Genomic DNA, 57,671 nt, shown 5'->3' with positions numbered 1-57,671 from the left:
ATTTAAAGTGTTTAAGGAAAATCCAAGATACTCCGGAAGTATTTAAAAAATTATTATCGCAGTTATTTGTATTTCTTATACATCACTATTCCGTAAACGATATGCAGGATCCCGAAACCTATCGCCCAGAAAACCAAGCCCCATCCAAGAAAAAAGAAAGATAATAATCCCAGAATAATTTCAAAATATCCAAGGTATTTTACATCGGTCAATGTATATTTCTCCGCGTTTACAAGAGCTAAACCGTAAAAAATTAAAGTTGCCGGCGCGACAAGAACGTATAGATGATGGTAAAGCAATCCTAAACAAAAGAGACCGCCCGTAAATAAAGGAACAGCAAAGTTAAAAAGCAAACGTTTGGTCGTTTGATCCCAGATCTTCTGATTTTTTTCTTTCGTCTTTCTGGACGTGAAAAAATATCCCGAGATAATCGCCAGCACAAGAATAATAGCGCCGATCAAAACCAATTCCTTTACCAGACTTTCGGAAAAAATATTTCTGTTTCCCTCAAAATAGTCGATTCCTTCTCGCTGAAAAACGAAATAAACATAAATCGCTCCAACCAAAGCCACTAAACCGGCAAAAACACCGGAAAGTCCACTTAGGGAAATAAACCTGGAACTTCTTTCCATCATCGAACGGATGTGGGACAGATCTTCATGATAATTTTTTGACTCCATATAAAAGTACTTTGAATTGCAAAGTTAAATAATTATTTGAAATTCCAACATTTTATTTTGTGTTTGGAAGATAATGTTTGAAATAAACTATATTTATGCAGATCATAGTTTCTTTAAAGTTCGGAAAAGTAAACTTCGCACATTCGTCCAAAATCTATAAATAAGCGTTCCCATGAATACCAAATACATCTTACTGTTTATAATTTGTTTGCCCTTATCAATTAGCAAGGCTCAAGATCTTACTTCTTACGTGAATCCTTTTGTAGGGACAAAAAATATGGGACACACTTTTCCGGGAGCTACAACACCTTTTGGAATGGTGCAACTTTCTCCGGAAACCAATCAGGAAGCTTACCTGGTGGACGGCAAATACAATCCTGCTACTTATAAGTACTGTTCCGGCTATCAATTTGAAGACCACACTATTTTTGGATTTTCCCACACGCATTTCAGCGGAACCGGACATTCTGATCTGGGAGATTTTTTGGTCATGCCCACGGTTGGTAAATTAAATCTGGAGCCCGGAAAAGCAAACGAACCCAAAAGTGGGTATCATTCTCAATTTTCTAAAAATACAGAAAAGGCAAGTCCGGGATTTTACGAAGTTTTTCTGGATGACTATAAAGTTAAAGCCGAGCTTACCGCAACAGAACGAGTTGGCTTTCATAAATACACCTTTCCAAAATCAAGTGATTCGCATATTATTTTGGATCTAATGTCGAATATTTATAATTACGACTCAAAAAATGTCTGGACTTTTGTGAGGGTTGAAAACAACCAAACCGTTGTTGGCTATCGGGAAACGACAGGATGGGCAAGAACGAGAAAAGTTTATTTTGCCATGAAATTTTCAAAACCATTTAAAAGTTATGGGAGAAAACGCTACGAAAAAGTAGAATACAACGGCTTTTACCGTAAGTTTAATGAAAATGAAAACTTTCCCGAATTTGCGGGGAGACAAATTCGCGCCTATTTTGATTTTGATACAAAGGAAAATGAATCTATTCTTATAAAGTTTGCACTATCTGGAGTTTCCACTGCCGGAGCTTTAAAAAATTTAGAAGCCGAAATTCCTGGCTGGGATTTTAATAAAATAAAAAAAGAAGCTTCGGATAAATGGCAGAAAGAACTCTCCAAAATAGAAGTTGAAACTTTAACAGAGAAAGACAAAACCACTTTCTACACTGCAATGTATCACACGATGATGTCGCCGGTTTTGTATCAGGATGTTGATGGGAAGTATTTAGATATCGATCAAAATATTCACGAGGCAAAAGATTTTACGAATTACACGATCTTCTCTCTTTGGGATACGTACCGCGCCTTACATCCGCTTTATAATATTATTCAGCCGAAGAGGAATAACGATTTCATCAAGTCGATGCTTTCGCATTCTAAGTATAGCGTTCACAAAGCTTTACCGATCTGGAGCCATTATGCGAATGAAAACTGGTGTATGATCGGTTATCACGCGGTATCGGTTCTGGCAGATGCTGTTGCAAAAAAAACGACCGATGCCGATTTGAAATCAATGTTAGATGCGAGTATCTCTTCCTCCAACTTAAAATATTACGATGGCATCGAAGATTATTTAAAATACGGGTATGTTCCGGAAGATAAAAGTGATGCCTCCGTTTCGAAAACTTTAGAATATGCTTACGATGATTGGTGTATCGCGCAGATCGCTAAAAAGAATGGCGATGCGAAAACTGAAGCTGAATATTTAAAACGAAGTGAAAGCTATAAAAAAGTCTACAATCCAAAATCCGGTTTTATGCATCCGAAATTAGCAGACGGAACTTTTAAAAAAGAATTTGATCCCATGGATACTCACGGCCAGGGTTTTATTGAAGGTAACGCTTTCAATTATGGATTATACGTTCCCCAGAATGTTCCGGAAATGATCAAAATGATGGGCGGCAAAAGCAAATTTTCTAATCATTTAGATGACATTTTTACTACCGAAATTGCAGAAAAGTACATTGAGAAAAACGAAGATATCACGCGCGACGGAATCATTGGGAATTATGTGCATGGCAACGAGCCCGGTCATCATATTCCGTATCTTTACAATTACACGAATGATGCCTGGAAAACACAGGAACGTGTAAGAAATATTATGGACAAAATGTATTCTTCCGGGGTTGATGGACTTTGCGGAAACGATGATGCGGGACAAATGAGCGCCTGGTATATTTTTTCAGCGTTAGGGTTTTATCCCGTTTTGCCGGGTTCCGATGAATACCAATTTGGTTCTCCCCTCGTAAAATCAGCGAAAATCAATTTAGAAAATGGAAAAACCATCACCATCAAAGCTGAAAACCAGTCGGAGAAAAACATCTATGTTTCTAAAATTATAGTGAATGGGATAGAAGTGAAGAATCATATCCTGAAACATTCAGATATTGCAAATGGGGGCGAAATTATCTTTCAGATGAGCGCTAAACATCAATAAAAAAATGTTTGTAAGTCATTCGATCCTTAGAATTTTGGGCTGTACTTTAAAATAATTATCTTTGATCAGAAATTAAAAAAATGCTGAATAACCTGCGACATAAAATGGAAAAACAATGGTTTGGTGTACTCACGAGAATGGGTGCTAAACTGGGAATTCCGGTGTCTAAACTTCGGGTGTTTTTTATCTACTCTACTTTTGCGACGGCGGGCGTTTTCTTTCTCATTTATCTGGGATTGGCCTTTACTCTTTGGATCAAAGACATGTTTATTACGCGGCGCCCAAGTGTTTTTGATCTGTGATAGCAACTGAAAATTTTTTCTAATTATTATTTTTAACGGCGTGGAATTTGTTTTCTGCCTCAAAGCAAATTCAATTTATTTCTATGGAATATTTACAGATAACCTCTTTTGAAGATTTTCGTGCGGTAGAGATTTTTAAATCCTATTGTGAGACTTTTCCCGAAGATGAACGACGCAGCGAAAAGCAGTTTCGCAGCTTATTCACGAATCCGAAAGTGAAAGTTTTTTCTGTATTAAAGGAGTTGAAAAATATTGGATATCTCGTTTCCTGGGAACTCACGAATTTTGTTTTTATAGAACATTTCGAGATTTTCTCGGAGTTTCGAAGTTTAAAATATGGCTCCGAAATTATAGGAGATCTTTTCAAAAATTATTCTCATATTGTTTTAGAAGTGGAACAGGAAAATCATGGGGAAGATGCCAAAAGACGAATTGCCTTCTATGAAAGAAACGGCTTTATCGTGATCGACGAAAATTATGTTCAGCCTTGCTACGAAGCCGGAAAGAACGAATTAAACCTTCTGCTTTTTGCTAACTGGAAACATGAAAACATTCAATTGATCAAAGAAGAGATTTACGATGTAGTTTATTGTGCGAGATGATTTCAGGTTTTCTCTAATGTTATAAATTTATCTCCGCAGTCAGAAAATTTGGTATAATAATTCATTGCATTTCCAGAATTTTGAATTCTAATTTTTTGACCATCCAATATTCCCTGAATTCCAACCGGTAAAACATCGTGAAGTTCTGATGCTTCATTATTTTCATCTAAAGCTCCTTCATCTTCTGCCCATTCTATTCCCTCAAATGTCACATAAACTGATTGTTCCTCTAAACTTCGGTAAAATGTTAATGACCCGCTGAGCTTTCTTTCGGCAGTTTTAATTTCGTAATAATAGTCAGCGTTTTTTTTAGAGATTTTCAAACTGAAATCACAAGCTGTTTCCTCTGAATTTTTATAAATACCTTCTAAATCCTTTGGGACTTCTGGAATGGCTTTATGAGTTTGAATTAATTTTACGGTCAGTATTTTCCCGGTTTTGAGATCTCGCCAGATTCCGTTGATTTGGTTGTCGCTTATCCTTGCTCTAATGAGCGCCGTTTTATTTCCTCTTGCATTAAGTTCAAAAATTTGCAAATCGTCATCTGTAATTGTTCCGACCAATTCGATATTCAAACCGATTTTTTGGTAGAAATAGGAACCATTTATTTCACCATTCTTATTGGACAGTTGAAAAACAACATCCAAATCTTTCCCGATTGCGCCAATATAGGCTTTACTAAAATTTTCGTTGGAAGAATGCACTTCTCTTGGAAAGGCTTGATTACTTTCTCCTTCTAATTTACTGACGGTAGGAGCTGGCTTAAAGGAAAGGAAAAGTAAAATTACTACAAGACTGAATAAATTTTTCATTATTTTAATTCTACGGACCATTTAAGATGGTTTTATTTAAGAAATCCTTTACTTTTCAGCATCAAATTTATTTTCCTAAAAGAGTAGCGTGCGTTTCCAGTTTCTCGATTACTTTTGATGTTCCCTGATCCGAAGAAATACCGTAACCATTCACCAAAGTTCCTTTCAGATTATTTTTAACAGAAGAAATAACATAGAGGATCGCCTGGTCATCGGGATCAGAAATTCCCTCAAAACGATATACTTTATCGATATGAAAATCATCCGGAGATAATTTTACATTCACCTGGTGGCAAACAATACATTCTTCCTGAATATTAAAATCGTGGATATATCCAACTTTGATCAGGGCATTTATCGTTTCAGACAATGTTCCGAAACTTTCTTGTAAAAGATCTTCACTCATTTTTTTAAGGCATTTAGTTGTTGAGAAATTTAAGAATCGGCGATTGAGAGTTAATCGTGAACAAGATCAATTTTTGTTCAGAACAGCAATTAATTCACCTCATATTCTAACTTAATTGTAATACTTGCTTCTTTATCTTTGGAGGATGTATTGAAGGTACCGCCGTAGGAATATTCTTCTGTTGAATTAGGTGCGGTGATTTGAGTTATTCCCATGGTCGCTTTTTTTAAATTCCCAAGTTTTGCCCCTGCATTTTCAGCAATTTTTTCAGCGCGTTGTTTAGCGTCCTTAGTTGCATCGGCAATCATTTGATGTTTCACATCGGCAAGTTTGGTGTAGAAATAATTGGGTGGCGACGAAGTAAACTCGATTCCTAAGTTGATAATCTCTGTGATATTACGGGAAAGATTCTCAACTTTCGCCACATCTTTACTGTCGATAGACACGGTTTGAGAAAGTTGATAACCACCAAAAGTCTGGGTGCTTCTGCCATTCGCATCGGTGCCATAATTAATTTGTTTCTGAATATCGACGGCAGAAAAAACCATTTGATCTTTCGGAATTCCTTTAGACGTCAAATAATTTTCAATCACCTTTTTGTCGTTGGCGAGATCGTCATACGCAGCTTTTAGTTCGAAACTGTTGCGCGAAAAATTACCGCTCCAGGCGATAAGATCCGAAGTAAATTTATTGGTGCCTAAACCAGTGACTGAAATGGTGTTTTCAGCTTTATTTCTATTTTTTATGGCGCTTCCTAAAAGTGCAAGTCCAATAACAAAACCGAGCGCGGCAATCGCAATAGCGATGATATTTCTATTCATGTGTGGTATTATTTATTTTTCAGAAGGGAAAAATATTACTTTAAAGGTAGTGATAAATTACCGTGATCTTAGTGATGCTTCCACTTAGTTTTTAATCAGATAAATATCAGCGACTTAATTACAATCGTAAGACTTAAATGGAAAATTACCGGTTAAGAAATTGAGGCAAAGTTTCTTCCAGAGAAAAAAGCACTTTGGAGAGATTTCTGGCTTTTACAGACTGCGTAATATCGGGTTTCGCACCCATCGAAAACTGAAGAAAAGCAGCTATTTTTTCCTGTGGAATTCCCATTCTAATAAAATAATCATCTGAGACTCTGTCTCTGACCCAATGTATGTTTTCCTGAAGATCATCATACCGGTATTCTGCTTTCATCCGCCTTGCGTCACCGCTAATTAAATCATAAATAGCTTGCGGTTGTATGCTCAAACTTAACAACGACCGTATGACCTCTTTTTTAAATTCTGCCGGTTTTTCCCGCGGTTTTTCAGGTGGTCCCGGAACGCCCACTGCACTTTCTACCTGCGCAACACGATCAACCTTGGTCAAATTGTAGGAGTCGGTGTTTAAGTCGCCTGTTAATCTGAGCTTCGAAACTTGTACTTCTTCAATCTCTGCGGCAGTTCTGACGAGAGAAATTGCCACAGAATAACTGAAATCTGCATTTTGTACCATTTTTGAACTTCGGTCGAAACCTTGCCGGATAAATCTCAGTTCCTGATTTGGAGAAGTTTCTATGGCGAATTGTCCGTTAATATCGGTGTACGCTTTTTTCTCGGTTTGCATATTGAAAATTAGTACTGCCGAAAGCGGATTCTGATCTTCGTCGGTTACGACACCGAAAACAGTTTGTGAAAAAATTGAAGTTGAAATGAGTAAGAAGCAAAGAAAAAAATGTAATCTCATTATATTTTTTTCTTGATTAATGGTAAGTTTTTAGGTAAATTCTTTCGAAAATCTTCTATTCTTTTATAACTTTCGTTGACAAATCTGAACATATCATAATCACTACAGATACCTCGATAAAGAATACTTTTTCTCTCAAAATTTCTAAAAATATAATATATAAAAGGTTGTATTTCTGTACTCGTAAGATTTAATTCATCGATGAAAAATGCTTTATCAATATTGGTTAGAAGTGCATCCATAAAATCTACGTCATCCCATTTATTTTTGGTTGTTCCAAGGGTAAACCCGACACCAAAAGGTTGTAAGAACTCTCCAGATTTAACATTCATAACTTCTGCAGAAGATTTTGATCGAATATAACCTGCGGTTTCTGATTTTATTTTTGCAACAGTACTATTATCGCCATATCTCTTACTGTCATTTTTTAAATTCTCACTGAGTCGTTGACGGATTTCTACTTCTTCAATTTCTGCGACCATTCTGACGAGAGAAATTTGCACAGAATTGCTGAAATCTGCGTTTTGTACCATTTTGGAACTTCGGTCGAAACCTTGCCGGATAAATCTCAGTTCCTGATTTAGAGAAGTTTCTATGGCGAATTGTCCGTTAATATCGGTGTACGCTTTTTTCTCGGTTTGCATATTGAAAATTAGTACTGCCGCAAGCGGATTCTGATCTTCGTCGGTTACGACACCGGAAACTACCTGGGAAAAGGCAGTTGCAGAAAGCAATAAAAATACGAATACAAGAACTCGAAACATTAAGAACCTATTTTATGGGTTTTGATATATTCGTGGTACGCCATCATCATATCTGATTTGATTGAAGAAACATCAAAAGATTTACGGTATTTCTTGGCTAAAGAATAGGTATCATCTGCATAAATGAGAAACCGGTCGATCTCCTCTTCGTCCCAACCGTGAGCGGTGTAGAAACTTAGATCCAAAGTATTTTTTATGCGTTTGAAAAAAGCCAGTGTTTCGGCATAATTTGCAGTTGTTGGCGCAGTATTATTCGCTTTACTTAATAATCCGGATAAGGCTGAGGCGATTCCCATAACATTCAGTTGGCCAGCATTGTAATTTGGGGAAAATGCAGACGGTGTCGTAAGCGTGGGATAAACTTCGGTAAGTGGTGACCGCATATAAGAAGTCATTTTTGAATTTAAAGCCATAACTCTTTTTGGCGGATCCAGATTTTTAATGTCTCTTTTTAAATTCCCGGTGGGTTGAAAAGCAAGCTGTACTTCTGGAATTAAATAAGGAGATTTTAAAAGCGAAATATTAAGTGGCTTGGAATAAGTACCAGAATTGATCTTGACAGAATTTCTGTCGTACCCACTTTTCACAAAGCGCAACTCATCGAAAGATCTGGCAGCGATCATGTAATTCCCATGTTTATCGGTGAGGGTTTTTTCGTCGGTTCTTAGGTTGAGAATGGTGACTTCTTGTAAATCATTCCCAAATTCGGAAGAGACTTTACCGAAAATATATTCCTGCGAAAATGCAGAAACTGAAAGGAGAAAAAAGGAGAGAAAGAGTAGTTTTGTTTTCATACAGAAATATTTACGTAAAAGTAATTTTATAAAACATTTGTTTAAGGTTTTAGACAATACTGTCTTGAATTTTAACCGTCTTTAAGGGGTTTTATGATTTTTTTTGAATTTGGAATTTTGTTTTTTGTTAAGATTTTTAATGTTTGCGGGTTCGCTGGTTAATTGTTGGATAGATTTTTTTGTCTCAATTAAGGGACAAAAATCTTTGATATGCAATTTTTTGGGAAGGTACAAAGAGCTTTCACTCAGCAAAGCACAGATTTATATGCGGGAATTATTTTTCAGGAGCAACTATTTCGAGGTTAATTCGGAAAGGAAACAGCTGAACTTTTTAAAATATATTTTTGCAAGAGCGAAATTTTGCGTAAGGGATTGCAGTGGAAATCCCCGCCGCGGCGGGATTGCAACGGAAAGCCCGACCTGAATGAGGTGAATTTGCGCGAGCGAAGCGAGCGCAAATTAACCGAATGAAGGTTACGCCCAAATGAATTTTATTTCTGAAAAATATTTGTTTATCTTTGTGGCCTTACAAAACATGGGGTTGACTGGTTTCGACAGCAAGATCGATGGGTAAGTAAGCATGCAGAGAACCGTAGCGCGATCTCTTTAATCCCTTGCTGCAAACTTTTAACTGGCAACCAAGAGTTCGCTCTTGCAGCTTAATCCGAATAAAGTAGGATTCAAGCGCTCTCCCGAAGATAGTAAGGAGGCAAGATGTCTCGCAAATGCTCCGTTCTGCGGCGTTTGATTTAGAGGCATAGCAATGCAGAAATAAGTCTCGGAAGACTTCGGTTCGGGATCGAAAACTAAAGAAGTTAAGTTGTAAATTGGGTGTCTGTGCTCTGTTTACCGTCGAAAATTAATTGCAGAATAAGCATGTAGAAGTCTTATGTGTTGCTTGTTTGGACGAGGGTTCGAATCCCTCCAACTCCACTTAAAACCCTGTAAATTTATTATTTACAGGGTTTTTTATTTTATTGTTGATTTAATCTGCTCGTACGACAATATCTTGAATTTTTAAAAATTTCTGAAAACAGTAAGAGTTATTGCTAATTCGAAAAAGAATTTGATAACAGCTGAATTCTTTATTTTCATGGTATAATTACCAATAGTAATTTCCTTGCGAGTTCAACTTATAAATTCTCAGAAAAAAGGGTGATTTCACTCTTTCTTTGTGTACCTCCTTTTTATACTTTTGTCTCGTCATTAAAACACATTTATTGAAAAGAAACGAGAAACCGATTTAACAGATCGGTTTTTTGTTGTCTAAAGTTGAAGGTGATGCCTTTTAAATTTAGCTTTGTTGGAAAGAATGCAATTTAGAAAACAATCTTAAATAAGAATTGCTCTCACAAATTTTGTAAAAAAATATCAATTATCTTCGACATGCAATATTTTGCAACTTTCCAGTAATTCATATTCCCGTTCCGATTGAGCAAATTTTCCGAGCACTTTTCCACATTTGCTCTAATTAAAGTCAGATACATCGTTTTCTTATTTAATTTGAGTCGAATTATCGTTGTTGAAATTAATCATTATGAGTCTACGATTTTACTACTCTCAATAATAGAGATAAGAATAATGAAGCGGCAGTTTTCTACGATTGAGAAACAATAACATCTAAAATTGCAGAGCCTTTTAATGGTAGCGCAGAAGGAATTCCAGCGATAAAAATGGAATGGGAATTGATAACAAATCTTTTAAGTTTTTCGAAATCGGTGTAAATTATTATAGAAAGTATTTCAAAAAGTAAATATTAAATTCTATAATTTTTTATTTACTACAGAAATCGATTCCACGAAACGCAGATGCAATTATTAAAATGACCGATCATTTAAATGTTGATAATTATTGAATCAAACTCTATTTTTCACCTCAAAAAAACCATCAAAATAGATGAATCTTCCTGCTGATCATTCACACACGTTTTTATTTTCGGTCTTTCAAGTTTTACCGCAAGTAAAAATCAGCATAGTTATTCCCGTTAAAGATGAGGAAGAACATATCACAGATACGCTTACGGCATTTTCGATGCAGGTTGATTCTTTCGGATCTACTTTTAATTTTGATCAATTTGAAATTTTGATTTTAGCCAATAATTGTTCAGATCGTTCTGTAGCATATATTAAAGATTTTCAAAAGCGATTTCCAAAGGTTCATATTTATTTGGAAGAAGTACAATTACCACCACATCAGGCAAATATTGGATACGTTCGAAGGTTATTGAAGGAAGCTGCATATAAAAGACTTTCTCAAAATGGTGGCGGTATTATTATGACGACAGATGGTGACACGCAAGTTGCAAAAGATTGGGTCGCTCAAACTCAATTAGAAATAAGAGCCGGTGCTGATGCTGTAGGTGGAAGAATTCTGCTTTTACCCGAAGAAGTTAAGGGCTTAGATCACTTTACGTCTACAATTCATTTCAAAAACGAAAAATATCTACTGCTGGTGGCGGATCTGGAAGCGAAAATCATTCAAAATCCTTTCGATCCTTCGCCAACACATCATCAACATTTTAATGGAAGTTTTGCAATTACGACAGAATGCTATGCAAAATCAGGAGGTGTTCCCGATGTCTGCTATCTGGAGGATTGCGCTTTTTTTGAACGTCTTCAACACATAGACGCCAAAGTTCGGCACAGCAATAAAGTTGTTGTACATACTTCTGCGAGATATGTTGGCCGAACAGAAATCGGACTATCCTATCAACTCAACGCCTGGAAAAATTTAGGTGAGGTGGGAGATGATATTCTTGTTGAATCCTGCGCCTCTATTTATAAAAGACTCACTATCAAGAGAAAATTGAAAGATTTATGGAATAAGCGCAAAGATTCAGATTTAAATATCTACGAAAAGATTAAACGAATTGTACCGGAATTTAATATTAATGATGGTGTTTATGAATCTTTTAAGACATCACCATATTTCGGAGAATGGTATTCACACATCATCGAAATGCAGGGAAGAAACTGGATGGAAAAATTTCCTGATGCTCCCATTGATAAAGCGATAATGGATCTACAAACTGCAATTGCGGATTACTCTTCTTCTCCTTTTTCCCACACATCAATTCTATAATTCTCGGCTCTGCTGCTGAAAATATTTACTATTTTTCCTTTCATATATTGCGCAAAACTATAGTGAACCTCGTCGCCGGTTTGAGGGTAATCGTGAACTACAGGCAACCAATGAACCAAAACCACATTCGCTTTAGGTCGTAAATTAGTTAATAGTTTCGCCATCGCCAGTTCCCAGTCTGCAGAAGATAAATAATACGCAACCTCGGATATTATGATAAGATCAAAAGTATCATCCGGAAGTTCTTCCGGAAAGGTATTACGTTTAAACGAGACGTTAGTCGAATTTTTGCAACGGTCGGCAGCTTGATCCAAAGCCTTTTGTGAAACATCGGTTGCGAGCAAATGCGTGCATCGTGGCGCTAAAAGTTGCGTAAGAACTCCAATTGAACAGCCGATTTCTAAAACATTTTCGTATAAACTTCGGGGTAACGCCGCCAAAGTCGCAGCATATTTCCCTGCCTCATATTCGCTGGTTTCAAAATTCCAGGGATCATCATTAGCCTCGTAAACTCTTTTGAAATATTCAGAATTTAAAGATTGTTTATCTTCCATTATTTTGAGATAAAAAAGATTTCGTAGGGAACTTTAAATTGAGTCAGCATATCTTCGGAAAGTTTAAAACCTTCCGGGTCATCGTTGACTAAATCGGTAGTTTGAGACTTGTGCGCGTCAATTGCATGTTGCTTTTGATGTAGAACACTTTCAATATCTAGTCGAAAAGGCATAACCTCATTGTCAATCGGCAAATCTTCGTCTTCTCCTAATTCCTGAAGCCAGATCGGATATTCATAAACTTTAGCATTTTGCGTATTTGCAGCATTTATGAGTTGGAAAGCCGCACGGTGATCGGGATGTGGATCTCTTCGCCAAGGCACAAAAATGCTTTGTGGCTTGATTACCTTCAGCATTTTAGCGATGTTTTTTAAGGCTTCCTCAAAATTTTCGCTGGTCTCATCAGGCACGCTGCGATCTTTGTACCGACAAAAAATAATATGATGTGCAGGAACTCCCAAGAGTGCGGCAGCTTCTATCAGTTCATTTTCACGCAGCTCTCGCAACTTTTCTGCTGGATATTTCTTGCTGTTTGGATGTGATAAAGTTCCATCACTCAACAATAAGATATAAACGGTTTGCCCATATTTACGCAAAAGTGAAATAACACCGCCGCAGCCTAAACTTTCATCATCGGCATGCGGAGCAACAATTAGCGTTGTACCAAATCCCGTAACGCATTGCTCGGGAGCCAGAGGAATATTTTCTATATCAGTTAAATTCAATTTTTTAATTTTTTATTTAGAGTTGGTGATTCCCATAATTCACTGGCGGGAATATCAGTTTGTAAAACATATCTTCCAACATCAGCTAAAGCGGCATCTGGCGCAGGCTGGCGAAGATAAGTATTAAGATCGCGAATGATCCTTTCAAAATGATAAGGCTTATTGAGACCGCGAGCTCCGATGCATTTTTGACAAAGAGCCATAACTTCAGTACAAATTTGCTCAATTGCAGTGCGCATCATATTCGAAAAGGCCAAAAAACGCTCGCTATTTTCGGTTGTAGAATTCAGCATATAAAGATCCAGTTGTTTTGCTGCTCCATGCAGCCATTGATTGCCTGATTCTACAGCGATTGACATTTGTCCGAGACGTATTTTTTGATATGGATCTTCTGTTCTTCCTAAATTTCGCAAGTAATTCCGGGTTTCATCTAACAACATTTCTGCTGCACCTAACTGCACGGCTGCAAATCGTATCGATCCGCCACTAAAGCCGGGTTGTTGATAATAGGCGCCAGGACTTCCAACCAAATTATCCTCAGAAATAGGGGTTTGGTCAAAGTTTATTTTATAGCTTCTGCTGGACCGCATTCCCATTGGGTGCCACCAACTTTTATCATTTGTCGTTTTTACTTCATCAAGTGGAACAATGCACATTTGCCAGGAACCATTTGGCAGCGAAGCGGTAACTACAGGCCGAGAAACATAATCTGTTCCGGTAGCAAAAGTTTTTGATCCGTTTAAGTGGTATAAACCCTCTTTCGTGCGGGATAAAAAAGTTCCGTCATCAGCTTGGGTGTTCCAAACGCCGAAAAGTTTTCCTTCAAACGCATCTGTAGCAAACCGTTGCTTTTGCTCTTTGGTTCCGAACTGTTCAATTAAAATTTGGGCATTAATGTGTCCTTCTAAAACTCTGCCCATTACTAAATTTCCGCTGCCAACGCTTTTTAATATGGTAAGAAGTGCTACGTTAGTACCCGATTCCAATCCTAAATTCAGGCCTCCATATTTCGTGGAAACACTGCAGGTTAGCAATCCGGCTTTACTAATTTTTTCCAGCGTCTTTACTGGAAAGGAATCAAAAGCATCGTTTTCTGCAGCGTCATCTAAAGAATTTTCACCAATATTTTTTGCAGCGATGATTACATCTGCAATGTTGTGCTTCCGAAGTTTTGGAACGTTTGATTTCAATTGTAAAAAGTTAATTGTTCTTTAAATAAAATTACAAATTTTGAAATGATATTGTCGATAAATCTAAATTGAATTTTACGCCAACCAGTCAAATGAGTAGACTGATTCGAAATTCATAAAGAAACTTAGATATTTATCTTAGAATTTGAATTTCGACGCGATCATTTTTAGTTCCATAAAAGGGGGAAAATATTAATTTTTCAAAACTTTTGTGTGCGATCTTCTGTAAAAATATTCAGCAATAAAACAGAAAATAATCATTCCACCTGCCGTAAATATCCCGATTTTATTATCTTCAAATTGTTCGATAATCAGTGAAATTACTGCGATAATACACAAAATAAAACCGATCAGTGGAACTGTTTTATTTCCTTTGATGTTTTCAGCCAGTTTAAAAGCCACATAATTAACCACTCCAAAAATGAGGATAAAAGCGATACTTCCGGCGGTAGAAATGGTTTCAATTTTTAAAATGTTTGTCAGGATCAATGTGCAGTTTGCTGTAATAAGTAAGCCAATGGGTTTATTCCAAAACTGATGCAGGAAGTTTTTCGGAAGTTCCCCGTCTTCTGCGATCTCATAATTTACTCTGCTGCCACCTAAAAGTGAGGCATTAATAGCTGAAAAAGTAGAGATAAGCGCGGTGATCGTGATAATCACAAATCCGGTTTCTCCGAGCATTGGTTTTGCTGCCTCCGCTAAAACATAATCTTTCGCCGTTGAAATTTCTTTAAATGGGAGCGTGCCAACAGTAATTATAGCGATTAATACATAGAGAACCATCACAAAACCCACTGCAATATAATAAGCTCTTGGTATATTCTTCTCTGGATTTCTAATATCGGGAGCTGCATTTGCGATTAATTCGAAACCTTCGTAGGCTACAAAAATCACCATTCCACCTGCAAATAATTTAATAGGATTTTCCCAGTTTTCAAAATTAAGCTGCGAAAAATTTTCATTTCGTACTAAAGCATAAGCACCCAATCCGACAAATGCCAGAAGAATAATCAATTTAATAACAACGGCATAAGATTCTACTTTTCCCACGATTGCGATGCTGTAATAATTGATGCCTGTCGCCAATAAAATGATCGCCGATGCATAAATATGAAAATTCAATCTTCCTTCCGGAAAAATTTTAAAAAGATTAGGCGCGTAAGATCCGAAAGCTGAGGCATAGAGCGACAGCATAATAATATAACTCAGCCATAATAAATTATTAACTGAGCCGGAAAATACATTTTTGCCAAAACCTTTGTTCACAAATTTCACGGTTCCACCTCTGTCCGGAAAGGCGGTAGAGAGTTTCACATAACTGTAAGAAGTTAGTAGCGCCAAAATCCCAGCAAACAGAAATGCAACCGGCGTTCCACCTTTGGCCAGAGAAACGGCTAAACCTAAAACTGCGAAAATTCCGCCACCGACCATGCCACCAATGCCAATGGAAACTGCTTCCAATAAACTTATTTTCTTAGAATCATTCGACATTTTTTAGTTTATACTTTACAATTTAAGAGAATAAATTTAAATTACAGAAATGGAATCAAGAAGAATATGCATTATTACGATTATAGAAAATATGTTTTGGAAGCGATCTAAAGATGAATGAGGTAAATACTTAATTGAAGTCATTATGTATTAATTTAATGTTTAGCGACTATCAATTTCATCATCCTTTTACATTTTCGTGTAGGTCTTCCGGTAAAATCGAGTGTTCATTTATATAATTTTCGAATTTATAGACGCTTAGAACTCCGGACTGTTCATAATAAGCATGTTCAACTTCGGAGAGATATCGGATTCCTTGCTGTCTTAAAAGCATATAGACTTCATTTTCATCAATATCATCAGCAGTGAAATTTTCTTTTAAAAGCTTTCCATTTTCTACCAGTTTCATAACCGATGGATCTGTGACTTTTCTTACCGTTTCGTATTTTATCCCAATGTAAACGTATAATTTTTGAAATGCAGCGATCAGTGTAATCACAGTTATTGCAACAGAAAGAGGAATTGTGGGATACAGCATTGCATCGCCAACCGCACTGCCCATGGCAACAATCAATAAAACATCTGCACTACCCAAACCACCCACGACGCGTTTACCGATCCACCTAATAATAAGGATCGTGTACGCCATAATAATAACCACTCTTAAAATGATTTCTAAATAGAGATGAAAAGTAAAATCTCCGAATAAAATTTTCCAGAGGTCAAATGTATATTCACTGGCTTCGATCATGGTATTATTTTTAGGTTGTTATTTCGTTTAACTATTTGAACTTTGAAATTTCTGGGAAAAAATGCACTACTGCATCATTAACCGGAGCTTTACTTTAAGACTTTTCCTTTCAGGAACTAGCAAATAAAAAAAGATATCATTTGCCGTACCAAACTTTTTAAAAACACAAAATTGAGGGAAAAAAGTGCAGCGATCATTTTTAGAAATAGTAATGCTCGATTTTTTTATTTTATCGAAGGCGTTAAAGTGTGTTAAGTCTAAGATATATCTTCTTATTGGAATGTTTTATGCAGTCCTTTCTGTCTCTAACATTAAAACTAACAAAATGGAAAACGACAAAGTTGTAAACTTACTCAACGATCTTTTAACGAAAAATTACGATGCTGTAAAAGGCTATAAAGAAGCTGCTGAAAAGATTGAGCTCTCTACTTTAAAAACATATTTTCAGGAGCAGGCGGATAATCGATCTGGTTTTGAACAAGAATTAAAAGCTCTGATCTCCAAATATGGTGGTCAACCAACTGAAGGGACAAGCGTTACAGCTGATTTACATCGCGTCTGGATTGCAATTCGGGATTCATTTTCTAATGGTGAACAGGCCATTTATGCAGAATGTATTAGAGGTGAAGAAACTTTTTCAGAAGAATACGGAGAAATTTTAATGGACGAAAATGTTCCGCAGGATGTGAAAGAAGTCATCACCAAACAGAAACGATCAGTAGATGAAGCTTTGGGAAATCTTAAAAAAATGAAAGACTAATAATTTCAATGTGAAGGCTAAAAAGGTATTTCTTCTTCCTGTCATTTTTTGAAAACAAGAGATTAATCGCAAGAGAAGTAATTTTATCCAACGATTATTAGAAGTTTCACTGAAAAGAAAGATTTAAGATTATTTTAATTTCATCTAAAAGGAATTTAATATCAGAAATAGTCAAAAAAGTGAAAAAAAAATCCTCAATTTTTCAAATTGAGGATTTTAGTTTTTGAATATCTATTACAGTTGCGGTCCGGCTGCCACTAATCTTTTAGCTTCGTCGTTATCACAATACTGCTCAAAGTTTTTGATATATCTCGCTGCAAGATCTTTTGCTTTTTCTTCCCACTCAGAAGCGTTTGCATAAGTTGCCCGCGGATCTAAAATACCTTCTGATACATTAGGTAATTTAGTCGGAATTTCAAGATTCATAATAGGAATAGTCGTCTTCTCCGCTGTGTCGATCGATCCGTCGATAATTGCATCGATGATCGCTCGTGTATCTTTTAGAGAAATTCTTTTTCCGGTTCCGTTCCAGCCTGTATTAACTAGATAAGCTTTGGCGCCATGTTCTTTCATTTTCCCGATCAGGGTTTTAGAATACATGGTTGGGTGCAAAGTTAAGAACGCCTCACCAAACGCAGGAGAAAATGAAGGTTGAGGTTCTGTAATTCCTCTTTCTGTTCCGGCTAATTTTGAAGTATAACCGCAAAGGAAGTGATATTGTGCCTGATCCTCATCAAGAATAGAAACCGGTGGCAAAACACCAAATGCATCTGCGGAAAGATAAACTATTTTAGAAGCATGGCCTGCTTTTGAAGGCAAAACGATCTTGCTGATATGATAGATCGGGTAAGAAACTCTTGTATTTTCGGTAATTGAATTATCGCTGTAATCTGCCTCACCATATTCGTTAACCACCACATTTTCCAGTAGAGAATCTCTGCGAATTGCTTTGAAAATATCTGGTTCTTTATCTTCGCTAAGGTCAATTACTTTCGCATAACAACCGCCTTCAAAATTGAAAACTCCGTTGTGATCCCAACCGTGTTCATCATCACCAATTAAATATCTTTTTGGATCTGCAGAAAGCGTCGTTTTTCCTGTTCCGGATAGTCCGAAGAATAAAGCAACATCTCCTTCTTCACCAACATTTGCAGAACAGTGCATGGATGCCATTCCTTTTAACGGAAGGTAATAGTTCATCATGGCAAACATTCCTTTCTTCATTTCGCCACCGTACCAAGTTCCTCCAATGATCTGGATTTTCTCTGTAAGGTTAAACATTACAAAGTTTTCAGAATTTAATCCCTGCTCTTTCCATTTTGGATTGGTCGTTTTAGAACCGTTCATTACCATAAAATCCGGCTCACCAAAATTTTCGAGTTCGAAATTAGACGGGCGAATGAACATATTGGTTACGAAATGCGCCTGCCAAGCAACTTCCATAATAAATCGCACTTTAAGTCTTGTATCTGGATTGGTACCACAAAAGGCATCAACAACATATATTTTCTTTGATGAAGACAATTGTTTCAAAACTACATTCTTGCAACTTTCAAAAATCTCCGCAGTAGTTGGCAAATTTACTTTACCATCCCAGTTAATGTTATCTTTGCTTACATCGTCTTTTACAATATAGCGGTCTTTCGGGGATCGGCCGGTAAAAATTCCAGTTTTAACTGCTACAGCGCCAGATTCCGTAACTGCACCTTTTTCAAAACCTGCATTTTTCGGAGACATTTCTGCCTTGTAAAGCTCTTCATAAGTTGGATTGTAAACCACTTCCTGGTAACCCGTAATTCCTAAATCATGTAATTGCTGAATAATTTTGATATTCTTCATAACGACCTTTTATTTTCTGATTTTTTAGTAAAAACAAATTTAAACATTAATAAGTATTAATGAATGTTTAAAAATACTGATATTCATCAGAATTAGCAAGAAAATATTAAAGAAGTAAGTAACTATTTATCAACGAATTAAATCATTCCACCCGAAAATCGTCGAAAAACCTCGTCCCCGAAAATAGTCCTCAAAACCCGGAAATTTACAACTCATCACAAAATCACCACCCCACGCGCCGAGACTTTTTAGGAAAACCGGACTGTTTTCGAAATATTTTTCTTTAACGGTTTCAATTTGAAGGAAGTCACTTAATTTCTTTTCGTGGATCGTCATTAAATCTGAAAAATCTTCTAAATTTTCCGTTTCAAAAATCTTTTTTGTAAGCTCCGAAAATTCTGAAATAAGCTCAGGTGATTTCGCTCTGCTTCGGTAAAGATTGATTCCCTCGCGACTGTCTTGCTTTTGATTAAGATGAATGAATATGAGCTCTTCTTTGAATGTTGGATTGAAGCGAACCGCCTCCACTTTTCGGTCTTTTGCCGTATTCTGATACAAAATTGGAGATCTTTCTTTCGCCACTGCAATATCATATCCGCTGCCGCCTAAGCAAATTTCGTTGAGATGAAAAGCATCAATTTCTGCCCAGTCTGCAAGATTGTTCATTAAAGTAGAACTGCTTCCCAGACCAAAATTTGAAGGAAACTCTAAATTAGTCGTAATGGAATAAGAGGATTTATTGTTGAACTGAATGGTGGAAAGTTCCTTCACCTTCAATAAAACCTTTAGAATAAATGCTGCCGGATCCGGAAGATTGGTAGATAGAATCGTTTCTTTTTGATAATCAATTTGAAGGTCCAACCACGGTTTACCCTGATGAAGTGCTTGCCAATTAAGGAGAGACTGACCATCGTTTATTTCCTCAAAAAAAAACTCCTGCCCCCATTTTGTTGGGATCGCAAGAGCTAAGGCGCCGTCGAGAACGACATATTCTGAAGTGAGCAATAATTTTCCAGGTGAAAATATTGTACCCATCATTTTTTTAATTTGCAGATGCTACAGTAACTTCTGAATTGATTTTTTTAATCAAGCCCTGCAATGTTTTTCCAGGCCCAACTTCTACAAAATGAGTTGCACCGTCTTTGATCATATTTTGCACAGACTGCGTCCATTTTACGGGACCGGTCAATTGTTTAATTAAATTTTTCTTAATTTCTTCAGGATCTGAAACAGCAGTAGTTGTGATATTTTGATAAACGGGGATCATCGGCTTACGGAATTTTGTATTTTCGATCGCTGCGGCTAATTTTTCCTGAGCAGGCTGCATTAATGGGGAATGAAAAGCTCCATTAACGGGAAGCATCAAGGCTCGTTTTGCACCGGCTTCTTTCAACTTTTCGCAAGCCATTTCTACAGCGGCAGTTTCGCCGGAAATAACAAGCTGACCCGGACAGTTATAATTTGCCGGAACAACAATTCCTTCAATTTGGGCACAAATATCTTCTACTTTTTCATCAGCAAGACCTAAGATCGCTGCCATAGAACTTGGGTTTGCATCACAAGCTTCCTGCATTGCTTTCGCACGCGCTGCAACTAATTTTAATCCATCATCAAAAGAGAGAACTCCATTTGCGACTAAGGCAGAAAATTCGCCGAGAGAATGTCCCGCAACCATTTCTGCACCCGGTCCATTTACCGTTTTTAACACGGCAACAGAATGAATGAATATGGAGGGTTGAGTTACTTCGGTTTTTTTAAGATCTTCATCGGTTCCTTTGAACATGAGCGAAAGAATATCGAAACCTAAAACTTCGTTAGCGAATTGCATCAGGTCTTTTACATCTTTTCGGGAGTCGTATAATTCTTGTCCCATGCCAACAAACTGCGAACCCTGACCAGGAAATACAAGTGCTTTCATAATTGTTTTTTAGAAATAATAATAATTTCGAAGAATCAAGATCCTTCTTAGTTTATGGTCCTTTAAATAATGAGATTTAATTTTGAACTTAGATTCAGATTTTAGTTCGGCACCAAACGCACGACTCTATAACCTGTATTTACATAAGCTCCAGATTTTGTTTTTTCAAACTCGAATTTAGTTGCCAACTGCGTTTGCACTTTATTCATTTGTTTAAAGATCTCGCCTTTTTTATTTTCACGGCTCAACATATCGTTCACAACGTCGAAACCGATCACTGAATATTTTGAAGGCGTTTTACAATACTTAGTTTTGTAATCTGCTAAAACTTCTTTCTCGAAATCTCCCTCTGTATTGATCTTTCTGTCCATTATATATACCAGATTTGCCTGACTAAGATCATCAACTTTTTTCTCGAAAATTGGAGAATAATACATGCTGAAGGCTTTAATATTCTGAACTTCTTTGGATAATGCAATCATCTTATTTCCAAATGCATCACCTACAGAATCGCTGTCGTTCGCTAAAACTGCAATAACTGGAGCACTTTGGCCCGTCATCATATTTTGATCCAGCTTAATATCATCCGGAGAATTCACGATCATCACTACCGGATTTTTCAACTCTTTTTCAAGATTCGTTTTTAAATAATTTGCTTTTGATTTATCGGAATCTGCAACAATATATATTTTTTGATCAGAATAAACGTCTTTCACTTCTTTTACAATTCTTTGTGCGTAAACCGTCTCGTTAGTTTCGATAAGAATTAAATTATCAAACTTCAACAAATCATCAGAATTTGCAAAGGGTGCGACCACTGGAATCTTATTTACTTTTACATAATCTAAAACCTGTAAAACACTGGATTTGAAAAATGGACCAATAATAAGGTCGGTGTTATTCGCATTGATCTGGGTTAAAGAATTTTTGAAACTCCCTTCGTTACCTGCGTCAATTACTTTTATATCGAGTTTCTGTCCTTTCTTCACATTTCTCTCGATGGCCAATTTTGCACCGGAAAGAAAATCGAGGGAAAGGTTTCGATATTTTGAATCGTTCGTATCAAAACCAAATGGCAACATGATAACCACGTTAAGCGCATCGCCATTTTTCTTAATATAAGCTGCGTCCAGCTCTTTAATTTTTAAGACCATTCCGGTTTTTAATCCTGCGGAAAGGTTTGGATTTAAAGTTAAAAGCTGGTCCAGATCGATGCCGAATTTATTTAAAATTCCAAATACAGTATCGCCGCTTTGCACGGTATAGGTTACATATTCATCACTTGTAGAAGTTGATGAGTAGGTGTTTACAGATTCTGTTGGAGTAACGGTCGTCGCTTTAGAATCGTTAACGGCAGTCACCGTCGCGCTTCCACCTTTTATTTTAATCATTTCTCCGGGCTGCAACCCTTTGGCTTCTAAACCTGGATTCATTGCAAAAAGATCAGCTTGCGAAAGATTAAATTTTCTACTTAATTTATAGTAGTTATCTTTTGGCTGGATTTCGTAGGAATTCTCGTCCTTAGTTTTTGTAAACACTTCTTTTTCTACAGGAGTTTCGATCTTAACGATCTCTACTTTTTCAATAACTGGAACACCAAATTTATTGACATTGGCTAATGGTAAAATCACTTCATCCCCAATTTTCATGTGGGAATCGAGTTCCGGATTTAATCTTCGGAGTTCAGCTTCAGAGATCTGATATTGCTTTGTGATTCCGTAAATTGTTTGTTTTGGCTGCAAAATTATTTTGCCAAGCTGCCCGGAAGTACTGCTTGTTTTTACAGCAGTAGCTTCGGATTTTTCGGTAGAATCTTTAACAAATGTTTTCACATTTTTCTCGATATTCAAAACCTCTCCGATCGCCAGTTTTCCATCTTTCGTGTTTGGATTAAGTTTGTACAATTCGTCGATGCTCATCCCATATTTTTTAGAGATATTGTACGGATTATCACCCTTTACAACAGTATGGGTTTTTTGCGCGTAAATCCCCGCGAAAGCAATTAAACTAGATATAATGAAAAGTTTTTTGATCATCTTTTATGGTAAATATTTACAAAAATAGTGCTTTAATATTAAATCGTAAAAATAATTAATTCCGAATTTTGCACGTCGATTCCTTCATAACAAGTTTGAAGCCACTCTTTGCCCGAATCACTATAGAAAACCGAAAAATTATAGCTTCTTTCCTGCCAGTTTTTGCCGGGATGTATTTTTAAAAATAAATTCTCCAGGCGTTCCAGCTTTTCGTTCTGTTTAATTTTTTCTGCCCGCAACAATCTTTTTTTCATTCGGTTAAAAGATTTTAACTGTCGCGTTTTTTCAGCTTTAACTAAATTACCAAAGGTTAAATCTGTATTCTCAGCGCTGGAGGCTAATTCGTCGAAATGGTCTTCCAGAAAAGTCTCATCTTTATTCAGCAGCGTAAGAATCTCATTATTTTTCAGCAAAATGTCTTTCGTGACTTCGGCAAAGTTTTTAAAAAAATCATCAATGCTTAAACCTAACTTCTCCGTTTTTTCTAAAGTCTTTTCGGTGATGAAAAGCATAGAATTCCGCGGAATAAGAATTGGGAAAGGCAAATTGATCTTCTTAAAATAATTTTTGAGTTCCAGCCAGTACATGATCTCCGCGTTCCCACCAATATAGGCGAGATTAGGCAAAATTGACTCCTGATAAACCGGTCTCATTAAGGCGTTTGGACTAAATCTTTCGGGATTATTCTCGAGTTCCAGTAAGATCTCTTCTTTAGAAAATGACAGCTTTTTGTCAACAATATTAAACCGGCCCTCGTTGAATTCTATTCGATCACGCGTTTCACTCAGGTAAAACAGGTTTATTTCCCGTGGATTGACCTGAACTTTTCCGTAACTTTCTGTCAGATCGGCAACCGTTTCTTTTGTAGTTTGAAATAATTCCTGGCTCAGAAGTTCATTTTTAAAGACTTCTTTCATTTCCGCCTTCAGTGAACGATTATCACCATCCGTGATGAGCAAACCGTAATCTGCAAATAATTCCTGCACTAAAATTCTTGTGGCTTCAGAAAGCGTATTTCCTTTTTTATAGGCTTTTTTCAGAAGCAATATCAGTTCGGTTCCGTAAACCGAATCTTTAAATTCTTCTTCAAATTCGGAGATGAAAAAATTATCTTCTACAACAATTTTTCCAACTGCTCCACCCGATTTTGCATGGGTTTCGTAATATTTATTTTCTGTTTTAAAATGGTTGATCTCCTCAAAATCATGATCTTCAGAAGCCATCCAGAATAAAGGAACCGTTTTTGTGTCCGGAAACTTTTCATTTAAAAAATTCGCCAGCTTAATGGTCTGCAATATTTTGTAAACAAAGAAGGCAGGACCGCTAAAAAGGTTTAGCTGATGACCTGTCGTAACCGTAAAAGTATTTTCGTTCCGTAGAATATCCAGATTTGAACGTTGCTTTTCAGACAATTGAAATCCCGCATGTTGTTCCTGTAAAACTTTAGAAAGAATTTCTCTTTTTGAGGGAGAAAATGATTCTGCTTTCTCTTTGAACTGATCTCCAATATTTTTTAAATTGAAAACGTCGTTTTCGAAACCTGCAATTTTCTGCGTTAAAAAATCTTTGATGAGCGCCGGAATGCTGTCAATATTTAAAAACGGTATGGTAGATGTTTTTTTCAAAATAATTTAAGAGAATAAATACCAAACGATCCCTAAATTCAAACGAAAATCGTAGATAGGATAATTTGGCGCGGTGAAAGATTTGTTTTTCATGAACGTGTTATTCAAATGTTGTGCTTCTATAAAGAAAAACATTCGTTTTACTTTCATATTAAAATAAACATCGGCGATCGGCTGACCTCCAATTTCGTAGGAATTTGCACGTGGCAAAATAAATTCATTCAAGATCGGAAAATATTCGCGGGAAGCAAATTTGGTAAAATAATATATTTTGACACCGGCTTGAATTTCGGCGGCTTTTTTAAAGGCTTTTGACTGCCAAAAAAAGTTTGCTCTACCCACAAAATTCGGCATGGGTAAAAGATTGGAATTGTTAATGGCACTTTGAATAACTACTTTCGGATTTAAATGAAATTTACCGTAAGAAAAAGTAGCTTCGCCACCAATTTGAGAAATATTTAAAGCGGCATTGCTTTGCTGTGGCAGTGCATTTGCGTCGAGATAGGTATAATTATCGATCCTGAAATAGTTGGCTGTTAAAATACTTTTGAACCATTTTAAATTGACGTCGCCACCGATCTGCGTGATGGTTTCGTTGTTAGGATTTTGCAGATAAAAATTGAATTTCTTGTAGACCGATGGATTCATCAGCAAATTAAAACTGGGCGAAGCACTTTGGAAATTCACTTTCGCATTTACGAAATAGTCTTTGATGGGTTCAAATTTTAGTAAATTTTGAGAGCGCAGATAACTTCCGAATTCACTGCCGCTCGAAATTTCAAGGTTTGAATTGACTTCCACTTTATTCCATAATTTAATTTGGAGATTCCCAACCGCACCGATTCTACCTTCCGAAAGCTCCTGCGGAATTCCCAAATAATCCGGCAGCGGAGTTCCAATACCAAGTTTAATATTTTGATAACGAACACCGGCATCAAGCTTAAAATTTTCTTTATCGAAAAGAATACTTACAGTGTTGCTAAGGTTTTTTGAATATTTTTTGCTGGATAATGGATAAGCGATCAAGTCTGTTTGATCATTGAAAAAGTAAGGTTCCGGCGAAGTTTGGCTGTAATAATATTTATTGCTCTGATGAAAAATGGTATGCCGGATCTTAAAAGGAAATTTTTCGGAGGCAAAAGGCCGAAATTGCTGGCTGAAATAATATCTGCGATAGGAAAATCGCGAATCCGAATTGGTAAGATTAACGTGGAGATTTAATCGGTTGTTGAAATTATCGCTTCCATTCAAAAAAAGATTAACATCTGTGATACCGCCGTTTTCCTGATTATTTACATTTTGGTGAAGGTAATGCGCGAAGGCTTCATACTTTCCGTTTTTGGAAGTATAGTGCCCGGAAAAACTGATATTATTGTTGGAAGCCAGATTATACTGATAAAATCCTAAGGAACGAAGTCCCATATATTCTACGGCAAAATTGAAATTTTTACCAACATTCTGCGTATAGGTTGATTGTAATTCTGCACCACTGCTGACGGAATTATGATATATAAAAGCGGCGGTTGGTGTTTTTACATCGTAGTATTTAATATCGTCGATCCCTAAAATAAAATAGGATTTCTTCGTCGGAAGTAGCGCAAGATTTTGCTGGGTATTCACATCGTAAATCAGATCCTGAAAACCCGATCCAACGTTTGCAAACTGAATTTTACCGAAATTATCTTTGTTATTGTACTGAGAAAAAATAAATGTTTTATCGTGGGTGAAAGCAGTATCGAAAATTTTCTTCTCGGAAAACTGGGTTTGGTAGGTATAATCGTAGATCGTGGGCTTAAAGATTTTTAGAGAATCTTTGATGCCGGAATCAATTACAAGCGTATCCTGAGATTTTACTCTGTTGGAGTCAGTTTTATTCACGACCTGCGCCTTGACGAAATAACCGCAAAAGAATAGACAAAGAAGAAGGTATTTCACCGGTTTATATTTAGTTTTTTTTTGGCCCGATGGAACGCCTGTATTTCTAAGTTTAGAATAAAATTGATCTTTGCGTTTCATTTATTTGCTTTGAGGTACAAATGTAAGGATTATGAGGAAATAAAAAACCCATATAAAAAACGGTTTGTGAGCGTGATCTTTCGTCCTGAAATAATGGATATATTCAAAAAAAAGACTGCAATTTTTAATTGCAGTCTTTCTTATTTAGTTTGAATATTAATATCCAGGATATTGCGTTAGATTTGGATTTCTGTTCATTGCAGTTTGTGACACCGGCAAAACAAACCGTTTGTCATTTGCTGCGACTGTACAAGTTAAACAGTTTGAAGGTCTAACTACCGCCATATTATATCTTTTCAGATCTAAAAACCGCTGTCCTTCACCGTAAAATTCTTTTGAACGCTCGGTTAAAATATCATTTGTAATATCTACACCAGTGTAAGTAGATCCATTTCTAGACAGTGCAAACGCATTTAATTTAGTTAAAGCAAGACCATCCTGACCTGTAAGATGAAGTGCTTCAATTTGATTTAATTGCGCATCTGCAAAACGGAAAACCTTTATATTACGGAAATAGTTACCTCTTTCTGTAAGTCTTGGGTATTTATTGGTCCAGTATCCTTTTGGATTATCAACGTTCGGAACGCCAACTGCGGTTAATAAACTTGCTGCACTTAATGGAGCCAGTCCTTTTCTCACATCATTAGCGCCAAAACTACTGTAGAAAGTCTGGTTAAAAAGCATACATTTCCGGGAATCGATCCGGTTGTAATATCCAGGCAAAGAAATATTAGATCCAATACCGGTTATCTGATTGGTATTACTGTTCACATCTAATTCCCATATCGTTTCCGGCTGATTTTCTGCCATAGAATCACTACCTCCTGAAAAGTAATTGTTATATCCAGAAGCGGATACAGGAGAAAAACTACCAGTGGGGCTGTCTACAATCTCGGACGAATATTGAAGTGCTAACGCAGCATCACCTGTAGCTCTTCTCGTTAAATAAACTTTAGACAATAATAATTTGGCCGCAGTTTTACTTAGTGTCACTTTTAAAGAAGGATTTTCGTCATTTAAAGCAATACCATCTTTTAGATCTGCGATAATCTGATCATAGATCTGAGCAACAGTTGATCTGGCTGGCGCAAGATTTACGTCGTAATCTGTTAATACTAAAGGCACCCCATATTCTTGATTAACTCCGGAAGTTGGTGTAGGTGAATAGTAATTTACCAATGCAAAGTAAGATAATGCTCTTACTGTTTTCGCTTCACCTTTGATTCTTTTCACCTTATCGTTCTCCGCAACAGTCGTGTTGTTAATAACCAAATTACATTTTGCAATGGCTTTATATAAAGCACCGTAAAAGGTGAATTCATTCTGAGCTCCATTGTAATTGAAATTGTAAGTGTCAATAAATGATGGATTAAGATTCGAAACGAACATATTATCGGATAATAAATCACCTACCAGCATTAGTTTTGTGCCGTATGCATCTGTTGATGCAGTGTCGAGATATGCGCCGTTGAGTAATTGCTGCAATTGCGCTTCGGTATTGATGTTCGTAATTTCATCCGCAAAAGGTGGATACAGATCCAAATCTCTGTTGCTGCAAGCACTGCTGCCCAACATGAGAAATAGAGCACTTACGATTAAAGTATATTTTTTCATTTTTATTAAATTTTATATTAGAAACCAACTTGAATACCCACGGAAACTGTTTTAATAACAGGTGAAGCATACCAATATCTGCCTTTCCCTATCCAAGACCATGAATTTGAAGTAGATTCTGGATCGTAATTCAACTCTTTATCGAAAACATAAGTAAATAAATTTGTCGCCCGTGCGTAAATCGTAAGATTATTAATCCCTGTGGTGTTTTTAAATAATTCACCAAAAGAATAAGCGATCCTCGTTTCCTTTAATCTGATATGATCTCCTTTATTCAAAAATCGATCAGACTCTAATCTGGAACTATTTGGATTACCAATAACCTGTTTAGGATTTACATTACTGTTATTTTCAGCACCGGGAGCATCTGTCCAGCTATTATATAATGCTTCCGTCACTTGATTTCTTGTAGGAAATCTACCATCATGTATGGTGTAAGAATGCACTGCATTTTGTACCAGGAAATCGAACTGACCGGTTAGTAAGAAGCTCAAAGAAAAGTTTCTGTATTTAAATTCATTGGTTAAACCCACATTATAAGTAGGGAACGCATTTTTACCGATCCAAGCTTCTTTGGCTTTAAGTTTATCACTTGTTACCGCAGTTCTTGTTTCGTCGGTGTACCAGATCCCTTCACCAGCTTTAATGCCGTTTGCCGCATCATCTGCCTGTGCAACACCCGCCCAGAGGTAAGTATAATATTCCCCCAATAGATGACCTGCTGATAAAGCTACCAATTCGTTACTTCCGTCTGATACGCTATCTGGATCTTTAAATTGTGCAATATCAACATTCAATTTTTCTACTTTTGATTTACCGTAAGATCCATTCGCATTGATATTCCACTGAAAGTTATCACTTCTTATCGGTGTCGCATCGATCACGATCTCGAACCCACGGTTTCTGATATCTCCAACATTGGAATTATACTCAATTGGTCCGCCAGCTTCTAATGCTGGATATGATTTAAATATGGCTTTGCTCGTTAGTTTATCATAGTAATCTAAAGTAAACTTCAAACGCTCATTAAAGAAACCAAAATCAGCACCGATATCTAAGTGTGAAGATTCCTCCCATGTTAAAGCTTGATTTCCTGGAGAAGAAACATAGCCATTTCCGATCGTATCGCCCCATCCAATTGTAGAATCATATTGTAACGTAGAGAACGCATCATATTGAGAATACCACTGATCTGCATAAGGGATATTCCCCAAAATTCCATAACTACCTCTTAAAGTAGCTGAGGAAAATGCTTTCGGCGCAAAGGCTTCATTAAATAAATTCCACGAAGCACCTACAGACCAAAAAGTTCCAAATTTTTCATCTCCTAAGGTTGAATTACCATCTCTTCGCAACTGTCCTGATACGGTATATTTACTGTCTAAGGTGTAATTTAAACGGGAGAAATATGCGATTTGTCTCCATGAAAAGTCTCTGTTACTTGCTAATTGTGTTTGTGTAAAATCAAAATAAGGTCGAGGATCGAGTTTATCAAAACTTCTTACACTTATGTTATCATACTTATGATCCTGATATTCCATCCCTAAATAGGCCTGAACATTGTGTCTGCCGTTGAAAATGTTCCGGTAACTTACAGTATTGGACCAGTTCCAGTCTAAAATCACAGTTCTAAAATCACCTAAGGCACCTTTATCCTGACCCATAATGGTATATACCGGGTGACCTGCTAGAATATTCTGTTTCTCTGTCATGAACTGCGCCTGCATTCCATAAAGGGAATTGAAATAAAAGTTTTTCACGAACTGATAATCCATATTTACCGATCCAATGATGGAATTAATGGTAGATCTGTTATCGGTTTCTTCGAGTATCGATACCGGATTAAAACCTGGAGTTGGTGAACCTTCTCCTAAATCCTGATTAAAGGTTCCATCTAAATTATATACCGGTCGAAGTGGCGAAATCATAATGGAAGAAGTTACAGGATTTGCCGAAGCTCTACCTCCAAAATATGTTTTACGCTTAATATTGGAATAATTTACATTCAGACCAAATTTTAATTTGTCTGAAGCCTTGTGATCAATCGCAGTGTTAATGCTTATTCTATTAAAATCTGAAGTTCGCACCAACGGCGTGTTCTCGTAGTATGTTCCACCAATTCTAAATGAGGTATTCGCTCCACCGCCAGAGACTCCAAAATTATAAGTATTTACAACAGATGATGTTCTGTTCACGGCCTTAACCCAATCTGTTGAGGGACCACCATCATATTGAGGTTCATAATTATCTAAGTAGTATTTTGTTGCTTGCTGAAGATCAGTAAAAGTTGTTTTTAAAACATCCTGACTATTCCACATCAAGATGCCACCCATTTTGATATATTCATCAGCATTCATTAGGTCTAACTTATCGAAAGCTCTGCTTTGAAATCCTGTTTCGCTAGAGAAATCAAAACGTGTTTTTTGATTATACTTACCTTTTTTGGTGGTAATCAAAATTACTCCGTTCGCACCTCTGGAACCATACAACGCTGTTGCAGATGCATCTTTTAGTACAGATACACTCTCAATTGCATTTGGGTCAATTGACGTTAAAGGATTCCAGGACTCCATTAAAGATGCAGTATCTGATCCTTTCCCTACTACAACACCATCAATAACATATAAAGGATTTGGCGTTCCTATTAAGGAACTTACTCCTCTAATGGTAACCATATTCGAAGATCCGGGATCTCCACTTGCAGAAGAAAAATTTAATCCTGCAACTCTACCATTCAGCACCTCATCTACAGAGGAAAACGGCGTCGATTCAAAATTAGCTTTGGAGACGGTATTATAGGAACCTACTTTTTGTGCAGGATCCAGTTTAATTCCTCCGACTAAAACGATCTCTTCGATTTCCTTTGTTTTCGTAGCGGTATCTCTCTTCGCTTTCTGCGCCATTAAGGAATGTCCTGCGAAAAACAATACCCCAATGCTTAAAACTCGTAATTTTACATTCATATTAACACTATTTAATATTTAAGAGGCAAATATGTTAATTTAATTTAACATATACAAGTTAAAATTTCGAATTATGATCTATTACCGGATAATCCTTATTGCTTTTATATCTTTTACCGACTTTGATTGAGTATTTTTTATGAAAATCGCCCAAAACATTTAATTGCTGTTTCGTACCTCAATAGTCATACTTAAAACTATCTAGCGATACATTTGAATAAACCGCAAAAAAAAGCCTGCTTTTCAGCAGGCTTTACAATATATCTGAAAATTTTATTTCAGTTTTTTCTTTACAGAAACTTCTTCATACACTTCCAGAATATCACCGTTTTCAATATCGTTGTATCCTTTAATATTCAATCCACATTCGTAACCTTTTGTTACTTCTTTCACGTCGTCTTTGAAACGTTTTAAACTTTCGAGCTCGCCTTCAAATTTCACAATTCCGTCTCTCAACAATCTGATTTTGGAGTTTCGTGTTACTTTTCCGGTAAGAACCATACAACCTGCGATCGTACCTACTTTCGTGATTTTGAAAGTTTCGCGTATTTCTACATTACCAATCACCTGCTCTTTAATTTCAGGAGAAAGCATTCCTTCCATCGCTTCTTTTACCTCATCAATTGCTTTATAGATAATTGAATACGTTCGAATTTCGATTTCTTCTTTGTCTGCCAATTCTTTCGCGTTGACACCAGCTCTTACGTTGAAACCAATCATGATCGCATCGGAAGCGGCTGCTAACAATACATCGGATTCGGTAATTTGACCAACACCCTGGTGAATAATATTCACGCTGATTTCTTCGGTTGACAAGCTTTGTAACTGATCAGAAATTGCTTCTACAGAACCATCAACATCACCTTTAAGGATAATATTCAATTCTTTGAAATCTCCAAGAGCAATACGTCTTCCTAATTCGTCTAAGGTTACATGTTTCTTGGTTCTAACTGATTGCTCACGCTGTAATTGCTCTCTTTTGGTAGCAATTGTTTTCGCTTCTCTTTCGTCTTCGAAAACCCGGAATTTATCACCCGCAGTTGGCGCTCCATCTAAACCTAAAATTGTAATTGGGATTGATGGACCTGCTTCTTCAAGTGGTTTTCCTCTTTCATCTAAAATCGCTTTTACTTTACCGTGATTTTTACCGGCAAGAACATAATCTCCTACCTTTAAAGTTCCGGTCTGTACAAGAACTGTTGAAATATATCCTCTTCCTTTATCCAAAGAAGCTTCAATAACAACACCCTGAGCGTTTTTGTCTGGATTTGCTGTTAACTCTAACATTTCTGCCTGAAGCAATACTTTTTCCAGTAAAGCATCCATATTGTTACCCAACTTAGCAGATACTTCCTGAGACTGAATATTTCCACCCCATTCTTCCACTAAGATATTCATAGCAGAAAGCTGCTGGCGAATATTATCTGGATTAGCATTTGGTCTGTCCACTTTATTCAAAGCAATGATCATCGGAACTCCCGCAGCCTGTGCGTGAGAGATCGCTTCTTTTGTTTGTGGCATTACATCATCATCGGTAGCAATTACAATAATTGCAATATCGGTGATCTGCGCTCCCCTCGCTCTCATCGCGGTAAAGGCTTCGTGACCTGGTGTATCAAGGAACGTAATTCTTTGACCGTTCTCCAGTTTCACGTTGTATGCTCCAATATGCTGCGTAATTCCACCGGATTCACCAGCGATCACGTTTGTTTTTCTAATATAATCCAGCAAAGATGTTTTACCATGATCTACGTGACCCATTACGGTAACGATCGGTGCTCTGGTTTTTAGATCATCTGCCGTATCTGTATTTTCTTCAATCACTGATTCTTCCAAATCAGCATCAGAGAATTCAATCTTAAATCCGAATTCATCGGCAACTAATAATAAGGTGTCAGCTTCTAAACGCTGATTCATCGTTACCATTACGCCCAAAGAGAAACATGCAGAAATTACTTCAGTCGGACTCACATTCATCAAACTCGCCAATTCGCCAACGGTAATAAATTCCGTTACCTTCAAGGTTCTGTCTGCTGCATCCATTTCCTGCTGCATTTCGTCTTGCTCTCTTCTGTAAACTCTTTTCTCTTTTCTATATTTAGCCCCTTTATTCTTACCTGCTTTGCTGGTAAGTTTTTCCAGGGTTTCTTTGATCTGGTTTTTAACCTGCTCGTCGGTTAATTCAACAGGCATTGTAGGTGCACCTCTTCTGGAACCACCTGGTCCTGAAGGTCGGTTGTTGCCACCTTGATATCCGCCTGGTCTACTTTGTCCCGGTCCTGGAGGTCTGTTTCCGCCGGGTCCCGGAGGTCGGTTTCCACCTGCACCCGGAGGTCGGTTTCCCTGTTGTTGATTTCCACCTGCACCCGGCGTATTGGCTCCCGGAGTTCCAGGTTTTTCAATACGTTTTCTCTTTTTCTTCGCTGCAGCACTGTTAGCTGAAGGTTTAGGTTTATTGAACTGGGACAGATCTACCGTTTCTTTCAATATCTTTACACCCCCTAGTTTCTGGTAAACCGTTTCTATTTTAGTAGATTCCGGGTTTTCACCATCAGAAGGAATAATTTCCGGCGTCGGAGCTGCAGGAGTTTCTGCAGGTGCAGAAGGTGCTACCACAGTTTCAGCTGGAGTTTCCACTTTTGGAGCAGGAGTTTCTTCTGCTTTCGCAGCAGGTTTCTCTTCCTCTTTTTTCAGTGGAGCAGATTTTGAAGATTTTGGCTTGTTACCTCCAATTTGAGACAGATCGATCTTATCTAAAATCTTAAATTCCTGTTTTTCAGGAGTTGTAAGAACGGTAGGAGTTTCTTTTACAGGGACTTCTACTTTTACTTCCGGTTCTGCCGGTTTAGGTTCCTGAACTTCTTCTTTCTTAGCATCAAGATCGATTTTGCCCAAAACTTTTGTTTCGGGTCTCACGTTTGATTTGGCTCTTATTACCTCAGGTTTTGATGCTTCAATTTCCAGTTTTTCTTCCGGAACCTTTGCAATCACCACCTCATGAGAAGCTTTTCTTTGTTCCCCGTCTTTGCGGAACTCCGCTTCTAATGCAGAATATGCCGATTCTTCCAATTGAGCGTTCGGGTTACTTTCTACTACGATTCCCTTGGACTGCAGAAATTCTACAAGTCTTGTCATCGAAATATTAAATTCCTTAACCGCTTTGTTTAATCTAATTTTTGGCATGTATATTTTATACTTTTATTTAAATTTTTGTAAAGTTAAATTATTTTAACTTGATTGTCAATTAATCTGAAGTTTAGTCTTCAAATTCTGCTTTTAAGATCTGTTTTACTTCTTCGATGGTCTCTTCTTCCAAATCTACCATTTTTAAAAGTGCTTCTGTATCCTTGTCTATAATACTCTTTGCAGTATTAAGACCTACTTTCCGGAATTCATCAATGATCCACTGTTCGATATCTCCTTCTTCGGTACCTACGAATTCTTTCAATTCAACATCATCATCTTCATTGGATTCTCTGTGAACATCGATTTCAAATCCTGTTAACCAGGAAGCTAATCTAATGTTTTGCCCTTGTTTACCAATCACCCGCGAAATTTCTTCCACCGGCGTGTAAACCATCGCATAATTCGTTTCCAGATTAATATCAATTTTATTAATAGTGATATTTCCTAAAGCTCTCTTCACCATGATCTCGGGGTTCTTGGACCACTGAATCACGTCTATATTTTCATTTTTCAATTCGCGGACAACGCCGTGAATTCTGGAACCTTTTACTCCAACACAAGCTCCCACAGGATCTATTCTGTCATCATAAGCATCTACCGCGATCTTCGCTTTCTCTCCCGGAATTCTCACTACTTTTTTCAAAATAATGGTTCCGTCCTGAATCTCAGGAATTTCCAGTTCAAGCAATTTCTCCAAAAATTTAGAGGCTGTTCTGGAAACGATAATTTGAGGTTTTGCGCCTTTAAAATCTACGCTTTCAACGATCGCTCTAATATTTTCTCCTTTTTTAAAGAAGTCGGATGGAATTTGATTTTCTTTCGGCAAGATAAATTCGTTATCCTCATCATCTAATAAAATAACATGTTTGTGACGGATATGATGAACTTCGCCGGTCACAATTTCTCCGATTTTATCTTTAAACTGCTCATATAAATAAGCGTTATTATGTTCCTGAAGTTTAGTTGCTAAAATTTGCTTCAACGTTAAAATACTTCTTCGACCTAACTGTGCAATTGGAATCTCTACTGTAAAATCTTCGCCTACTTCAAAAGTTGGGTCAATTTTTTTCGCTTCCGAAAGTTCAATTTCCAGATCGTCATCTTCAGACATATCATCTTCAACAATGGTCTTATTTAAAAATATCTGAAAATCCCCTTTGTCAGGGTTTACAATAACGTCGAAATGATCATCGGAATCGAATCTTTTTCTTAATAAAGTTTTCAATGAATCTTCAATAATCGCCATCAGGTCAATCTTGCTGATGTTTTTATCTTCTTTGAAATCGCCAAATGCTTCAATCAATGCTAAACCGTCCATTTATCTTCTATTTTATAAGTGATGAATGATGCGTGAGAGGTATCACCACATCGTTTTTATTTAAAATTTTACTGCAACAAGTGCTTTCTTTATCTCGGTGTACGGAATTTCTCTTTCTTCCACTACATCTACTTTCCCTTTTCCTATTTCTTTAGGTTTACGGTATTTTAAGATCATTGTGATTTTGTCGTCTTCAACTTTGATCAGTTCTCCTTCAATTTCTTTAGAATCATCTAACACGATCTCCAGTTCACGACCAATATTTTTTCTAAACTGTCGCGGAGAAACCAATGGTTCACTTAAACCCGCACTCATGACCTGAAGGGAGAAATCATGCTCCTCACGATCCATATTATTTTCGATAGCGCGACTTGCATCTAAGCAGTCCTGCAACCTTACACCGTCGTCTCCATCCAGAATCACTGTGATCGCATCTGCCACAGAAATTTTCAGATCAATAAGATAAAGATCTTCTCTTTCTGCGAGAAAAGTATTGAGTAATTCTTCTATTTGCTGTCTAAATTCCATATCCTTAATTTGCTTTACGAAAAAAGGCATTCTTGCGAAGGCCTTTTCATTTTTTCCGTAATTCCGATGCAAAGATACACAAATTTGATAAATCGACAAAATACCTTTGCGGTTAATAATTGAGTAGCAACCAACAAGCAATAAATTATTTATATTTGCGCCAACTTTAAAACTCGAATTTTGAATATTACGATTGTTGGGACCGGATATGTGGGACTTGTTACAGGAACTACGCTGGCAGAATTAGGAAACACGGTTTACTGTGTTGACATTGATGCGCAGAAAGTTGAAACGATGAAAAAGGGAATTGTTCCCATTTACGAACCCGGTCTTGAGGAAATGTTTCTGCGAAATATTCAGGCACAGCGATTATTTTTTACGACAGAATTAAAGGATGCTCTGGAGAAAAGTGAAGTTATTTATTTAGCGCTTCCAACGCCGCCCGGAGAAGACGGTTCTGCGGATCTTTCCTACGTTCTTTCTGTTGCAGATCAAATAGGAAGTTTACTGACTGATTATAAAGTGATCGTAAATAAATCGACGGTTCCGGTAGGAACTGCAGACAAAGTGAGCGCGGCAATTTCAGCAAAAACTCAAGTTGAATTTGACGTTGTTTCTAATCCCGAATTTTTGCGCGAAGGTTTTGCGGTAGAGGATTCCATGAATCCAGCCAGAGTGATTGTTGGCAGCGAGTCGGAACGAGCGAAAGAAATTATGGGCAAAATTTACCAGCCTTTTACCAATATTGGAATTCCTATTATTTTTATGGATGAGAAATCCTCGGAACTCACCAAATATGCTGCGAATTCTTTTCTGGCCGTGAAAATTACCTTTATGAATGAGATCGCCAACTATTGCGAAAAAGTTGGTGCCGACGTTGATAAAGTCCGTTTGGGAATGGGTTCGGATGACAGAATTGGACATCGCTTTCTTTTTCCCGGAATCGGTTATGGAGGAAGCTGTTTTCCGAAAGATGTGAAGGCTCTAATACGTTCCGGAAAGCAGGAAGATTTTGATTTCCAGATTTTAGAAGCCACAGAAAATGTAAATCGGACTCAGAAAGTGATCTTGATTTCAGAAATTGAAAAATATTTTGGCGGAAATCTTCAAGGCAAAAAAATCGCATTGTGGGGTTTAGCTTTTAAAGCAAATACTGATGATGTTCGGGAAGCTTCCTCCTTAGATAATATTAAGATCTTATTAGAAAAAGGCGCAGAAATAGTAGCGTATGATTCCATCGCCGAAGAAAATGTAAAGAAAATTTTAGGTGATAAAATTTCCTACGCCAAAGAAATGTACGCTGCCTTAGATGATGCCGACTGTCTTTTGATCGCAACGGAATGGAGCGAATTTAAAAATCCGAACTTCAAACTGATGGCGAAAAAAATGAAAAATAAAGCGATTTTCGACGGTAGAAATATGTTCCCCCTAGAACAGGTAGAAGATTCTGGATTTTACTACAAATCGATCGGCCGGAAAACTTTGAAATAATTTTCAGCCCTCACAAAAACATCACATCTTGAAAATAAATTTATCCCTTAAACTTCTATTTGCAGCACTATTGGCTTTTACGGTTAGTAGTTTTGTTTATTTTTCGTTTGGGAATATTTATTCTTCCAAGATCTTGAACTACAAAGATTTTTCGGAACAGTTCCACTCCGGAATTTATCAGTATAGAATTTTAAGCGGCTATTTTCTGATTTGGATTTATGATTTTTTATCAGATTTACATATCGATTATCAAATCTTCAAATTCAAATTTATTAACGCAGATTCTGAACCGAAAATGTATTTATCATTTTATATTTTAAATACCATTTTTGCAGTTTTAAGTGCCATTGTTATGGTCTTGATAACAGAGTCAAAAAATTTCGTCGCGACCCATGCAGAAAAATTGATGATTATTGCGACTGCAATTTTTGTGATGGTATTTTCTCAATTTGTAATTGTTCCTTATGATATTTCGAGCTATTTTTTCTTACTGCTCTTCTTTTATATATTGCTTAAATATTTAGAAAAAAGGTCAGTTTCAAAGTTGATTCTGTTGATAACCATCATGATCTTCTCGACGTTAAACCGGGAATCTTCCGCGCTTTCGCTCTCATTGGCAGCGACAATACTCTATGCAAAATATGGTTTGAAAAAGGAAACGATCACTCCTCTACTTTGTTTAGGAATTACTTTTATCGCCGTCTATTTTGGAATGCGACTAATAAGTGAAAGCTTTTCCACGAACGACGGAAACCTTCTGCTGCAAAATTTTAGGCAGCCTAAAAATATTTTAGGATTACTTTTCTGGATGGTCTTTTTCGTATTCACATTGCTTATTGCAAAAGACCGAAAAGCCTTCAATCTCATTTTAATTTTTCATGTTCTGTCTCTACCATATATCTTCATGTGTTTTTACACAGGAATAATTTACGAAGTGCGTCTTTATATTCCTCTTTTTATTACATCACTGTTTCTCGCCCGAACGGAACTTTCGAAAATTCAATAATTTACCTTATTTTTGATAAAAATTTACTATTTTACAGATGAACGAACCTCAACAAGAATGGACCGAAACCATCGAATCCAGCCACTCTTTATTTGACTTAAAACTTGCAGAAGTTTGGCGGTACAAAGATTTGGTTTATATGTTTGTGAAAAGGGATTTTGTCTCAGAATTTAAGCAGACGATACTGGGTCCAATCTGGTTTTTCATCAATCCAATATTTACCACTTTAGTCTACGTAATTGTCTTTGGAAATATTGCGGGTTTATCAACAGATGGCGCTCCGAAAGTCTTGTTTTATCTGGCCGGTGTTACCCTGTGGAATTATTTTTCCAATTGCCTTACAAGAACCTCCAGCGTATTTCGAGATAATGCCTCCATTTTCGGAAAAGTTTATTTCCCACGTTTGGTAATGCCTTTAACGATTGTAATTTCTAATCTCATGAAATTTGGAGTTCAGTTTGGACTTTTTATTTGTTTCCTTATTTATTACATAATTATTGGAGAAGTACATCCAAATATCTGGGTTTTAGCGACACCTTTTATTGTGATTTTAATGGCGGCTTTTGCCTTAGGTACGGGAATGATATTTTCTGCTTTAACCACCAAATATCGGGACCTACAAATGTTATTAGGATTTGGAGTAAGTCTGTTCATGTATGCTACTCCAGTAATTTATCCCTTATCATCCCTAAAAGGAATTTGGAAAGAAATTGCACTATATAATCCTTTGACCGGAATTTTCGAATGCTTCAAATACGGTTGGCTTGGAGTTGGAGATTTCTCCAGCACTATGCTTTTGGTCAGCAGTTTTATTATCTTTTTGATACTTGCAGTAGGAACGGTTATTTTTACGAAAGTGGAAAAAGGTTTTATGGATACTGTTTAGAAGAGCCAGTATTAAAGTGAAGAAGATCAATTTTAAAACGATTCAAAAAAAATAAATTAAAGAAGATGCTTGCATTAAAGGCAGAAAATATATCAAAGCAATACCGTCTTGGACAAGTTGGAACAGGAACCCTTTCCCATGACATGAACCGTTTTTGGCATCAACTGCGCGGAAAAGAAGATCCTTATCTGAAAATTGGTGAAGCTAATGACCGCGCTAACAAAGGTGAAAGCGACTACGTTTGGTCTTTACGCGATATTAATTTTGAAATCGAGCAAGGCGATGCTGTAGGAATTATCGGTAGAAATGGCGCCGGAAAATCAACATTGTTAAAGTTGCTTAGCAAAGTAACGAAACCTAAGACGGGGAAAATTTACACCAATGGCCGCATTGCATCTTTACTAGAAGTAGGAACAGGATTCCATCCCGAAATGACCGGCCGCGAAAACATTTATTTGAATGGCGCAATTCTCGGAATGACAAGAAAAGAGATCAAACGTAAATTTGATGAGATCGTAGATTTTTCTGGAGTTGAAAGATACATTGACACACCTGTTAAAAGATACTCTTCTGGAATGTATGTCCGTTTAGCATTTGCCGTTGCGGCACATTTAGAATCTGAAATCCTAATTGTAGATGAAGTTTTGGCTGTTGGTGATGCAGAGTTTCAGAAAAAATGTCTGGGGAAAATGGGTGATGTAAGCAAAGGTGAAGGAAGAACGGTTTTGTTTGTGAGTCATAATATCGCAGCCGTTAAAAACCTTTGTGACAAAGGAATTCTTTTAAAAGATGGCAATCTAATTACTCAGGGAGCAATTGAAAAAGTGATCAACACTTATGATCTGGAGTTTATTTCCCAAGATAAAAACTTTAAAATTCATTATCCGGTTCAGCCAGATTTAGACATGCAATTATTGGATGTAGAACTTCAGAAACCTTATGATCATAATCGATTATTCACGAATGACTTATTGACTTTTAACTTTACAATTGAGGTGCGAACACCTGTTCCTAATTCTTACATTACTATAGATGTAAAAGACAAAAATGACGAATTAATTTATTGGACCTCTGATTATACGACTGCCCGCTTTGTTAAAAACGAAAAAGGAACATTTAACGTGCAAGGAACCTTTCCTAAATATTTGCTCGCCAGTGGATTTTACTATGTGACATTTGCTATTTATTCACCTTCTTCCAATAAAGTTTCTCACCATCAGCCAGAATATAAAATTTCGTTTGAAGTTGAAGAAGATGAAAATTCTTTTCTTCAAAAATTTGGAATTGTAAGACCTGGTAAAATTGGTGTTGAAAGCGACTGGAAAAGTCAAAAAATGTTATGATCTCAATCGTTACCGCATATTACAATCGTAAAAAACTGTTCATTAATACGTTGCAAAGTATTAAAGCACAGAACTCTACTTCTTTGCTGGAAGTAATTGCGGTAGATGACGGAAGTGACGAAAATGAGCGCTTAGAGGATTTGATTACGGAATTTCCTTTTCTAAAAGTGATTCGTTTAGAAAAAAAAAACAAATGGTATCACAACTCTTGCATTCCTTTTAATATCGGTTTCAAAGCGGCTAAAGGTGATATGATCATTATTCAGAATCCGGAATGCTTTCATTTTGGAAATATTCTGGATTATACCGAAAAAAATCTTATTCAAAATAAATATTTAAGTTTTGGCTGCTTTTCACTGGATAAAGAATCAACTGAAAAACTTTCAGCATCAACAACTTCCGAAGAAATTTTAGCCGTCATTAAAAAAAACAATCATACGGTTCAACAGGATGGTGACGCAGGGTGGTATAATCATTCGATTCATCGGCCCGAAGCTTTTCATTTCTGTACTGCGATCACTAAAAAAGATCTTAACGAACTCGGTGGATTTGATGAACTTTTTGCACTTGGGATCGGTTTTGATGACAATGAATTTCTATCCCGGATAAAAAAAAGGAAACTGGATGTTCAATTTATCGATGATAAAGTCGTATTGCATCAAAATCATTATTCTGCAAGTTCCAACTCTTTTCAAAACAGAGAATATAAAAATTACCTGATCTCGAGAAATAAAAACCTTTTCTATAAATTGGAAAAAAAGAAATATTACAAAGCCAATAAGATCTCTAAATATCTTGATCTCCAACTTAAAAAATTATATATTAAAATAGTTCTTAATATAATTGAGCGTGCCCGTTAGAATAATTTCAATCAATAGTCTCAGATATGTCTTATCCCTTCCAAAAAAACTACATCAATACCATTAAATCTATCAAAGGAATTTGGGCTGGACTAGAAGCGTATTATGACAACCTCAAAGCTAAAAAAGAATTTAGAGAACTTTTAAATAATGATCCTTTGATCCTTGCACAAAAGCATGATCCGAAATCAATTCCGGTCTTGATTATCAACTTTAACCAGTTTTTATATCTAGAGAAGTTGATCAGCTTTCTTGAGAAAAGAAATTTTTCAAATATTGTCATACTTGACAATAATTCTACTTATCCACCACTTTTAGACTATTACAAAAAAATTGAGAGAAAGGTTAAAATTGAATATATAGCAGAAAACTACGGTCATCAGGTTTTATATCTAGCGCCGCACCTCTTAGAAAAACATTGTCAAGGTTATTACTTTTTGACGGATTCCGATATCATTCCCAATAATGATCTGCCCGAAAATTTTGTGGACCAAATGATGAAAAAACTCGATCAATATTTTTGTAAAGTGACCAAAGTTGGTTTTGCATTAAGGATCGATGATCTTCCCGCACACTTTAAACTAAAAGAAAAAGTATTGACCTGGGAAGCAAAATTTTGGCAAAATCAAGTGGAAACGAATGGATATCTTACGACGATCGATACTACTTTTGCACTTTACAAACCACGGTACGGACTCCAATTTACCAATATCGATTTTTTAAAAGGACTCCGTTTAGCCGGAGATTACACAGCAACACACGGCGGTTGGTATATTAATACGGAAAATTTATCGGAAGAAAATAAATTTTATTTCGCAACCGTCAACAAATCTGCCTCCTGGGCTTTAGATGAAAGTGGAAAATCCTTAGCAGGTTACGAACAAAAGGAAAATAGAAATTTTTAAATACCTCCGTTTAGAATGACTAAAATCTCCATCATCGTACTCACCTACAATCACGCAAATTTTATACGTCAAAATTTGGAGGGGATTTTATCGCAAAAAGTTAAGACGCAAATTGAATTGATTATTTGTGATGACCATTCAACAGACGCAACTGTCAAAGCGATTAACGAAGTCATTAGTTCTACACCCGATAATTTCGAGGTAAAGTTTTTCAGACATGATCAAAATATTGGAGCCACGCCCAATTTCTATTTTGCGCTGGAAAAAGTAACGGGAGATTTTGTGGCATTTTGTGAAGGTGATGACTATTGGACCGATCCATCAAAACTACAGATGCAGCTTGATTTTCTTGAAGCAAATCCAGATTACAGCCTTTGTTTTCATACCGCTGTTAATATTTCTGATGATGAGGAAATTAATGGAACCGAATTTTCTAAAGTTGAAGATAGGGACTACTCTGCACTGGAAATTTATAAACACTGGATCGTACATACCGCAACCGTAATGATGAGCTCAGAAGTTTTAAAATCCAAAGCTAAACAGGCAACTTTAAAAGAACTTGATCTACAATATTTCGACACCGTATTGTTTTTAGCGGCATCTACAATTGGAAAAATGCGTGGTATCTCAAAAAAAATGTCAGCGTACCGTCGTCATGAAGCAGGACTTTCTGCAGGAAAAGTAAATTTCAAGCGTGATCTACAGCACAATAAATTAGACGAGATCATCGGTAAATATTACGGTGGAGAAATTAAGAAATTATCTGACTGGCATATTTTTTTGCGATCTAATCTTAATTTTAATATTTTAAGCAAAGGAAATAAAATTGTCTCCGCAATTAAATTTCTACCTTGGCTGTTACGAAACAGGATCTTTATTTATTACTGGATGAAAAAATAATTGCATTCATCACCTATCTTCCCAAAATGTCTCAAAAAACTAAAATCATATTTCTTTGCAGCGGCCCACCAACAGACAAAAAAATCTGGTCGGGTACGATTAATCAAATGTACCAGGCTTTCCTGGCGCAGGGATTTGAGGTGGAATGGATTCCTGTAAATAAATTTTCTCCTTTAGAATCTAAATTCTTTTTATCGGTAGAAAATCTTCATAAAAAAATATTTAACCGCGGATTCAACCGCAATCATTTTTTGGCTAAAGCATTCTCCGCTTCACGAAAACTTAATCATCATTTAAAAAATTCTGATGCAGACTTAATTTTTGCACCAACAACGATTGCAGATATTGCTTTTTTAAAAACCAGAATACCCATTCTTTATCTTAATGATGCTACCTTTCATCAACTCCTCAATTATTATGGTGGAATGAGTGGATTCGGGTGGCTTTCAAAAAAAACTACGGTGTTTTTAGAAAAATTAGCGCTTCAGAAATCCGATGCTTTGGTATTTTCCTCGGATTGGGCCGCAAATCATGCGGTAGAGTTCTACAAAATCCCGAAAGAAAAAGTTAATGTGATTAAATTTGGATCCAACTCCAGAGCGCCGGAAAAAATTACAGAAAAAGATTATACTGGCGAAATAACATTTCTCTTTTTAGGTGTAGAATGGGATCGGAAAGGAGGTCAAATCGCTTTAGATGCGATCAACATTTTACGTAAAAGAAATTATCCGGTAAAATTACAGGTCGTCGGATGTATTCCTCCCGTCGCTAATACTGATCCAATGAATGTAATTCCTTTTCTGAACAAAAACAATCCAACGGAGGCATTACAAATTTTTGATTTTCTGCAGAATTCTCACTTTATGTTTATGCCAACACGGGCAGATTGCACGCCGATTTCGTTTTGTGAAGCAGCGAGTTACGGCTTACCCGTGATCTCAACCAACACAGGCGGCGTTGCAGCAGTAGTAGAATCCGGAAAAACCGGTATACTGTTGCCTTTAGAAGCAATTGCAGAAAATTATGCTGATCAAATTGAAATTCTGCTGCGCAATCCAGAAAAAATAAAATTGTATTCTTTAAATGGTAGAAAAAAATATGAAGAAGAATTGAACTGGAAAATCTGGGGAGAGAAAGTGGCAGAAAAGGTAGCCTCACTTTTAGAAAAATCGTAAAACTAACCCCTCAATTTTTGAAGGATCCGAAATTTGAAATAGTATAAATTCCATAGAAATGGATAATTCAGTAAGCTCCTGAAAATTGGTTGCTTAGTTTTCAAAGCAATATCCCAATAATTCCTGGTAAGCATTTCTTTTTCCTTCGCTGATTTTGAAACGCCCAGTTTCGTTTTCAAAGCAAGCATTGCATAATTTGGATTATTCAATAATCGCTGATATAAATTTTGACTCAAACCATCCTCCAGATATTCACCAAAAGCAAGAATATGGTCAGTAAAAAGAATTTTGTAATTTTTAATGATGGGAATTAACTGCACACTTTCCTGACAAAAATTTTCATTTTCAAAAACAGGAAAGGGATATTTTTTGATCACTTCTATTTTAAAAACATAAACCATTTCACCCGCAAAATTCCATCGATAACTGTTATACTCCGTCCATTTTTTTATATCACTATTCCTTTTTTCGTCGACTAATGCTTCTGGCGCATGAATAAAAGTAAATCCTCCATATTCTTCCCCAGTTGTTTCGAATGCTAAGTCCTGGCAAACTTCCAGACAGTCATTTGCGAGAAAATCGTCGCTGTCGATAGGTAAATACCATTTTCCTTCTGCATTATTTACTGCATAGTTGATGGCAATATGTTTCCCCTGATTTTTCTGCTTCATATATCGGACAGGAAAATCTGCTTCACTAATAAACTGAGCAACCAATTCTGCGGTATTATCCGTTGAACCGTCATCAATAATTAACCACTCGAAATTACGGATCGTTTGGCTGGACAGACTTTGAAAAAGACGGCTTAATAAATAACCTCGATTATAAGTAGGAGTGAAAACGGTAAACAGCATTTTGTTTTATAAATTGTGCCTAAAAATACATAAAATATTTCTGAAAGTTTAATTATATCATCCGTAATCCCCACTATTGCTAAAAAATGTAACTTTACGAATAATTTCCATTGATGAAGAAAAAAATACTTTTTGAAGTAGATATAAAAGACTGGGCGTTCTATTTCATGGTTAAATCATGGTCTTTAAAATTAGCAGATGAATATGATTGTTATTACGTTTGTAATGATGCTTATCGCATAAAAGGTCTTAAAAAATTGGGTGTTGTTAAAAGATTCGCTTTAAACTTCATTTCCGCAATTCGATTCACATTTTATCAGAGATTTTCCAGAAATAATAAAAAAGTTCAGTTTATTGATTCGTCCGGAAATTATTCTTTTCCAAAATACACGAAACCTTTCGTAACTCCTTTTATTGATGAATCCAAATCTGTTAAAATTCTTCATTTTGATTATATAGTTTCGATGGCGTATTTTTTTCAATATGTCGCGGAAATTCCCTTCACAGGTAAAAAAAATCTGGTCGGAATTTTTAATGACTGCTTTCCTCATCTTGGTCCGGAATACGACTTTAAAACTAAAACTGATGTGAATTCCCTTTCTCGTGCAGAATTTTTTACGAAATATTTAAAACAATATGATTTTCTGTTACTTGCTAACGAAAATCTTATTCGTGCTTATCAAGACCATACCGAAAATCTGGAGTTTGCTCTTGGAATTTATAAAGAAGACCTTTTCGGACGAACTAAAATTAAAAGTGAAATTTTCACCCTGGGTTGGACCGGAAATCCAAATCGTCCTGTTAAAGGTTTTTTTGAAGTAATAGAACCGGCAGTAAAAAAAGTTAGGGAAACGGGCAGAAAGGTTCGACTAAAAACATCGTTTAATGCAACCTACGAAGAAATGATCGAGTTCTATAATGATGTCGATCTTGCCGTAATCGCCTCTAGCGGCGATGGCGCTCCAACCATGTTTTGCGAAGCGAGTCTTTCGGACATTCCGTCGGTATCAACATTTATCGGATTGCCATCAATGGTGATCCAGGATAAAGTTAATGGCATTTTTATTAACCGCGATATCGATGAAATGGCAAATGCAATTATTTATCTTTATGAAAATCGGGATGTTTTGGAAGGTTTTTCTAAAAGGATCAAAAAGGATTATTTAGATAAAATGAGCAATGAAAAAAATATTGAGAAAATTCGAAAAGTGCTGAAAAAATTAAATTAGATATTTGATGAATACCGCTCAATTAACTTTTACGCGATTTATTGCTGCAAACCTGATCGTATTTTTTCATTTTGGCGGAAATCTTTTCCCAACTGATTCTGATTTTGTAAAAGTGATGCGGGACAACTTTTTTCTGGGCGTAAGTTACTTTTATGTTTTAAGCGGATTTGTAATGATCCTGGCATATGGAGATCAAGATCACGTGGAACCGAAAAAATATCTAATTAATCGGATCGCAAGGTTATATCCGTTACACCTCTTTACATTGGGTCTTACGATTATTGTTTCTCTTTTCGTAGCCTTTAATTATCTGGGAAATTACAAGATCGATCCTCTCAGTTTTATCGCAAACTTCACTTTATTACAGGCTTGGTTTCCGGCATATAGCTTAACCTTCAACGTTCCTTCCTGGTCCATTTCCGTGGAGTTATTTTTCTATCTGGTTTTTCCGTTCATTTTCAATAAAATATATAAAAAGCTGCGGCTTCGAAAATTTGCGATTGCTGTCATACTCTTTTGGCTGATTTGTCAAATCGGGATGAATGTATTTTACACTTCCTCATTCTATGATGGTAATGAATCTTTAGACCGTTATTTCTTGCATTACAATCCATTTTTGCACTTGAACAGCTTTTTGGTAGGAATACTGTTTGCCGCCATTTTTAAACGTTATCAATCTACATTATCCAAAAATTTAGATCTGCCTATTTTTCTGATGATCGGGATTAACTGTTTGATGATTTATGCCTTAAAAGACTTTCTTCTTCACGACGGATTACTGGCTTTTAATTTTGGCTTTTTAATTTTACTTATTGCAGCCAACAAAGGTCGAATTACAAAGCTGTTTAACCATAAAACATTTATACATCTGGGAAATATTAGCTTCGCAATGTATCTTCTTCAGAACCCCGTTTTTATATTTTTGAAAAAAGTTTTAAGCGTAATTAATATACAAAATGAATATATCCTTTTCGTGATTGGTTTCCCGGTATTATTGATCTGCAGCCATTTTACCTATCGACTGATCGAAATTCCGTTCCAAAAGAAAATCCGTGGAAAATCAAATGTTGTTCATCTTAAAAGATCTTGATCTGCTACATTTTACGATCTGAAAAATTCAACAATAATTCATCAGTTTATTATCGGTCATAGCGCCACTTAAAAAGTTTAAATCCAAATTCGGTAGGAAGCTGATTATAAAAATTAATCTTTTTCAGGGAAGTAGAAAAATCGCTTGAAAAATAATTAAAAAGCGATAAACTCGATAGTTTTTTATAATTTGAATAACTTTCTTTCCAGAGCGATTCATTTTTTTGCGCTTGCCAGTTCATCAAAAGAGTAAGCGTTTTATAATTAATAAGATATTTAAGAATCAGCCTTTTCCGATCTGTATCTTTTTCCTCCTTCAAAGCCTCATCAATATTTTTTCCGATCGTGAACCAGTTGTCAAAATTCCGTTTAGTTCGGTTGTGAATCACCGATTTATCATGCAGAAAATAAGTATAAGTGATGCCTTTGTGAATCGCGATCTTATTTAGCTTCAAAACAAGGTGAAAAGTCCACAACTCATCTTGTGCAAATAATCCCGGAATAAAATAGATCTTGTTCCTGCGAATAAAATCGACCAAAAAAAGTTTGTTTACCGCATAAGTAACTAATTCGGAATTGGCAAAATCTTTTAAGATCTCGTTATTTCCTTCGATAATATCTTTTTCAGATTGTATTTTGATGCAAATTGATTTTTCACCGGATTCTAACTGCTCACATTCCAGTTGAGAGATGGTCATTTCCGCTGAAGTTTTTTCAGAAATCACAACTAAGGTTGAAATACAGTCGGGAGTTATGGTATCATCACTATCCAGAAACAAAAGATATTTCCCGTTTGCGGTATCAATTCCTTTATTTCTTACCACCGATAAACCCGAGTTTTTTTCTAAATGATCTATTTTCCAGTTCTGCAGGTTGTTAGCTTTAATAAAATCTTCAGCAATTTGAACGCTGTTATCCGGAGTTTGGTCGTTGATCAGCGTCACTTCGATATTGGGATAAGTTTGCGACCGAACAGATTCTAAGCAATCCTTCAGAAAAACCTCGCATTTATAAAGAGGAATCGATATCGTAACTAAAGGATTCATGGACTTATTTTTTTTCAAAAATACCTAATAATATTTAAATTATTATCTTTGACTTATCAGAAAAATTGAAACATAAATGATTGATCTTCTTTCAAGAATTGCGATAAAATTTCATTACGCACTAAAATATTTAATCGTACATTCTCAAAGAAAATTATTTTACCAAAATTCGCGGAGTAAAGTTCACAATACATTTAAATTAGGTGGCGACAATGTTTTAGATTTATCTCCGGAAGCTGTCTTTGAAATCGCTGAAAACGTCACTGTAAACAGCAATAATTTTATCACCGTAAAAAGCAAAGGTCATTTAAAAATCGGAAAACAAACCTACATTACCAGAGCTACAATCTCTTGCTTAGGTAAGATTGAGATCGGAGAAAACTGCATTTTAGGAGAAGGAATGAAATTGTTTGATCACAACCATCAATATACGACCAGTCCATTTAAAGTATCTAAAACGGGGTTTAATATCGGTAAAATAACGATCGGTAACAATGTGTGGACTGGAGCGAATGTTACTATTTTGAAAGATGTTAACATTGGTGACAATTGCATTATCGGAGCCGGAGTTTTGCTTTATAAAGATGTACCAAAAAACAGTATTATCACATTGAAGCAGGAATTGCAAACCAAACGATTTTAAATATAGATTTTATGCGTACAAACCCTTTAATATCGGTGATCATGTCCGTTTATAATGGAGAGAAATATCTTCATGAAGCGATGGATTCCATTTTAAATCAAACCTGCAGAGATTTTGAATTTATTATAATCGAAGATGCATCAACGGATCGAACTCCAATTATTCTGGAAGATTACAGAAATCAAGACAGCAGAATTAAAATAATTGTAAGAGAAGAAAACAAAGGAAATAAAGGGTTTATAAAAAATTTAAATATCGGATTAGAAGCGGCTTCTGGGACATATATTGCCCGAATGGACGCTGATGATATTTCTGCTATTGACCGATTCCAAAAACAAATTGATTTTTTAGAAGAAAATCAAAACGTCTTTATGGTTGGAAGTGACATTCAACACATCGATGAACACGGCGTGATCATCAAATTATTACAGGCTCACCATTCCAATGAGGATATTCAAAAGAAAATGTTTAAACACATTTCAATGTATCATCCTGCGATTTTATTTCGGAATAATAAGAAAATTTATTACCGGGAAAAAATGATCTATTGTGAAGATTATGATTTGTTTTTTAGATTAATGACAGAGGATTGTAAGTTTGCAAATATTAATGAACCGCTTTTACAATACCGAATTTTGCCGCATTCTATATCCAGAAAAGACTGTAAAATTATCCGCTGGTTATTCGTAGAAAAAGCCCGGGCCTTTTTTCTGGAACGTAAAGAAAACGGAGTAGACTCTTACGATATATTCGAACCGGAAAGTTTTTTGAATATCCTACATCCGAATTACCATAGCGATATTGATGATCTTTTATTTGCAGCTAAAATCGCTCTAAAATACCAGAATTACGAGGATTTAATCAAAATTTTAAATAAAGCAAAAAGATATTATCCTGATAATAATCGCTTTACTATTTACAAATGGGCATTAAAAACGCCGAAATCTATTTTACCCTATCTTTTAAAAGTCACAATGAAATAGATGGACATTTTAATCAAATCATTTAACCGCCCTTTCTACTTGGATCGTTGCCTTTCGTCGATCTATCAATTCGTTACAGGCGATTTCAAAATTACCGTTTTAGACGATGGAACTCCAGAAAAGCATTTAAAAAAGATTCAAGAGAAATACCCAGCGATTATCATTTTAAAATCCGATAGTTATCAGGAAAAATCAGAAGCGATTGTTGAAATTTTTAGTAGTGAAACAGAAATCAATGGTTTTCAAATTCCAGTTTCTTTATGGATCCAGGCGGCGAAAAACGCTTCAGACTATTTTATAATGACTGAGGATGATGTGTGGTTCACCGATCAAATTGATTTGGACGAACTTCAAAATGATGCGAAAAAATTTCAAATTAATCTTCTCAAATTAGGTTGGCTGGGGAATACGAAAGACGACGATTTTAGTAATAATTTTCCAATCTCAAAGCAATTGGATGCCGTTCAACCCAAAAAACTATTTCTAGGAAATAAGGGAATAATGGAAGCATTTTTCTACAATCATTACAAATTTTACAGCCTTTTATACAAATTAAAACTGGTTGATAATGTCACCAGAAATAAATACTGGATGCTTAATTCCATCTTAATGGGTCTGTACAAAAAAGAGTATTGGCTAGAAATCTGGAAAGATATTGAGGGCAAAGTAGATGAAAAAAAACAACTCATAAATGCTTCTCTTTTTTATAAAAAGAATCGCAAAAATCCGAACTTTATTTCCCGTCTAAAAAAGGAGGCGATGAAAACTACTTTTCAATCTTCTGCGACCAATTCTTACCATAAATACGGCTATGATTTTGATGTGAACCTTTTTAATCATCTCATTAATGAAGCTTGGTTTAAAGGTGATTTTGATCCTTTAGAGAACTTTCCAAAGGATTTTAGTCTCAATTATTTCGAAGCATTTATACAGGACAAAATAAATCTGGAGGAATTTAAAAAATGGGTCTCGGATTTTAGAAATCAATATCAAAATCTGGGATGCGATGTCAACTAAAAAGATAAAAATACTCTTCCGTCACCGCTCCATGGAAATGGGTGGCGTAGAAAAAGTGCTGCTCAGTTTACTCAACAATCTTAATCCTGATTTATTCGAATTAACACTGCTTTTGAGTATTGATCAGGGCGAATTGAGAAATGAAATTCCTTCTCATGTAAGAAAAGTTTTTTTGGCGAAAGGAAAAGAAAGTTTTTCTAAAAACAAATATCTCCAAAAAATTCCGTTGCTATTCAGAAGAATGAAACTGGAAAAATTAAGAAGAAATCCAAAACTTATTGATGAGAATTTTTTGAAAGACTCTTACGATATCGAGATCGGAATGACTTACAACGATTTTGAACCGGTCTTAAATTCGAGTAATAAAAATTCTAAAAAAATCGGCTGGTTTCATTCAGAGATTGATCATCCAAAACTGCAGGTTTTAGTACCCAAAATTCTAGAACTTTTCCCCCAGTTTGATCACATGGTTTATTGCTCAGAGAAAATTAAAGAGATGATGCACAGAGATTATCCAGATCTTAATTATCCTAAAGAAAGTGTGATCATCAACGCGATTCCTATTGAAGAAATTAAAAGGAAAGCCGAAGAAAAAATCACAGATTTACCTAAAAAACCTCTTTTTGTTTCCGTTGGGAGATTGCATACCCGAAAAGGTTATCATAAATTGATGGAAGTTCATGCTCAGCTTTTAAAAGACGGCTTTGAACATTCCTTTCTGATCATTGGTGATGGCGAAGAACTTTCGAATCTTTTGACTCAACAAAAATTATTAGGAGTTGAAAAAACTTTTATTTTTGCCGGCAATAAAATGAATCCTTACGCCTACATAAAAAATGCAGATTTTTTCATTATGCCCTCGGAATCTGAAGCCTGGCCTTTGGTCATTGCAGAAGCACTTATTTTGCAGAAACCGATTATTGCTACAGAAGTTGGAGATGTTGGCTTAATGATCAAACACAAAAAAACAGGGTATCTTATCAATTATAAAACAGAAGAACTCTACAGTGCAATGAAAGAGTTTTTAACCAATAAAACATTAATTTCCGACTTAAAAGAAAACCTGATTGACATTGAAAAAGAATTCGACAATAAAAAAATATTCAGCGAGATTGAAGAAATCATTCTTAATTTAGCAAAAACCAAATAATGGATCTTCTCTACAGAATCATTCTTAAAATTCACACGATCTGCCTGGAACTACGCGATAAAGCATATATCGAGATTTGCAAATCGCGCGGTTTAAAGGTGGGCAAAGACGTAATTTTTATCGAAACACCAAAGTTTGGGTCAGAACCTTATTTAATAGAAATCGGCGACCGCACCAAAATAACCGCAAACTGCACTTTTATTAACCATGATGGCGCAATGTATGTGATCCGTTCCATGGAAAAGTACCGGGATGCCAGAAATTTCGGCCGGATAAAAATTGGCAAGAATTGCTTCATTGGAAATAATTGCACAATCCTTCCCGGCGTAGAAATGGGTGATAATTGTATTCTGGGAGCTGGCTCCGTTCTAAATTCTTCTACTCCACCGAATTCTGTTTTTGCCGGCGTTCCCGCAAAATTTATTTGTACGATCGAAGAATATGGCGACAAAGCATTAAAAAATAATATTCTCTATCCACGAGAACTGGAAAAAATTCGTCCGAATTTAGATGCTTATATTAAAGAAAATTTATCTCATACTTACAAACCCGTAAAATAAAAAGGTGGCTGCTAAAAAGAAAATCCTCATCAGAATTGGTTCTCTTCGTCATGGTGGCGCAGAAAAAGTGCTGGTAACATTATTGAAAAATTTGTCGAAGGATCAATATGAAATCGATCTTTTATTAAATTTAAATTCCGGTAAATATCTTGCAGAAGTTCCAAGTTGGATTACTATCAAGTACCTGAACAAAGGCGAAATGATCACGACCAATCGTCTGCAGGATTTACCGGTGAAAGCTTTTCGGGTTTTGTATCAGAAGATTTTGAAGATTTTTCCTCCCCTTCTTTATCAATTTATTTTAAAAGGAAAAAAATATGATATCGAGTTTGCAGCCATTCACGGAATGCGGGACGACATATTGAATTCACCGTTAAAATCATCAAAAAAAATCATCTGGATCCATAATGATCTGAAGAAAACGGAATTCCATAATTATACAGATGACGAATTTAGAAAGTTTTTTGGCTTCGATAAGATCATGGTGATTTCAGAAAAAATTCGGCATGATTTTGAAAGTATTGCAACAACTGCGGAAGAAAAAAATAAAATCGTAAGAATTTATAATCCTTTAGATACCGCCGAAATATTGCGGAAGTCAGATGATGGAAGTCAGGAGATGGAAGAAACTAGTAGGAAATTAGAACCTAAAGTTCCTGTTTTTATTTCTGTTGGAACGGTTTTTCCGCAAAAAGGGTTTGACCGGTTGTTGAACGTTCATAAACGACTTCTGGATGAAGGTTTTAATCATAAAATGCAAATTCTGGGTGACGGCTACGATTTCGAAAATATTAAAAAATTAAAAAAGGAATTGGGTATTACAGAAACGGCCAAACTTTTTGGCTTTACTAACAATCCATATCCCTATTTTAAAAAAGCAGATTTCTATATTTTGAGTTCGAGATATGAAGGATTTCCAACAGTTTTGTTTGAGGCAATTACTTTAAAAAAGAAAATAATTGCCACAGAAGTTTCTGGTGTTCGTGAAATGTTAGATGACGGAAAACTCGGATTAATTGTAGAAAATTCCGAAGATGGAATTTATGAAGGAATGAAAAAAGCCCTTGCCAATCCCGAAAGTTTCGAAAAATACAGTTTCGCGTTACAGGATTATAAAATGCCTTTCGATCTGGAAAATTCTGTTCAGGCGATAACCGACATTTTGGATTCTTTATAATTTGGTGGTCTGAAAACTCAGAAGGCTTTCAGGGTTTTAAACTCTGAAAGCCTTAAACATAGACCGATCAAATTCTATGATTTAGTCATCAAAATAATCTCTATTTTTAAATATTTAAACTTCTATCTTTGTTCTAATGTCTGAAAAAACTACCCTTCAAAAAGATTTTTACCGCGAGAGTGGACAATGGCTTTCTACTTTTGAAATCTGGAAAAAATGTTTCAGTCCGAATTTGCATTTCATCTATCTTTTAAGAATTACACAGAAACATCCAAAAAACACTTTCTTAGGCAAAATTTGGCGCTTAATTTTACGACATTATCAAATAAAATATGGATTTCAGATCTATCCGGAAACGCAGATCGGCGAAGGTTTCTATCTCGGACATTGGGGCGCGTTGGTCATTAATCCCAGAGTGAGCATCGGTAAAAACTGCAATATCGCTCAAGGCGTAACAATTGCTCAATCTAATCGGGGTAAAAACGAAGGCGTGCCTGTAATCGGTGATGAGGTATGGATCGGTGCAAATGTCGTGATAGTGGGAAAAATAACCATTGGAAATAATGTTTTGATCGCACCAAACGCTTACGTAAATTTCGACGTTCCTTCCGACTCGATCGTGTTTGGAAATCCAGGACAAACATCCTCTAATCTAAAGGCGACAGAAGGTTACATCAATCATAAAATCTAAGATTTGTAGTATTAAAATTTGTTAATTAATCTTTTTTTTATTTTCTAAACAATACTTTTGTGTCGTTATTTGTTTCATCTATTGAATTTAAAAATAATCTGAACGAAATCGTATAATATAAACCTTTGAATATTTTTCATCATGAAAAAATCGTACGAATTAATTTTTGAAAACAACAAGAAATGGGTAGAATCAAAACTCGCTCAGGATCAGGACTTTTTTAAGACTTTATCCTCTACTCAAACTCCGGAGTTTCTTTACATTGGTTGCTCAGACAGTCGCGTTTCTGCAGAAGAAATGATGGGTATGAAGCCAGGCGAACTCTTTGTTCACCGTAATATTGCGAATGTTGTAAACAGTTTAGATATGAGTTCAACAGCCGTAATCCAATACGCGGTAGAACATTTAAAGGTGAAACATATCATCGTTTGTGGACATTATGGTTGTGGCGGTGTAAAAGCAGCGATGACGCCGCAAGATCTAGGATTATTGAATCCATGGTTGCGGAATATTCGGGATGTTTACCGTTTGCATCAGGCAGAATTAGATGCGATTGAAGAGGAACAGAAACGGTATGACCGCCTTGTAGAACTAAATGTTCAGGAGCAATGTATTAACGTTATAAAAATGGCAGTAGTACAGGAACAGTATTTAATCGACGAATATCCTATTGTTCATGGCTGGGTTTTCGATTTAAGAACCGGTAAAATTATTGACTTGGATATCGACTTCGAGAAGATCTTGAAAGACATTCAAAAAATATATAACCTTACTAATTCGCAGTGGGTAATGAGTAAGTTGAATAACAAAAACCTCATTTAACTTTACAGAAAGTTTTCTTTATGAAATTTTGGAGTATTATTACATTAACGGTCTTTTTGAATTTTATGGCTTTACCAAGTATGGCCACGATTTTCAATTGGGATCTGCCGTCGAGTAATGTGGTAATCTCCGAAGAGGAAACCCAACACGCTCCATTGGTCATCAACGAAAAAACACTTCCAAAAACGCTGAACGTTCACGATTTTCTTAAATTCTTCGAAAGTGATTTACTTGGTAAATCCTTCATTCAAACAGATGATTCCGTTCATCTGTCTCCTTTTCTCTCTATTTTTTCTCCACCTCCGAACGCTTAATTTTTTATCGCACAAAAATTAGAACACTCATTTCATCAGGATTTGAGCAGTTACTATTTTGATTTAAAATTAAAACAATCTTGTGTTTTGATCAGATAATCTGGTCGTTGCATCCAAAAACTTTTTCAAAAATGAAAAAAGCAATCTCAGTATTGGGAGGAATTAAAGAAAATTTTCCTTCCGGACTTGTCGTATTTTTAGTCGCACTCCCACTTTGTTTAGGAATCGCCCTGGCTTCAGGCGCACCGCCACTTTCCGGAATTATTGCCGGTATTATTGGTGGCTTGATTGTAGGATTTTTAAGCAATTCGAATATTTCAGTTTCTGGTCCTGCTGCAGGATTAACCGCAATCGTTCTTACTGCGATCACAGATCTGGGAGCCTTTGAACTCTTTCTATGTGCCGGAATTATCGCAGGACTTCTGCAGCTGATTTTAGGATTTATAAGAGCCGGAAGTATTTCAAATTATTTCCCCAACAATGTCATCGAAGGAATGTTGGCAGGAATCGGCATCATTATTATTTTAACACAGATCCCACACGCTTTAGGGTTTGACAGAGATTTCGAAGGAAACGAAAGTCTTTTCGCCAACGGTTTTAATCCCGGTTATTTTTCGAAGTTACTTGCCGGAATAAATCCCGGAGCCATTATCATCACTTTATCTTCCATAGGAATTCTTTTAGCTTGGGATCGTGTTCCAGCCTTAAAAAAACTGAAAATGATTCCCGGCGCTCTGATCGCAGTTGCTGTCGGAATTCTACTTAATTTCATTTGTAAGGTTTCCGGAAGTTCTTTAGCCATTGGTTCCGAACATTTGGTTTCGCTGCCTGTCCCACAAAATATTGATGATTTTAAAAACATGATCGTTTTTCCGGATCTGCAGGGATTTTTTAATCCAAAAGTCTGGATCGTAGGAGCAACAATCGCAATCGTAGCGTCCATCGAAACCCTTTTATGCATTGAAGCATCGGACCGTTTAGATACTCACAGAAGAACCACGGATACCAATCTCGAGCTTAAAGTTCAGGGGATCGGGAATTTAATAAGTGCCGCAATTGGTGGATTACCAATGACTTCTGTAGTCGTAAGAAGTTCTGCAAATGCGGCTGCAGGAGCAACCTCAAAAGTTTCTGCAATGATTCATGGCGCGCTTTTATTGATCTGCGTTCTCTCAATTCCTTTTATTCTGAATTTAATTCCGCTGGCAACTTTAGCTGCTGTTTTGATTTTGGTCGGTTACAAGCTAGCTAAACCTGCCACGATCGTGCATTTCTGGAAGAAGGGAAAATATCAGTTTATTCCGTTTATTGCGACAATTCTGGCCGTCGTATTCCTTGATTTATTGAAGGGAGTTGGTATTGGTTTGCTGATCTCTGTTTTCTACATTTTAC

At 36.2% G+C, this 57,671-nt stretch carries 50 protein-coding genes and 1 other RNA gene (1 of these 51 cut by a window edge); 26 read left to right on the top strand and 25 right to left on the bottom strand.

The features are described from left to right. Positions 1 to 62: 62 nt before the first annotated feature. Positions 63 to 680 carry a hypothetical protein gene (locus tag ACZ9HT_RS04070; protein WP_476039165.1) on the bottom strand — a complete coding sequence of 206 codons (618 nt, stop codon included), beginning with the start codon at positions 678 to 680 and terminating at the stop codon, positions 63 to 65. 172 nt (positions 681 to 852) lie between these two features. Between ACZ9HT_RS04070 and ACZ9HT_RS04065 the strand changes: the two genes are divergently transcribed. The 3 genes from ACZ9HT_RS04065 to ACZ9HT_RS04055 all read left to right on the top strand — a co-directional run bounded on the left by ACZ9HT_RS04065 (position 853) and on the right by ACZ9HT_RS04055 (position 4,039). Beyond that, on the top strand, positions 853 to 3,135 hold the full coding sequence (locus tag ACZ9HT_RS04065) for a GH92 family glycosyl hydrolase (RefSeq protein ID WP_476039164.1): 2,283 nt from the start codon (positions 853 to 855) through the stop codon (positions 3,133 to 3,135). Positions 3,136 to 3,215: 80 nt separating this feature from the next. Beyond that, entirely contained in the window at positions 3,216 to 3,437 is a 222-nt protein-coding gene (locus ACZ9HT_RS04060) for a PspC family transcriptional regulator (RefSeq protein WP_476039163.1), read from the top strand. A gap of 83 nt (positions 3,438 to 3,520) precedes the next feature. Next, positions 3,521 to 4,039 carry a GNAT family protein gene (locus tag ACZ9HT_RS04055; protein WP_476039162.1) on the top strand — a complete coding sequence of 173 codons (519 nt, stop codon included), beginning with the start codon at positions 3,521 to 3,523 and terminating at the stop codon, positions 4,037 to 4,039. Between the two features lie 2 nt (positions 4,040 to 4,041). On the opposite strand, the gene ACZ9HT_RS04050 is transcribed toward ACZ9HT_RS04055, so the two are convergent. The 6 genes from ACZ9HT_RS04050 to ACZ9HT_RS04025 form a co-directional block, all read right to left on the bottom strand. Beyond that, positions 4,042 to 4,851 (bottom strand): hypothetical protein, encoded by an 810-nt coding sequence (locus ACZ9HT_RS04050; protein ID WP_476039161.1) that lies wholly within the window; start codon positions 4,849 to 4,851, stop codon positions 4,042 to 4,044. A gap of 67 nt (positions 4,852 to 4,918) precedes the next feature. Continuing rightward, the gene (locus ACZ9HT_RS04045; RefSeq protein ID WP_476039160.1) at positions 4,919 to 5,257 is read right to left on the bottom strand and encodes a phosphoribosylpyrophosphate synthetase; all 339 of its coding nucleotides are present in this window, start codon (positions 5,255 to 5,257) and stop codon (positions 4,919 to 4,921) included. Positions 5,258 to 5,346: 89 nt separating this feature from the next. Next, positions 5,347 to 6,078 (bottom strand): SIMPL domain-containing protein, encoded by a 732-nt coding sequence (locus ACZ9HT_RS04040; RefSeq protein ID WP_476039159.1) that lies wholly within the window; start codon positions 6,076 to 6,078, stop codon positions 5,347 to 5,349. 145 nt (positions 6,079 to 6,223) lie between these two features. Continuing rightward, positions 6,224 to 6,985, bottom strand: coding sequence for a carboxypeptidase-like regulatory domain-containing protein (locus tag ACZ9HT_RS04035; RefSeq protein WP_476039158.1), 762 nt, complete (start codon positions 6,983 to 6,985; stop codon positions 6,224 to 6,226). Continuing rightward, positions 6,985 to 7,749, bottom strand: coding sequence for a carboxypeptidase-like regulatory domain-containing protein (locus ACZ9HT_RS04030; protein ID WP_476039157.1), 765 nt, complete (start codon positions 7,747 to 7,749; stop codon positions 6,985 to 6,987). The genes ACZ9HT_RS04035 and ACZ9HT_RS04030 overlap by 1 nt, the downstream gene beginning before the upstream one ends. Continuing rightward, the gene (locus tag ACZ9HT_RS04025; protein ID WP_476039156.1) at positions 7,749 to 8,543 is read right to left on the bottom strand and encodes a hypothetical protein; all 795 of its coding nucleotides are present in this window, start codon (positions 8,541 to 8,543) and stop codon (positions 7,749 to 7,751) included. The genes ACZ9HT_RS04030 and ACZ9HT_RS04025 overlap by 1 nt, the downstream gene beginning before the upstream one ends. 537 nt (positions 8,544 to 9,080) lie before the next feature. Between ACZ9HT_RS04025 and ssrA the strand changes: the two genes are divergently transcribed. Then, positions 9,081 to 9,479, top strand: a transfer-messenger RNA (tmRNA) gene (ssrA, locus tag ACZ9HT_RS04020). Positions 9,480 to 10,439: 960 nt separating this feature from the next. Continuing rightward, complete coding sequence (locus ACZ9HT_RS04015) at positions 10,440 to 11,624, top strand: glycosyltransferase family 2 protein (protein ID WP_476039155.1); 1,185 nt, start codon at positions 10,440 to 10,442, stop codon at positions 11,622 to 11,624. Here ACZ9HT_RS04015 and ACZ9HT_RS04010 read toward each other — a convergent pair. The 5 genes from ACZ9HT_RS04010 to ACZ9HT_RS03990 form a co-directional block, all read right to left on the bottom strand. Further along, positions 11,585 to 12,178 (bottom strand): class I SAM-dependent DNA methyltransferase, encoded by a 594-nt coding sequence (locus tag ACZ9HT_RS04010; RefSeq protein WP_476039154.1) that lies wholly within the window; start codon positions 12,176 to 12,178, stop codon positions 11,585 to 11,587. The genes ACZ9HT_RS04015 and ACZ9HT_RS04010 overlap by 40 nt on opposite strands. Beyond that, positions 12,178 to 12,903: a PIG-L deacetylase family protein gene (locus ACZ9HT_RS04005; protein ID WP_476039153.1), complete on the bottom strand. Its 726-nt coding sequence runs from the start codon at positions 12,901 to 12,903 to the stop codon at positions 12,178 to 12,180. The genes ACZ9HT_RS04010 and ACZ9HT_RS04005 overlap by 1 nt, the downstream gene beginning before the upstream one ends. Further along, positions 12,900 to 14,093, bottom strand: coding sequence for an acyl-CoA dehydrogenase family protein (locus ACZ9HT_RS04000; RefSeq protein WP_476039152.1), 1,194 nt, complete (start codon positions 14,091 to 14,093; stop codon positions 12,900 to 12,902). The genes ACZ9HT_RS04005 and ACZ9HT_RS04000 overlap by 4 nt, the downstream gene beginning before the upstream one ends. Positions 14,094 to 14,285: 192 nt before the next feature. Beyond that, on the bottom strand, positions 14,286 to 15,584 hold the full coding sequence (locus ACZ9HT_RS03995) for an APC family permease (protein ID WP_476039151.1): 1,299 nt from the start codon (positions 15,582 to 15,584) through the stop codon (positions 14,286 to 14,288). A 181-nt stretch (positions 15,585 to 15,765) separates the two neighbouring features. Beyond that, on the bottom strand, positions 15,766 to 16,335 hold the full coding sequence (locus ACZ9HT_RS03990) for a DUF421 domain-containing protein (RefSeq protein ID WP_476039150.1): 570 nt from the start codon (positions 16,333 to 16,335) through the stop codon (positions 15,766 to 15,768). A gap of 325 nt (positions 16,336 to 16,660) precedes the next feature. On the opposite strand from ACZ9HT_RS03990, the gene ACZ9HT_RS03985 reads away from it, so the two are divergent. Continuing rightward, on the top strand, positions 16,661 to 17,095 hold the full coding sequence (locus ACZ9HT_RS03985) for a ferritin-like domain-containing protein (RefSeq protein ID WP_476039149.1): 435 nt from the start codon (positions 16,661 to 16,663) through the stop codon (positions 17,093 to 17,095). A gap of 234 nt (positions 17,096 to 17,329) precedes the next feature. Here the strand turns inward: ACZ9HT_RS03985 and pckA are convergent, their stop codons facing one another. The 11 genes from pckA to rimP form a co-directional block, all read right to left on the bottom strand. After that, on the bottom strand, positions 17,330 to 18,934 hold the full coding sequence (gene pckA, locus ACZ9HT_RS03980; protein ID WP_476039148.1) for a phosphoenolpyruvate carboxykinase (ATP): 1,605 nt from the start codon (positions 18,932 to 18,934) through the stop codon (positions 17,330 to 17,332). A gap of 129 nt (positions 18,935 to 19,063) precedes the next feature. Then, a complete protein-coding gene (locus ACZ9HT_RS03975; RefSeq protein WP_476039147.1) occupies positions 19,064 to 19,972 on the bottom strand; it encodes a GYDIA family GHMP kinase in 909 nt (302 codons plus the stop codon). Positions 19,973 to 19,976: 4 nt separating this feature from the next. Further along, complete coding sequence (gene fabD / locus ACZ9HT_RS03970; protein WP_476039146.1) at positions 19,977 to 20,852, bottom strand: ACP S-malonyltransferase; 876 nt, start codon at positions 20,850 to 20,852, stop codon at positions 19,977 to 19,979. A gap of 101 nt (positions 20,853 to 20,953) precedes the next feature. Further along, positions 20,954 to 22,888: a LysM peptidoglycan-binding domain-containing protein gene (locus ACZ9HT_RS03965; RefSeq protein WP_476039145.1), complete on the bottom strand. Its 1,935-nt coding sequence runs from the start codon at positions 22,886 to 22,888 to the stop codon at positions 20,954 to 20,956. Positions 22,889 to 22,926: 38 nt separating this feature from the next. After that, a complete protein-coding gene (bshC, locus tag ACZ9HT_RS03960) occupies positions 22,927 to 24,513 on the bottom strand; it encodes a bacillithiol biosynthesis cysteine-adding enzyme BshC (protein WP_476039144.1) in 1,587 nt (528 codons plus the stop codon). Positions 24,514 to 24,519: 6 nt separating this feature from the next. Continuing rightward, the gene (locus ACZ9HT_RS03955) at positions 24,520 to 26,529 is read right to left on the bottom strand and encodes a putative porin (protein ID WP_476039143.1); all 2,010 of its coding nucleotides are present in this window, start codon (positions 26,527 to 26,529) and stop codon (positions 24,520 to 24,522) included. A gap of 156 nt (positions 26,530 to 26,685) precedes the next feature. Continuing rightward, complete coding sequence (locus ACZ9HT_RS03950; RefSeq protein WP_476039142.1) at positions 26,686 to 28,143, bottom strand: RagB/SusD family nutrient uptake outer membrane protein; 1,458 nt, start codon at positions 28,141 to 28,143, stop codon at positions 26,686 to 26,688. Positions 28,144 to 28,160: 17 nt separating this feature from the next. After that, the gene (locus tag ACZ9HT_RS03945; protein WP_476039141.1) at positions 28,161 to 31,106 is read right to left on the bottom strand and encodes a SusC/RagA family TonB-linked outer membrane protein; all 2,946 of its coding nucleotides are present in this window, start codon (positions 31,104 to 31,106) and stop codon (positions 28,161 to 28,163) included. 273 nt (positions 31,107 to 31,379) lie between these two features. Further along, positions 31,380 to 34,289: a translation initiation factor IF-2 gene (gene infB / locus ACZ9HT_RS03940; protein ID WP_476039140.1), complete on the bottom strand. Its 2,910-nt coding sequence runs from the start codon at positions 34,287 to 34,289 to the stop codon at positions 31,380 to 31,382. A gap of 73 nt (positions 34,290 to 34,362) precedes the next feature. Next, the gene (nusA, locus tag ACZ9HT_RS03935; protein WP_476039139.1) at positions 34,363 to 35,610 is read right to left on the bottom strand and encodes a transcription termination factor NusA; all 1,248 of its coding nucleotides are present in this window, start codon (positions 35,608 to 35,610) and stop codon (positions 34,363 to 34,365) included. A 60-nt stretch (positions 35,611 to 35,670) separates the two neighbouring features. Further along, positions 35,671 to 36,138, bottom strand: a complete 468-nt coding sequence (gene rimP / locus ACZ9HT_RS03930; protein ID WP_476039138.1) for a ribosome assembly cofactor RimP — start codon at positions 36,136 to 36,138, stop codon at positions 35,671 to 35,673. A gap of 180 nt (positions 36,139 to 36,318) precedes the next feature. Here rimP and ACZ9HT_RS03925 point away from each other — a divergent pair, with 180 nt between their 5' ends. The 8 genes from ACZ9HT_RS03925 to ACZ9HT_RS03890 all read left to right on the top strand — a co-directional run bounded on the left by ACZ9HT_RS03925 (position 36,319) and on the right by ACZ9HT_RS03890 (position 44,704). Then, positions 36,319 to 37,629: a UDP-glucose dehydrogenase family protein gene (locus ACZ9HT_RS03925; RefSeq protein WP_476039137.1), complete on the top strand. Its 1,311-nt coding sequence runs from the start codon at positions 36,319 to 36,321 to the stop codon at positions 37,627 to 37,629. 28 nt (positions 37,630 to 37,657) lie between these two features. Further along, the gene (locus ACZ9HT_RS03920) at positions 37,658 to 38,635 is read left to right on the top strand and encodes a hypothetical protein (protein ID WP_476039136.1); all 978 of its coding nucleotides are present in this window, start codon (positions 37,658 to 37,660) and stop codon (positions 38,633 to 38,635) included. Between the two features lie 37 nt (positions 38,636 to 38,672). Further along, positions 38,673 to 39,521, top strand: a complete 849-nt coding sequence (locus tag ACZ9HT_RS03915; RefSeq protein WP_476039135.1) for an ABC transporter permease — start codon at positions 38,673 to 38,675, stop codon at positions 39,519 to 39,521. Positions 39,522 to 39,586: 65 nt separating this feature from the next. Continuing rightward, a complete protein-coding gene (locus ACZ9HT_RS03910) occupies positions 39,587 to 40,864 on the top strand; it encodes an ABC transporter ATP-binding protein (protein ID WP_476039134.1) in 1,278 nt (425 codons plus the stop codon). Beyond that, positions 40,861 to 41,724 carry a glycosyltransferase family 2 protein gene (locus ACZ9HT_RS03905; protein WP_476039133.1) on the top strand — a complete coding sequence of 288 codons (864 nt, stop codon included), beginning with the start codon at positions 40,861 to 40,863 and terminating at the stop codon, positions 41,722 to 41,724. The genes ACZ9HT_RS03910 and ACZ9HT_RS03905 overlap by 4 nt, the downstream gene beginning before the upstream one ends. A gap of 26 nt (positions 41,725 to 41,750) precedes the next feature. Further along, on the top strand, positions 41,751 to 42,629 hold the full coding sequence (locus tag ACZ9HT_RS03900) for a glycosyltransferase family protein (RefSeq protein WP_476039132.1): 879 nt from the start codon (positions 41,751 to 41,753) through the stop codon (positions 42,627 to 42,629). A gap of 15 nt (positions 42,630 to 42,644) precedes the next feature. After that, complete coding sequence (locus ACZ9HT_RS03895; RefSeq protein WP_476039131.1) at positions 42,645 to 43,529, top strand: glycosyltransferase; 885 nt, start codon at positions 42,645 to 42,647, stop codon at positions 43,527 to 43,529. Further along, on the top strand, positions 43,481 to 44,704 hold the full coding sequence (locus ACZ9HT_RS03890) for a glycosyltransferase family 4 protein (RefSeq protein WP_476039130.1): 1,224 nt from the start codon (positions 43,481 to 43,483) through the stop codon (positions 44,702 to 44,704). Before ACZ9HT_RS03895 ends, ACZ9HT_RS03890 begins: the two co-directional genes overlap by 49 nt. A 2-nt stretch (positions 44,705 to 44,706) precedes the next feature. Here the strand turns inward: ACZ9HT_RS03890 and ACZ9HT_RS03885 are convergent, their stop codons facing one another. Beyond that, positions 44,707 to 45,558, bottom strand: coding sequence for a glycosyltransferase family A protein (locus tag ACZ9HT_RS03885; protein ID WP_476039129.1), 852 nt, complete (start codon positions 45,556 to 45,558; stop codon positions 44,707 to 44,709). Positions 45,559 to 45,671: 113 nt separating this feature from the next. Between ACZ9HT_RS03885 and ACZ9HT_RS03880 the strand changes: the two genes are divergently transcribed. Both ACZ9HT_RS03880 and ACZ9HT_RS03875 read left to right on the top strand, forming a co-directional pair. Then, entirely contained in the window at positions 45,672 to 46,787 is a 1,116-nt protein-coding gene (locus ACZ9HT_RS03880) for a glycosyltransferase (protein ID WP_476039128.1), read from the top strand. 7 nt (positions 46,788 to 46,794) lie between these two features. After that, on the top strand, positions 46,795 to 47,877 hold the full coding sequence (locus ACZ9HT_RS03875) for an acyltransferase family protein (RefSeq protein WP_476039127.1): 1,083 nt from the start codon (positions 46,795 to 46,797) through the stop codon (positions 47,875 to 47,877). Between the two features lie 49 nt (positions 47,878 to 47,926). On the opposite strand, the gene ACZ9HT_RS03870 is transcribed toward ACZ9HT_RS03875, so the two are convergent. Beyond that, positions 47,927 to 48,922, bottom strand: a complete 996-nt coding sequence (locus ACZ9HT_RS03870; RefSeq protein ID WP_476039126.1) for a glycosyltransferase — start codon at positions 48,920 to 48,922, stop codon at positions 47,927 to 47,929. Between the two features lie 76 nt (positions 48,923 to 48,998). On the opposite strand from ACZ9HT_RS03870, the gene ACZ9HT_RS03865 reads away from it, so the two are divergent. The 10 genes from ACZ9HT_RS03865 to ACZ9HT_RS03820 all read left to right on the top strand — a co-directional run. Further along, the gene (locus ACZ9HT_RS03865) at positions 48,999 to 49,565 is read left to right on the top strand and encodes an acyltransferase (protein ID WP_476039125.1); all 567 of its coding nucleotides are present in this window, start codon (positions 48,999 to 49,001) and stop codon (positions 49,563 to 49,565) included. 11 nt (positions 49,566 to 49,576) lie between these two features. Continuing rightward, complete coding sequence (locus tag ACZ9HT_RS03860) at positions 49,577 to 50,548, top strand: glycosyltransferase (protein WP_476039124.1); 972 nt, start codon at positions 49,577 to 49,579, stop codon at positions 50,546 to 50,548. After that, the gene (locus ACZ9HT_RS03855) at positions 50,549 to 51,565 is read left to right on the top strand and encodes a glycosyltransferase family 2 protein (RefSeq protein WP_476039123.1); all 1,017 of its coding nucleotides are present in this window, start codon (positions 50,549 to 50,551) and stop codon (positions 51,563 to 51,565) included. Next, the gene (locus ACZ9HT_RS03850; protein ID WP_476039122.1) at positions 51,555 to 52,715 is read left to right on the top strand and encodes a glycosyltransferase; all 1,161 of its coding nucleotides are present in this window, start codon (positions 51,555 to 51,557) and stop codon (positions 52,713 to 52,715) included. Before ACZ9HT_RS03855 ends, ACZ9HT_RS03850 begins: the two co-directional genes overlap by 11 nt. Beyond that, positions 52,715 to 53,275: an acyltransferase gene (locus ACZ9HT_RS03845; protein ID WP_476039121.1), complete on the top strand. Its 561-nt coding sequence runs from the start codon at positions 52,715 to 52,717 to the stop codon at positions 53,273 to 53,275. Before ACZ9HT_RS03850 ends, ACZ9HT_RS03845 begins: the two co-directional genes overlap by 1 nt. A 4-nt stretch (positions 53,276 to 53,279) precedes the next feature. Then, positions 53,280 to 54,452 carry a glycosyltransferase gene (locus ACZ9HT_RS03840; protein WP_476039120.1) on the top strand — a complete coding sequence of 391 codons (1,173 nt, stop codon included), beginning with the start codon at positions 53,280 to 53,282 and terminating at the stop codon, positions 54,450 to 54,452. Positions 54,453 to 54,588: 136 nt separating this feature from the next. Then, on the top strand, positions 54,589 to 55,143 hold the full coding sequence (locus tag ACZ9HT_RS03835; protein WP_476039119.1) for a serine acetyltransferase: 555 nt from the start codon (positions 54,589 to 54,591) through the stop codon (positions 55,141 to 55,143). Positions 55,144 to 55,284: 141 nt separating this feature from the next. After that, positions 55,285 to 55,965 (top strand): carbonic anhydrase, encoded by a 681-nt coding sequence (locus tag ACZ9HT_RS03830; RefSeq protein ID WP_476039118.1) that lies wholly within the window; start codon positions 55,285 to 55,287, stop codon positions 55,963 to 55,965. Between the two features lie 20 nt (positions 55,966 to 55,985). Then, on the top strand, positions 55,986 to 56,279 hold the full coding sequence (locus tag ACZ9HT_RS03825; RefSeq protein ID WP_476039117.1) for a hypothetical protein: 294 nt from the start codon (positions 55,986 to 55,988) through the stop codon (positions 56,277 to 56,279). 131 nt (positions 56,280 to 56,410) lie between these two features. Continuing rightward, positions 56,411 to 57,671, top strand: the 5' portion of a protein-coding gene (locus tag ACZ9HT_RS03820; RefSeq protein ID WP_476039116.1) for a SulP family inorganic anion transporter. The gene runs 335 nt beyond the window's last position; only the first 1,261 of its 1,596 coding nucleotides appear in the window; it begins with the start codon at positions 56,411 to 56,413; its stop codon lies beyond the right edge, outside the window.

Source organism: Chryseobacterium sp. UYP7 (assembly GCF_056279225.1).
This window is presented reverse-complemented; position numbering and strand designations above follow the sequence as displayed.

Bases quoted from the DNA above. Each gene is read 5' to 3' on its own strand.
- ACZ9HT_RS03915 (WP_476039135.1), top strand. From the start codon at position 38,673: ATGAACGAACCTCAACAAGAATGGACCGAAACCATCGAATCCAGCCAC.
- infB (WP_476039140.1), bottom strand. From the start codon at position 34,289: ATGCCAAAAATTAGATTAAACAAAGCGGTTAAGGAATTTAATATTTCG.
- ACZ9HT_RS04060 (WP_476039163.1), top strand. From the start codon at position 3,216: ATGCTGAATAACCTGCGACATAAAATGGAAAAACAATGGTTTGGTGTA.
- ACZ9HT_RS03885 (WP_476039129.1), bottom strand. From the start codon at position 45,558: ATGCTGTTTACCGTTTTCACTCCTACTTATAATCGAGGTTATTTATTA.
- ACZ9HT_RS04070 (WP_476039165.1), bottom strand. From the start codon at position 680: ATGGAGTCAAAAAATTATCATGAAGATCTGTCCCACATCCGTTCGATG.
- ACZ9HT_RS03825 (WP_476039117.1), top strand. From the start codon at position 55,986: ATGAAATTTTGGAGTATTATTACATTAACGGTCTTTTTGAATTTTATG.
- ACZ9HT_RS04035 (WP_476039158.1), bottom strand. From the start codon at position 6,985: ATGAGATTACATTTTTTTCTTTGCTTCTTACTCATTTCAACTTCAATT.
- ACZ9HT_RS03985 (WP_476039149.1), top strand. From the start codon at position 16,661: ATGGAAAACGACAAAGTTGTAAACTTACTCAACGATCTTTTAACGAAA.
- ACZ9HT_RS04010 (WP_476039154.1), bottom strand. From the start codon at position 12,178: ATGGAAGATAAACAATCTTTAAATTCTGAATATTTCAAAAGAGTTTAC.
- ACZ9HT_RS03850 (WP_476039122.1), top strand. From the start codon at position 51,555: ATGTCAACTAAAAAGATAAAAATACTCTTCCGTCACCGCTCCATGGAA.
- ACZ9HT_RS03870 (WP_476039126.1), bottom strand. From the start codon at position 48,922: ATGAATCCTTTAGTTACGATATCGATTCCTCTTTATAAATGCGAGGTT.
- nusA (WP_476039139.1), bottom strand. From the start codon at position 35,610: ATGGACGGTTTAGCATTGATTGAAGCATTTGGCGATTTCAAAGAAGAT.
- ACZ9HT_RS04030 (WP_476039157.1), bottom strand. From the start codon at position 7,749: ATGTTTCGAGTTCTTGTATTCGTATTTTTATTGCTTTCTGCAACTGCC.
- ACZ9HT_RS03855 (WP_476039123.1), top strand. From the start codon at position 50,549: ATGGACATTTTAATCAAATCATTTAACCGCCCTTTCTACTTGGATCGT.
- ACZ9HT_RS03845 (WP_476039121.1), top strand. From the start codon at position 52,715: ATGGATCTTCTCTACAGAATCATTCTTAAAATTCACACGATCTGCCTG.
- ACZ9HT_RS03910 (WP_476039134.1), top strand. From the start codon at position 39,587: ATGCTTGCATTAAAGGCAGAAAATATATCAAAGCAATACCGTCTTGGA.
- fabD (WP_476039146.1), bottom strand. From the start codon at position 20,852: ATGAAAGCACTTGTATTTCCTGGTCAGGGTTCGCAGTTTGTTGGCATG.
- ACZ9HT_RS04050 (WP_476039161.1), bottom strand. From the start codon at position 4,851: ATGAAAAATTTATTCAGTCTTGTAGTAATTTTACTTTTCCTTTCCTTT.
- ACZ9HT_RS03875 (WP_476039127.1), top strand. From the start codon at position 46,795: ATGAATACCGCTCAATTAACTTTTACGCGATTTATTGCTGCAAACCTG.
- rimP (WP_476039138.1), bottom strand. From the start codon at position 36,138: ATGGAATTTAGACAGCAAATAGAAGAATTACTCAATACTTTTCTCGCA.
- ACZ9HT_RS03895 (WP_476039131.1), top strand. From the start codon at position 42,645: ATGACTAAAATCTCCATCATCGTACTCACCTACAATCACGCAAATTTT.
- ACZ9HT_RS03955 (WP_476039143.1), bottom strand. From the start codon at position 26,529: ATGAAACGCAAAGATCAATTTTATTCTAAACTTAGAAATACAGGCGTT.
- ACZ9HT_RS03880 (WP_476039128.1), top strand. From the start codon at position 45,672: ATGAAGAAAAAAATACTTTTTGAAGTAGATATAAAAGACTGGGCGTTC.
- ACZ9HT_RS03860 (WP_476039124.1), top strand. From the start codon at position 49,577: ATGCGTACAAACCCTTTAATATCGGTGATCATGTCCGTTTATAATGGA.
- ACZ9HT_RS03965 (WP_476039145.1), bottom strand. From the start codon at position 22,888: ATGATCAAAAAACTTTTCATTATATCTAGTTTAATTGCTTTCGCGGGG.
- ACZ9HT_RS03865 (WP_476039125.1), top strand. From the start codon at position 48,999: ATGATTGATCTTCTTTCAAGAATTGCGATAAAATTTCATTACGCACTA.
- ACZ9HT_RS04065 (WP_476039164.1), top strand. From the start codon at position 853: ATGAATACCAAATACATCTTACTGTTTATAATTTGTTTGCCCTTATCA.
- ACZ9HT_RS03990 (WP_476039150.1), bottom strand. From the start codon at position 16,335: ATGATCGAAGCCAGTGAATATACATTTGACCTCTGGAAAATTTTATTC.
- pckA (WP_476039148.1), bottom strand. From the start codon at position 18,934: ATGAAGAATATCAAAATTATTCAGCAATTACATGATTTAGGAATTACG.
- ACZ9HT_RS04055 (WP_476039162.1), top strand. From the start codon at position 3,521: ATGGAATATTTACAGATAACCTCTTTTGAAGATTTTCGTGCGGTAGAG.
- ACZ9HT_RS03975 (WP_476039147.1), bottom strand. From the start codon at position 19,972: ATGATGGGTACAATATTTTCACCTGGAAAATTATTGCTCACTTCAGAA.
- ACZ9HT_RS03995 (WP_476039151.1), bottom strand. From the start codon at position 15,584: ATGTCGAATGATTCTAAGAAAATAAGTTTATTGGAAGCAGTTTCCATT.
- ACZ9HT_RS03950 (WP_476039142.1), bottom strand. From the start codon at position 28,143: ATGAAAAAATATACTTTAATCGTAAGTGCTCTATTTCTCATGTTGGGC.
- ACZ9HT_RS04045 (WP_476039160.1), bottom strand. From the start codon at position 5,257: ATGAGTGAAGATCTTTTACAAGAAAGTTTCGGAACATTGTCTGAAACG.
- ACZ9HT_RS03905 (WP_476039133.1), top strand. From the start codon at position 40,861: ATGATCTCAATCGTTACCGCATATTACAATCGTAAAAAACTGTTCATT.
- ACZ9HT_RS04040 (WP_476039159.1), bottom strand. From the start codon at position 6,078: ATGAATAGAAATATCATCGCTATTGCGATTGCCGCGCTCGGTTTTGTT.
- ACZ9HT_RS04025 (WP_476039156.1), bottom strand. From the start codon at position 8,543: ATGAAAACAAAACTACTCTTTCTCTCCTTTTTTCTCCTTTCAGTTTCT.
- ACZ9HT_RS03945 (WP_476039141.1), bottom strand. From the start codon at position 31,106: ATGAATGTAAAATTACGAGTTTTAAGCATTGGGGTATTGTTTTTCGCA.
- ACZ9HT_RS04015 (WP_476039155.1), top strand. From the start codon at position 10,440: ATGAATCTTCCTGCTGATCATTCACACACGTTTTTATTTTCGGTCTTT.
- ACZ9HT_RS03900 (WP_476039132.1), top strand. From the start codon at position 41,751: ATGTCTTATCCCTTCCAAAAAAACTACATCAATACCATTAAATCTATC.
- ACZ9HT_RS03830 (WP_476039118.1), top strand. From the start codon at position 55,285: ATGAAAAAATCGTACGAATTAATTTTTGAAAACAACAAGAAATGGGTA.
- ACZ9HT_RS03835 (WP_476039119.1), top strand. From the start codon at position 54,589: ATGTCTGAAAAAACTACCCTTCAAAAAGATTTTTACCGCGAGAGTGGA.